This is a genomic window from Paraburkholderia rhizosphaerae (genome assembly GCF_004366595.1).
Taxonomy (GTDB): Bacteria; Pseudomonadota; Gammaproteobacteria; order Burkholderiales; family Burkholderiaceae; genus Paraburkholderia; species Paraburkholderia rhizosphaerae.
The window spans coordinates 1-57671 of record NZ_SORE01000001.1 but is presented as its reverse complement, the minus strand read 5'-3'; the positions used below and the strand labels follow the sequence as shown (position 1 = coordinate 57671).

Here is a 57671-nt window from a genome sequence, read left to right as displayed (position 1 = left end):
GCGCGGATGTTGTACGCGTCGATTCGCCGGCTGCTGTGTCTGCCGGGCGACACGCAACTCTTCATGTGCCACGACTACCCGCCGAACGGACGCGCGGTCTGCTGGCAAACGACGGTGACCGACCAGCGCGAGCGCAACATTCATATGCACGATTCGGTCGAGGAGCACGCGTTTGTGCAGATGCGCAATACGCGCGACGCCACGCTCGGCATGCCGACGCTGCTGATTCCGTCGATTCAGATGAATATCCGCGCGGGTATCGCGCCGCCGCCGGAAGCAAACGGCATCCACTATCTGAAGACGCCGCTCAATGTATTGTGAAGCGGGGCAGCGTCGTGGAACCGCGACGCGCGCAACCGCCGCGCGGGGTCGACCATCAACCGGCGCTCATTCCATTGCGCTTCGCTTTATCGCGTCACAGCGCGGCATAAGCGGTCGCAAGGTGATAAGGCGTGGTCGACGGCATATCGTCGCGCGATACGTCACCTGCCGCGGTCTTGCATTCGTACCAGCCTTGCGGGCGCAGGAAGCGTTCGCTGAAGCGCGCGATCTGTTGCGGTAGTGCGGCGCGGACGTCGGCGTCCGGATGAACCGCGAGCGCGCGCAGGTATTCGGATTGCGCCCAGATCCGTTGCGTCGCGTCCCGCATCGCCCCTTGCTCATCGAGCGCCAGCGCGACGCCGCCGGTGGCTGCGTCAACGCCGTGTTGCTGTGCAAAAACGAATGCGCGGGCAAGTGGCTCCTCGAGGCCCGATCGAGTCAGCAACCTACCCGCCTGACGCATGAGCCAGAACCATTCGAACTGGTGCCCAGGCTCGAGCCAGTTATCGGCGCTACCGATCGGCAACTCGGCAATGCAACCGGTCGGCGCGTGCACGAACGCGCGCGCGACCGCATCGCACAGACGCTCGAGCGCGGTATCGAACGCCGCATCGCCGGTTGCTTGCCGCGCGGCGAGCCACGCTTCGGTGAGGTGCATCAGCGGGTTCTGCAGCGGTCCGCCGCTCGCCGCGGAAAAGTCCGCGTTCAGCGCGGCGTTGTAAAGCCCTTGAGCGTTTTGCACACCACCATGCGACCCGTCGCGAATCGCAAAACGCTCTTCGATGATCGACGAGGTGCGACGCACGATCTCGAACGCGTCGCGATTGCCCGAACGCGCGCCATATTCGGCGCATGCGAAGACGACAAACGCGTGTGTGTACAGATCTTTCGTTGTATCGAGCGGTGCGCCTTGGGGATCGACGCTATAGAACCATCCGCCGCGCGCACCGTCTTGAAAGTAACGGACCAGCGATTCGAAAAGCCGGTGTGCGTGGTCATCGGCGCCGGCCTGTGCAAACACGAACAATTGCCGCGCGCAGGCCATCGCGCGGTAGCGCACGGCCGGTAACGGCCGACGCCCGTCGGCCGCCATCGCCTCGTAAGGCAGGTTCAGCGCTTCGTTAAAGCCTGGGCCACGCCAGACCCGCAACACGACGCGTAAAAAATGTTCACGCAATGAAACGGCGGTGGCGGTCGTCGAAGCGGGTATGCTCATAAGTCGAATTCAGATGGGAAATGACGCGGATCGCGATCCGGCGGTGCGTGGCCGGCACCGGACAGCAAGCCGATAACCTGTAATGGTACGCTGCCCGGAGCCAGCGCGGACCGCATCTTGCTAGGTCGATAAAAAAGCAGGGGGAAGACAACATGCCAGGCAATCTTGAACTTATTGGGCGGCTCGTGATGGCAGCCGCACTCGGCAGTGTGATCGGCTTCGAGCGCGAACGGTTGTCGTGGGCGGCGGGGCTGCGTACGCATATGCTGGTATGCGTCGGCTCGGCGCTGTTTATGATCGTGTCCGCCTTCGGCTTCGCCGACGTGCAGAGCGGCGACCATGTCATTCTCGATCCATCGCGGGTCGCCGCGCAGGTCGTGTCCGGCATCGGCTTTCTTGGCGCGGGGTCGATCCTGCTGCGCGGCGAGATCGTCCGCGGGCTGACGACGGCGGCGAGCTTATGGTCCGTCGCGGCGATCGGTCTCGCAGTAGGCGGCGGCCTGTATATCGCGTCGATTGCGGCGACGCTGATCATTCTGCTGATCCTCGCCGGCATCAAGCCGATCGAGCGGCGTTTCATCACGGTGAAGCAGCGGCGCCAGATGACGCTGCTGGTCGAACGAGGTGCGATGACGTTTCACTCGCTGCACGATGCACTGGGCACGTCGAGCGTACGAGTCAAGCAGTTCATCGTGCAGCAGGGCGACGACTCCACTGAAATCGACGAAGTGATGATCACGCTAAGCCGCGTTTCATCGCTGGAATACAAGGCGATTTGCGAGCAGTTGCGTCAGCTTCCTTGCGTGAAGGAGTTTCGCGACAACGGCATACGGGCGTAATGCGGTTTGTCGCCGCGCCGCTACGAAGGACCTTTGGTTTGCTCGTGCTGTGTATCAGTCGAGCGCGACCCGGTGGCCGTGCGCCCGGCTCTCGCGTTGTCGCGTTGTCGCGTTCCGAGCGATCGTAGGCAAAGGTTCCGCGCGAAATGCGATGCCAGATCGGCACTTCGAATGCGAGCCATGCAGGCAACAAAGCAGCCACAAGTCACCGCGCTGATCGATGAAACCGGGCGCGACGTGATTTTGCGCAGCTATCTCGCGTCGGTATCCGCGCCGCCGGCCGACTATCCGTCCGACGCCGAATTCCAGGCGGCGTACGACCGCAACCCGACGCTGTTCACGCAGCCGCACGCGGTGCGCCTTTCGCAGATCTATATCGCCGTGCCGGCAGGCGCCGATGCGGCGACCGTCGCAAAGCGCGGCGAATGGCGGCGATATGCGTTTCGTGCAATGAGCGGCAGGCCGGTTTGGGTGCGTTTCCGTTTCGATGCGACCGTGCGTGACGTAGGCGATTTATGGAGACATCGTGGGCACGCAGGCACGGTTCTTCAAGATGTTGCTCAACGCACCGCGCGAGACGCCGTTTCCGACGTCGAGGCAGTTGATTCACTACGAAACGGTGCGCCGCGACACCTCCTTCCTCGAGACCCCGCCGCCCTGGATGAAACGGGCCGATGTGAAGGAGTTCCAGCGCTTCGTGGCGTCCGGCCGTCAGCCGGCTGACATGGAGCGCGCCGATACGGGGACATCATGAGAGGGTCTTGTGATGAAACAGCATAGACATGTCCTTCGGATCGCGGTGACGTTATCGATTGCAAGCGCGGCCATGCTGTGCAGCGCAGCGTGGGCGCAGAGCGCGCCTGCTGATGCTGCTCCAGGCACCACGCAGGCCGCGTCGCCGAACAACGGCAGGCGACCGCGGCGGCTAGCGGTATCAGTGCCGCCGAAGCGAATCAGGTCGGCACGTTCAATTATTCGGCGGAAGGCATCCGCTTCGGCAATGCGTGGGGCAAATCGGTGACGCCGCAAAGGCCGCCTCATTGAACGATGTCGCGACGCTGCGCCGCGCGCGGTTCCAAAAACATGTGAACGAATCTTTGACAGCCGTGAAACGGGGTTTTGAACGGGCGAGAGCGTGGATCGCAGTGTGCGCGGCAGCCGCGTCGTTTTGCACGAGCGCAGCGAGTGCTGCCTTGAGCGACGATGCGGCAGGCGGTGCCGGGCCGGCCGCCGGCGCCGAGCGGTGCGTCGAGCGCTTCGTAACCGGAGTCGATCAGAAAAAGACAGCAGGATGACTCATTTGCGCAACGTGTGACCGGCGATCGTTCGACTGCGGGATCGAATCGCCGGGGCTTGTCGTCCATAATAGCGGCGCTCGACCCGATTCTTCCGGGCACACTTTGGAATAAAACATGGCCGATCGCGCAGCACCCGCACCCTCGACTCCCCGCCCATCCCGTTCAGGCTCGAAAGAGCCGCGCACTGCCGCCGTATCGACCGACACCGAAAACAAACTTGCTCGCGCCGTGCGTTCGGCGCAGCGCCTCGCCGAACTGAGCGACGTTCCCGGCGACGACAGCACGCTCGACCTGTTTCCCGACGATCCCACACGCGCGGCGCTGCAGGCGATGAACATCGATGTGCGGCAGGGGACGCTAAGCGGTTTCGAGTTGCCCGACGAGGTGCTGGCCGCGGTTGAGGCAGCCACGGAAGAAAACGGCGCGCTTGAAACGCCGCCGCAGATAAAGACCGCACGCCGCAACGCGCGCGCGGCGCAGGCGGTTGATGTGCCGCAAGGGCTCGATTCGCAGCAGGCGGAGCTGCAAACGTCGGCCGTTGAGGGCGAGCAGCAGGCGACGCCTAACTCGCCGCGCAGTTGCTTTGGCGACGACTCAGGCGATGCAGGCAAGGCGAACGATGCGACGCCGGCCGTAACGGCGGCGAGTGCAGAGATGTTGCAGGCACACGCGGAAGACATAAGCGCGGCTCGTCCGATATCGCCGCCTGAAGGCGCACCCGTTGTGCAGCCGATGGCGGCAGCCTCCGCGCTGCGTAACGCGGCGATGCCACGTGCCGCCACTGGCGAATCGAGCGCCCCGTCGCGCGATGCAGGCGCGCCGATCGACGCAGGCGCCGCGCCTGCCGCACGTCCTGCACAAGCGCAAGCGCATCCGTCCGCTTCGAGCGCCCGCACACCATTGGGGGCCGCGAACGCCGCGGCCGCCGCGCATCCGCACGCTGCGCCGGTGCGTCCGTCGATCGGGACCGGGAGCGGTGCGACCGCAGCGACGCAGAGCGCGCCGCGTGCGACGCCCGAACTCGATCACGCGCGCGCCGCCGCATTCGCCGATACCGTCGATGCGCTATACGGCGTCATCGCCGACCAACGCCGTGCGGCAGCCGATCATTCGCGCCGGATGAAGCGGATGTTGTCGATTGTGGTCGGCGTGCTGCTGGTGACGGTTGCGATCGGCGTCGCGCAGATGCTCTTGCTGGTGCAGTTGACGCACGACTCGACCGTTCAGCAGCAACGCATCGAGCAAATGCTGCTCGGCCAACAGGCGACGCTCGCGACGCTGCTGCAGACGGAATCGTCGCCTGCGGCCGCAACGCCCGCCGCGCCCGCAACGCCCGCCGCGCCCGCAACGCCCGCCGCGCCAGTGGCCGATGCGGACACGCCGGCGCCAGTCGCGCCAAGGCAGCCCGCCGACGTGCACGCACCCGCGAAGACCCAGCACGCGCATAAGCACAAACCGTCGGCGACGCACGCTCGCTGACAGGTTCCGAGCAACGCTCCGGCCGCATCAGTGTCTGGCCGCCGGGAGGCAGCTCGCACCGGTTGCGTTGTTGTAATGATGCAACGCATCATCCGCTACGACGCACCGCCGCAGCGCTATTTACAGAAAATTTGTGCGACGCACTAGACTTGGGCTAGGGGAAACCCTATACTCGCTTCTAAGGGAAAACCCTAGCCAATTATCAACGGGAGTCGCCATGAACTTTCTTTTTGCTCTGTTCCAAAAGGTCAGCGACCTCTTCGCGTCGCCGCACTTGCCGCTGGATTCGGATTACTCGTATGAAGCCCGTCGTCGCGAGGCGGAGCGTATGCGCCGCGCGCAAGCCACGCTGTTCGGTGTCCGTCTCACGGACTAACCACCTGGGTCCGATCGCGCAAAGTCGCGCGAAACCGTCAGCGTGAAGGTGAAAGCGCAGTGTCGAGAGCCCGGCTACAACGCCGGGCTCTTTGTTTTCTGGCCTGAAAAGCACGGTCCGCCGACGGCCTGCTGCGTTAGAACGCATTCAAGCGCCTTTCCGACGCTTTCTTCGTAGAAAGGGATGTAACGTTAGCTGACAACACCGCAGGCCACGCGTCAGCGCCAATTCATGAATTGTCCTGAAATAACAGGCGATCGGCAAATAACGGGGCGCCATGAGCGGCACGTTTGTGAAATGTGCGCTTACAAGTCTTCACGTTTATATATCGGCGTCGCCGCTACATTGGTTCTCAAGCGCGGGGCCGAAGTTTGATGGATGCAGTCGGGCACCAAAGCCCCCGCAACATTCTCAACGGGAGAACCAACATGAAAGGCTTGAACAAGACTTCACGCGCGCTGCTTGCGACGCTGATTGCAGGCGGCGCATTGCTCGGTGCAACCGGCGCGTTTGCGCAAACTGTCGTGTACGGCGAACCGCACATGGTGCCGGTCGGTGTGACGATCAACCTCGGCTGGCAGCACGATGGCCGCTACTGGGACGGTCACCGCTATTGGGCGCACGACGAGTGGATGCACCGTCATCCGCATGACCGCGATCCGTATCGTCATTACGATCATCACGATCACGACCATCACGGTTAAATGAGTTTTTGATCTGGCCGTCAGCAGTATTCGCTGTCTGGCCTGTCTGCAATCGGTCAACGGGCCTGCCGCAATTGAAGCGGCAGGCCCGTTGCGTTTACCCCGCCGATCATCGAAATGCGCGCTGCGCTATGCTGGACGCTTTCGTCAAAGGCTTCGGACGCCTGCAGTTACGACTCTGCAGTCACGAAGGAAAAACGTATGAGCGATGTGCACTTCTACGACCCGCTGGTCGGCCATGGTTTGCCGCACGATCCATTCAAGGCGATCGTCGCGCCTCGCCTGATCGGCTGGATCTCGACGCGCGGTGCAAATGGCCGATGCAATCTCGCCCCGTACAGCTTTTTCGGCGCGTTCTCGACGTTTCCGCCGATGATCGGCTTCTCGAGCGAGGCGTATAAGGACAGCATTCGCAATATCGAGGAAACAGGCGAGTTCGTCTGGAACCTGACGTCGAAAGCGCTCGCCGAGAAGATGAACCGCACGTCGGCGCCGGTGCCGCCCGAGATTGACGAGTTCGAACTCGCGGGGCTCACGCCGGTGCCGGGCCGCAACGTGTCGGCGCCGCACGTCGGCGAGTCGCCGGCTGCGCTCGAGTGCAAACTGGTCAACGTGGTGCAGTTGAATACGCTCGATGGCACGCAGTTGGATACGTGGCTCGCGATCGGCCAGGTGGTCGGCGTGCACATCCAGCATGCGTATCTGAAGGACGGGCGGTTCGATACCCTGGCCGCGCAGCCGGTGATGCGTGCAGGGTATCGAGGCGATTACGTCGAGACCGGCCCTATGTTCGAATTGCTGAGGCCAAAAGCGTAGTTAGCGGGTGAATCGCGTGCCGCGAACCACGACGCGGCCCGTCCATCAATGCCGCGTGTCGGCGTTCACCTTGAACACACTCACCGCGTCGCTCAACCGGTCGGCTTGCTCGCGCAATTCGGCGGCGGCGCGTTCCGCTTCGACAACAAGCGTCGCGTTCTGCTGCGTCGCTTCACCGATCTGCGTGACGGCGAGATTGACCTGCTCGATGCCGCCCGACTGTTCGCGTGACGCGACGCTGATTTCGCCGATGATCGTCTGCACCTGCCCGACCCGCTCGACGATACCCCGCATCGTGACGCTCGCTTCCTCGGCGGTCCGATAGCCGCTTTCGACTTGCGCGGTCGACTCGGCGATCAGCCCGTCGATTTCCTTCGCCGCCGCGGCGCTGCGCTGCGCGAGCGCACGCACTTCCGACGCGACGACCGCGAAGCCCTTGCCGTGCTCGCCGGCTCGCGCGGCTTCGACTGCCGCGTTCAGCGCGAGGATATTGGTCTGAAAGGCGATGCCTTCGATCACCGACGTGATATCCGCAATCTTCTTCGACGACTGGCTGATCTCGCCCATCGTCGACACCACCCGCTCAACCGCGCGGCCGCCGTCGACTGCCGCGGCCGATGCGTTCGTGACCAGCGTATTCGCTTGCGCCGCGTGGTTCGCATTCTGCTGCACGGTGGATGTCAGTTCCTCCATGCTCGCGGCAGTCTGTTCGAGGCTGCTCGCCTGCGTCGCGACACGCGCGGCGATATCGCCGCTGCCGGCCGCGATCTTCGCGGTGCCATCCGTCATGTCGGACGAAGCGCTGCGCACCTGCGTGACGATCCGCGCGAGACCTTCGCCAATCCCGTCGATCGCGTGCATCAGGCGGCCGATTTCGTCGCTGCGGCCGCGGTTCGCGTCGGCCACGCGCACGCTGAGATCGCCGGCCGCGAACCGCTCGGATGCCTTGGCCGCTTCCTCGAGCGGGCGGCTGACGAGGCGGCGCACCACAATCAGAAACACCGCGACGAATACCGCGACGAGTACGAAACCGATCAGCAGGAAGCGATTGCGCGTTGCATTGACTTCGGCCATCACTTCGTCGCGTTTCGCAATGCCGCCGATCAGCCAATTCCATTCGGGCACGGTGATAAACGATGCGTACTTGTCGGACGCGCCGGTTTCACCGAGCGCGGCATCCGCGGACGCGAAGGCGATATGTCCTTGCTTGTCGTCGAGCATCTGGCGATACGGCGCGTTGCTGTCGTCGGCCTTCTTGCCGGCCGCGGACGGATGCACGACGAATTTGCCGCGGTCCGCGCCATTGGACGCATCGATCACGAAGTAATAGCCGCTGTCGCCGATTTTCAGCTTGCTGATGCCGTCTTCGATCGTACGGATCTGCGCGTCGACGTCGACACCGATAAACAGCGCGCCGATTACACGGCCGGTCGCGTCGAGGATCGGCTTGTACTGCGTGATATAACGTTTGCCGAACAGCCCGGCCAGACCGGTATACGTTTTGCCCGACGTGATGGGCGCATAAGCCGGGCCTTTGCGATCGAGCAACGTGCCGATCGCGCGCGAGCCGTCCTGCTTTTTCAGCGATGTCGTCACGCGCACGAAGTCGGCGCCGGTGCGCGCAAACACGGTCGCAATCGCGCCGCTGCGCGCGAGAAAATCGTCGGGGACCGAGAAGTCGAGATTCAGCACCTTGTCGCCGGCCTTGAAGACGGGCGTCGCGACACCGTTGATGTCGATCTTTTGCGATTCGTCGAGCGCGAAATTGGACGGCAGGAAATGTTCGAATTGCGTCATCGAGCGGCCGACTTCCGCACCCAGTGCTTTGTCGAACAGCGAAATCGTGTCGGCGATCGACCGGTCTTTGTCCGCGATGCGCGCGAGCACCTGTTCGTTGATCTGCTCGCCGGCCGAGCGAGTGACGGCCCAGGTGAAGGCCGCGAAGATCAACGCCACCAGGGCGCACGAAAGCATGGCGAGCCTGGCGCCAACGCTGGCGCGGCGCAGTGTAAGGAATTCCATGACTGTGGTGGGGTAATGGGGACGGGACTGCTCGGACAGTTCCGTGTCGCGAGGGATATGCCCACATTGGAGGTGCTCGCGACCTGATAAGGGTTATCGGCGATGCCAGATGATTTCTTTAATATTTTGAAAGCAATGTGTAAGTACGTTGGGGGGAAAGGGCGGGCGCGCGGCAGGCGGTGACCGCGACCCCGAATCCGACGGCCAGCCGCCGCCAAGTGAATCAGTCCAACGCGCCGCGATGCAAGCCCACGCTCCGGCGGTTCCGCCGGAGCCCGTCCGTATCAGCGATGTGTGCGCCAGCGGCGCAGCAGCAGCGCGTTGGTTACGACGCTAACGCTCGAGAACGCCATCGCCGCACCCGCAAGCATCGGATTGAGCAGCCCGAACGCGGCAAGCGGGATGCCGATCAGGTTGTAGACAAACGCCCAGAACAGGTTCTGCTGGATCTTGCGCCATGTGCGTCGAGAGATATCGATCGCGTCGGCGACCAGCGCCGGGTCGCCGCGCATCAGCGTGATGCCGGCCGCATGCATCGCGACGTCGGTGCCGGTCGCCATTGCAATGCCAATATCGGCGGCGGCGAGCGCGGGCGCGTCGTTGATCCCATCGCCGGCCATCGCTACGACGCCCGCACTGCGGATCTTCAGCTCGCGGATCACACGCGCCTTATCGGCGGGCAGCACTTCCGCGTGAAATTCATCGATGCCGAGCGCTGTCGCGACGCTCGCCGCGCTGCCGCGGTTGTCGCCGGTCACCAGCACGCTTTTGATGCCCATTTGCGTGAGGCGCTCGATTGCCGCGCGCGCGGTCGGCTTCACCGTATCGCCGAAGCCGATCAGCGCAAGCACGGCCGGCGGCGCGTCCGTGCCGCCGCGCGTCATCAGCCAGGACACGGTGTTACCCGCCTGCTCGAGTTGCCGTGCGCGCGATGCGAGGCGTTCGGGCAATGCGATGCCGAGTTCCGCGAGCCAGCGCCCGCTGCCGATTGCAACCGTGCGTCCATCGACGTCCGCTTCGACGCCGCGACCAGGTACTGCGCGTGCCGACAGCGCAGCCGACACAGATGGGCTGGCGAGCGCGGTACGGCTGTTAGCGGCTGCGAGTGCATCGTTGTCGGCATCGGCATCGGCACCGGCATCGGTTGTTGCGACCGGAACCGGCTCGGTCTCCTCAAATGCCTTCACCACGGCACGCGCCAACGGATGATCGCTATGCCGTTGAACTGCGGCGGCGAGGCGCAACGCTTCGATGCGATCGACGCCATCCGCCGTGTCGAACGCTGTCACCGACGGCTGCCCAACTGTCAGCGTGCCGGTCTTGTCGAACGCAACCACATCGATCTGATGCGCGGTTTCGAGTGCCTGCGCATCCTTGATCAGTACGCCGTGGCGCGCCGCGACGCCGGTGCCGGCCATGATCGCGGCAGGCGTCGCGAGGCCGAGCGCGCACGGGCACGCAATCACCAGCACCGCGACCGCATTGAGGATTGCCCCTTCCACGCCGGCCCCGGCAAACAGCCAGCCGATCAGCGTGAGCAGCGCAATGCCGAGAATCACTGGCACGAACACGGCGCTTACCCGATCGACGAGGCGCTGGATCGGCGCTTTCTCCGCCTGCGCGGTTTCGACGAGACGGATGATGCGTGCGAGCGTGGTCTCCGCGCCGATCGCGGCGGTGCGGATCGTGATCGCGCCTTCGCCGTTGATCGAACCTGCGGTGACCGGGTCGTCGGATTGCTTCGCTACTGGCATGCTTTCGCCGGTGATCAGCGCTTCGTCGATATGCGTGCGGCCTTGCAACACCTTGCCGTCGACCGGGATCCGCTCGCCCGGACGCACCGCGACGATCATCCCGACGCGCACCTGCGCAAGGGGCACTTCGCGCTCTTCGCCACCAATAACGATGCGTGCGCGGTCCGGCCGCAATGCATTGAGCGCGCGGATCGCATCAGTGGTCTGGCGTTTTGCGCGCGCTTCGAGCCACTTGCCGAAGCGCACGAGCGTAATGACCACTGCCGACGCCTCGAAGTACAGATGCATCGTGTCGCCGGCATGCATCGCGAGCTGATAGACGCTGATGCCGTATGCGGCCGACGTGCCGAGCGCGACCAGCAGATCCATGTTGCCGGCGCCCGCGCGGACCGCGCGCCATGCGGCGCGATAGAAGCGCGCGCCGAAGCCGAACTGGACGATGGTGGCGAGTGCAAGTTGAAGTGTGCCGGGCAGCATCGCGTGCCAGCCGAACGGTTCGGTCGCCATCGGCGCGACGAGCGGCAAAGTCAGCAGCGCGGCGATCACGACTTCGATGAAGTCGCGGCGGGCGCTGTCGCGCGGCGCGGCGGTCGCCGCCGGTGCCGTTGTAGTCGCCGGAGCGGCGGCTTCGGTGACTATCGGCGTTGCCTGATAGCCGGCCTTTTTGACTGCGGCGATCAGCGGGTCGACGCTAGTTTCGCCAAACAGCTGAACGCTGGCCTTCTCGGTTGCCAGGTTCACGGATACCGATGCGACGCCAGGCACTTTCGATAGCGCCTTCTCGACACGCATGGCGCACGACGCGCAAGTCATGCCGCTAATAGCCAGTTCGGCAGTGGCGGGCGGTGCGAGCGCGATGGCGGTGTCGGCGGTTTGCGCCAGCGGCGTCGCATCGTAGCCCGCCTTGCGCACGGCGGCGAGCAACGTGTCGACGGACACCGACGCGTCGGCATCGACGGTCGCCTTTTCCGTGGCGAGGTTGACCGTCGCTCGCGCGACGCCCGGCACTTTGGCAAGCGCCTTCTCGACGCGCATCACGCACGACGCGCAAGTCATTCCGTGGATCTCGAGCTCGGCGCCCGGCGCGGCGGGGCGCGATGGGTCAGCGGCCGGTGGCGTGGCAAGGTCGGTCATGATGGTCGGGCTCCTGCGGCGGCCGATGGACCGCTCGATGAAACCGAGTATCGACGTTCCAATGATGGGAAGGTCAAGGGGATATTTTGCGAAAGGCGGTCCACAAAGACGACTACTTCTTATGCCAAAACCGCTGCTTTTCAGTCTCCGCGCTACAAAACCCTGCTACTGCACACGTTGCGACAGGTGCGCGGGGCAGATGCGCAACGCGTCACCCGTTGCGCAGCGCCTCCTCCATCCGTTCCGACACCGTCTGCCGCGCATCGCCGCCGCGCTCGCGTAGCGCGTCGAGCGCGCCTTGCCGGTCCGCGGCGTCCTTGTTCTGACTGAGCTTCCATTTACCGACGAGCCGGGTGACCTCGATCTCAATGCCGACAATCGCGCCGAGCATCTGCGCGATAAAGTCTTCGGGCGCGTCGCCCATCTTCCACGGCGCCGGTTCGCCGGCTTCGTGCTTGCGCGTCAGCCGCGCGACCAGGCCGCGCAGGAAGCGCTCGTCGTCCCGTACCGCGATCCGGCCATGCGCGTGCACCACCATATAGTTGTACGTCGGCACCTGCCGATGCGCGTCATGTTTGCTCGGATACCAGTTCGGCGAAATATACGCGGACGGCCCCTGGAAAATCACCAGCGTGTCCGGCCGCTCGGCAGCCTCGCGCCAGACCGGATTCGCGCGCGCGACGTGCGCGCGCAGCGTGCCGTGCGGACCGCTTGCCGCATCGAACTCGAACGGCAGATGGTTCGCGTCGAGCCCATTCGGGCCGACCGTGACGAGCGCGCCGAGCGGGTAGTCGTCGATCAGTCGATGGAGCACGTCGGCGCGCTGCTCTTCGAAGTGCGCGGGCATATACATAAATTCGCTCCGATGGTTGAAAGGCACCCCGCAAAGCTATGCGGAAAAGCGCAAACGTACCGCGAAAATGGCGGATGTGCTCGTTCTTATCGCGGATATGCTTGCCTGTGTGTCACGGATACGATACAACCCGTCTACATAATCCTCAGAACGAGGAAAAATGCGATAGGCGCACGGGGGGCCGGTCCCGGCAGCCCGCATGTCCTGACGTAACCTTTCGGACGCCTGTTCGTCGAATGACAAAAAATCATCAAGAATCCAATTCGCTCAATTTGCGTTTCTATTCACGCCACTTCGTTTGCATTTCACTGGCAGCCGTTATCTTGCTGGCGGGCTGCAGCTCTTCCCCTATTTCGACACCGAAGCCAACCGGGTGGATTCAGGACGAAGTCGCGGATTCGTACGTGTTCGCGTATCCGCTTGTGCTGATGGGTGTCGCGCGCGACGCGGCGGTCGGCACCGGCCCGGGGCAAGCGCCATTCAATACGCTGCGCCACGCACAGGCGCTGCCGCCGGTTGGCGCCGCGAACCGGCCGACGCCGAGCGTCGATACGATCGATTCGTCTGCATGGCTCGACGTGACCGGTCAACCTGTGATCGTGTCGCTGCCTGATTCGCATGGCCGTTATGTCGATGCGCGTGCACTCGATATGTGGACCAACGTGCTGTGGTCGTCGACGAGCGCGCAAACCAGCCCGCGTGTAACTGGTATCAAGGCACAGACGGTTGCATTCGTGCCGGAAGGCTGGAGCGGCGACTTGCCGAAGGGGGCGAAGCGCGTCGATGTGCCGAGCCGCTACCTATGGCTCAACATCCGCGTGCAGTCGAACGGCGCACGGGATATTGCGGCGATCCGTAAGCTGCAGCGCGCGATGCGCGTTGCGCCGCTCGATGTGTATACCGGCGCCGCGCAGCCGTCCGACGCGTCGCGCAGCTACCCTGCAGGCGACATGCCGATCACCGGCACGCCCGATGCGCAGGTCGCGGCGCTCGATGCAAAAGGCTTTTTCGACGACGTCGCGCAATTGCTGCCGGACGCCCCGCCGTCGCCGGCTGATCCGCACGCGCTCAGCATTCTGTCGGACCTCGGCGTGAAGCCGGACGAACCGGTGCAGTTTCCATCCGGTGCGAGCAAAGCGCTGGCGGCGGGTCTCGCCGACGGCCGCACGCGCGTCCAGACCCCGCCGACGAACCTGCTGACTGCGAACGGCTGGAGCTGGTTCGGCGATGGCGTCGGCAACTACGGGCCTGACTATGCGTTGCGCGCGTACGCGGCGTATACCCAGCCTGGCATCGGCACCAAGGACGACGAGGTGCGCGCGACCGCGACGCTCGATAGCGACGGCCATCTGTTGAATGGCGCGAATCGCTACGTGATTCATTTCGCGCCAGGCCAGCTGCCGCCGGTGCGCGGCTTCTGGTCAATCACTGCATATACGAAGGAAGGCTCGCTCGACGATAGCGAAACCGCGCACGTTGCCGTCGGCGATCGCAACGGCTTGCGTCGCAATCGTGACGGCTCGGTCGACGTGACCGTGTCGTCGGCACGGCGCAAGGTCGCGAACTGGCTGCCGGCGCCACGCGGCGCGTTCCAGCTCGTGATGCGACTTTATGCGCCAAAACCGCAGGCGACCGACGGCAGCTGGGCGCCGCCACCGATCGAGCGGCAATAGCGGGCCTGCGCTGTGCGCGACGCATCGTATGGCAGGTGCCGGACCGGGTCGGTCGCGATCGCTTTGGGTTGATCGCGCATCGCACGCGAGTGTGTGATGCGCGATCAACGCGATGCCGCGGGCAATGCGTAACATTGCCCTTACATTTGATGTACCGCCGCGGTGCAGGACGTATACTTCGGGCAACCCTGACTTTCGTCACCGCGGCGGGCTTGCCGCCGCATCATCCGCGACCGAGAATGGCAAGCCTCAATAAAGCATCGCTCGCATCATCTCTCCACGCTGTAGGCAATGTTGCACGCGCGCGGCGCACTCGCCGCGTCGTCATTGGCCTGCTGATCTTCATCGTGGTATTCGGGTTGCTCGGCTTCTTCGCCGCGCCGCCGCTGATTCGTCATATCGCCGCACAGCAGCTTTCCGAACAACTCGATCGCCCGGTCACGATTGGCCGCATCGCACTCAATCCGTACACGCTCAATCTCGAAGCGGATCGCATCCATATTGGCGACCGCGGCGGCGCCGGCGCTTTCGTCGATATCGAACGGCTGATCGTGCGACCGTCATGGACATCGTTGTTTCGCGCGGCGCCGATCGTCGATGAAGTGCAAATCGATTCGCCGCGCTTTCATATTGTTCGTTACGATGCGCAGCGTTTCAATTTCAGCGATCTGATCGACAAATTCTCGAAGCAACCCGCGAAGCCCGACAGCAAGCCGACGCTGTTCTCGGTGTCGAACATCCATCTCGAAAATGGTTCGATTACGTTCGACGACCGGTTGCTCGGTGAAAAGCACGTCATCGATCAGTGGAAGCTCGGCGTGCCGTTTATCGCGACGCTGCCGTCGAAGACCGACATCTTCGTTGAGCCGGTGTTGCGGATGCGGATCGACGGCAGCCCGCTCGCGGTGGACGGCAAGACCAAGCCGTTCGCGCAGTCGCGCGAATCGGAAATGTCGCTTCGTTTCGACGGGCTCGACGTGCCGCGTCTGCTGTCGTATGCGCCGTCGAAACTGCCGGTGACCGTGCAGTCGGGCAAGTTGTCGAGCGACCTGCAGCTTAACTTCGTGATGTCCGGCGACACGCCGACGTTGCGCGTGTCGGGCACGACCGATCTCGCCGACCTCGACGTGCGCGACGGGCACAACGCGCCGTTCTTCGCCGCCCATCAGGTGCATGTCGGTGCCGATCTGCTCGAGCCGTTGAAGAGCGTGTACCACTTCAACGACATTCGCGTCGACGCGCCGTCGACGCATCTGGCGCGCGACAAGGACGGCATATTTAGCATCCAGCGCATATTCGCCGCGCAACCGGGCGCGACACCGGCGGCAAAGGCAGCGGCGAACGGTGAGGCGAGTAGTAGGGCCAACAGCGAGGCCAACAGCGCAGCCAACGGCGGGGCGAACCCTGAAGCCAATAGCACCGCGAGCGCACCGGGCGCCGCGTCCGCGCCACAAGCCACGGCCAGCGCCCCCACCGCGCCTGCTGCAGCAGCTGCGGCGCCGCTGCCGCTCGATCTGACGGTCAAACGCTTCACGCTGAGCGATGGCACGGTCGAAGTGGACGATGCCGCGGCATCGCGTCCGGTGACGACGACGCTGACGAACGTCGGCATGTCGCTCACCGACTTTTCGTCGATCGCGAAGACACCGGCGCGCTACTCGCTGAGCCTGACCTCGAAGAAAGACGGCGGAACCCTGAACGCGGCGGGCTCATTCGGCATGGTCGCGAAGACCGCCGACGCGAAGCTCGATCTGAAGTCGATATCGCTGCCTGCGCTGCAACCGTATCTCGACACCGCGACCGCCGCGCAGGTGCTCGACGGCAAGTTGAACGCGAGTGTCAACCTGAACGCAAACTGGGCGCAATCGCCGCCTGCGGTGCAAGTTGGCGCGAGCACGCTTGATCTGCAATCGTTGAAGGTCGCGGGGCCGGGCGACAAACAGCCGGCCATCGCGCTCGCACAAGGGCACGTGGCGCTGAAGGGCGTCGACGTCGGCGCGCGCAAGGCCGACATCGAGAGCGTCGACGCGAGCGGTCTTGCGGTCGACGCGACGCGCCTGAAAGACGGCAAGATCGATCTGCTCGCGCTGGCCGGTCCGCCGCAACAGACGGCGCAGGAGCGCACGGCGATCCACGCGGTGAAGAAGGCACAGGAAACCGGGCCCGCGTGGCACTACACGATCGGTGCGCTGAACCTGAAAGACGGCTCGGCAACATTCACCGACGAGTCGACCGCGCGTCCAGTCAAAGTGACGTTCGCGCCGCTGCAACTGAAAGTGCAGAAGATCAGCGACGATATGTCCCGCCCGCTGCCGATCGATCTGCAGACGACAGTCAATCGCAAGGGCACACTCGGCGTGAGCGGCGACGTGACCGCGTCACCGCTCAAACTCGCTTTGAAGCTCGATGCGAACCGGCTCGACGCGGCCGCGTTCGAGCCGTACTTCGGCAATCAGTTGAATGCGACGGTCGCGAGCGCGCTGGTGAGCGCGAAAGGCGACGTCGCGCTTGCGCAAGAGGAACAGCACGGCAAGGCGGGCGGACTGAAGGCGTCGTATCGCGGCGACGCGGCGCTGGTCGACGTGCGCATGCTCGACAAGGTGACGTCCGCACCGTTCGCGGGCTGGCGTTCGCTTGCGCTGACCAATCTGAAGGCGGACTACGACGCGCGCGGCACCGACGTCGATGCTTCCCGCGTGACGTTCTCGGACTTCTATGGCCGCGTCGTGCTCGATGCGCAGGGCAAGCTGAATCTGAGCGACATCAAGTCGAAGCCTGGCGACGGCGGGTCACGCTCGCTGACGCAAAGCAAGGGCGGCAGACCGCCGATTCCGCTGACTCCGCCCGCGGTGGCGGAAGCCACAGGGGCGAGCGAAGCGGGCGCGGGGAGTGCCGCGGTGACGCTCCGGACCCCGGCCGGCGCGAGCGGCGCAAGTGCGGCGGCTACCGCAAGCGCATCCGCGACCGCGACCGCATCCGCACCGGCGCCCGCTTCGGTGCCGCGTACCTCCGTGGCCGCGAACGGAAAAACGCAGCCCGCGCAGACCGCATCCGGTGCGCCGGTCAAGCTGCACTTCGGTCAACTGGTGCTGCAAAACGGCCGCGTGACGTACACCGACAACTTCGTGAAGCCGAACTACACGGCCAATCTGGTTGCGATCCACGGCACGGTCGGCGCGTTCGGTACGCAGTCGACCACGCCCGCGCCGGTCGATATCGCCGCGAAGCTCGCTGCGAACGGGCCGTTGTCGATCCGCGGCACGGTGAATCCGCTGATCGCCCAGCCAGCGCTCGACCTGACCGCGACCGCGCACGACATCGAACTGACCAATCTCACGCCGTATTCGGCGAAATACGCCGGCTATCCGATCACAAAAGGCAAGCTGAACGTCGACCTGCATTACAAGCTCGAGAACAATCAGCTGAGTGCGAACAACCATCTGTTTATCGATCAGCTGACTTTTGGCGATCGCGTAGAGAACGACACCGCGACCAAACTACCGGTGAAACTCGCGATTTCGCTGCTGAAGAATTCGCGTGGCGAGATCGATGTCGACATTCCGGTGTCGGGGTCGCTCGACAACCCGGAGTTCAGCATCGGCGGGCTGATCTGGCATGCGGTACTGAACCTGCTGCAGAAGGCGGTGACCGCACCGTTCACGCTGCTTGCGCACGCGTTCGGCGGCGGTAACAGCGCCGCGGACTACGGCCACGTCGAATTCGCGGCGGGCTCGGCGAAGCTGTCCGACGCGGCGAACCAGAAGCTCGACACGATCGCGAAGGCGCTGGCCGACAAGCCGTCGGTGCGCATCGACCTGATCGGCCGAGTCGATCCGGCAGTCGACGAACCGGCGCTGCGTACCCGTTACGTCGACCGGCTCGTCAAGCAGGAGAAGCTGAAAGACGTGGTTGGCAATGGCGAGAGCATCGATACGTCGAACGTGACGGTGAGTCCGGACGAGTATCACAAGTACCTGGTCAAGGCATATAAGGACGCCGACTTCAAGAAACCGAGCAACTTTATCGGCATGACGAAAACGCTGCCCGACGACGATATGAAGGCCGCGCTTGCCGAACACGCGCAGATCAACGAAGCGAGTTTGCGCGATCTTGCACAGCGTCGCGCGCAGGCGGTGCAGCAGTACTTCGACGGCAAGATCGACAGTAGCCGCGTGTTTATCGTTGCGCCGAAACTCGACGCGAGCGGTATCGACGATAAAGGCGCAACGACGCGGGTGGATTTCGGGTTGAAATAGGCGGGAGCCTGCGCACGACGGTTTAACGAGCCGGCGGTGTTATTCATGCAGGTCCGGCCAGCGATCCTGATGCCTATCATAGGTCGTGTACCGGCCAGGTGCCGGGCTCTCGACGGATCGCGCATGAACACCATGATCGGTACCTTTACGCCGGGCCACGCCAGGGTCGATGCCGGCCATCAGACGCCTTCGAATGACAATGCCATTGCATCGGGTCGCACGTCTGATAGCGTCCTGGTTCGAGCGAAGCGTGCGCAGATCGAACCCAAATGGCAGTCGAACACGCAAAGCTGGGCGCAGTTCCAGTCCCGGCACTACAACTGGCGAATGGGTTTGCCGCCAGGCACCGCTTCTACCGGTGCAAGGATTCCGCGAACAGAGGGTGTTAGTCCGAAAGCACCGGCTAAAGACGTCGCGTTTCAGATCCTGTTGGCGTTCATAGGGGGCGGCCCATTCAACCCGGTAGTCGGCGGGCGCTTCGCTGGCGCGGGCTCGGTAGCCGTTGTGTCGCGGCCTACTGGTGGTCTGCGCTTCGACGCGACCTTTGCCGGCGAGCGGCCGGGCGTAGCGCGTCCGGCCGGAACGCTCGCGCTGCAGCGGGGCGGTGCAAGTCCGCAATCGCCGATGGATACGACTTCTCCGCCACGCTCGAACGTGCAGTCGCCGATGGATACGACTTCTCCGCCACGCTCGAACGTGCAGTCGCCGATGGATACCGCATCGCCCCCGCGCTCGAACGTGCAGTCGCCGATGGATACCACACCGCCGCTATCCGAAGCGTTGCCAAGGCAGGCTGCGGGTGCGGCTAACGAAACCCATCCGCCGGCTTTGCAAGACATGTATCTGAACGATCAGCGGATGCTGGAAAAGAAGACCTTTTCGACGGTGTACCGCGCTGCGCCGGCAAGCGAACGCGACGCGATCCTGCAGCACGGCTTTTTGCCGTCGAAACATTTTGGCGGTGTCGACAAGCTGATTTCCGGCGACGCGCTAATCGTTTCAGAGACTGCTGACGGTGCGCGCATATTCGGCGATAGCGAATACGGCTCGGGTTGCTACGATCTGTACGAGATCGATGCCCGTGGCTTCAAAGGCGTGTCGCTGCAGGATAACGTGAGTTTCAACGCTCGATCCATAGCTTCCCGTTTCGGCTACACACCCGAAGTGCTTCAGTCGATGCAACCGCGCGAAGTGGCGGAAGGTGCGCTGGAATTCAGAGAAGCGCATATCGACGCAACAGCAGGGGACGCGCGCCGCGTGAAGCTCATTGAATACGGTACGCTACCGCCGCAGTTTTCACCAAACGACGCGACTGCGAATAGCGGATCAAGCGGCGATTCGGCAAGCGACGGATAGTGTCCGTTCACGATAGCCGTGCTTGTGCGCCCACATGGCGATGCGCTCACGCGGCATGCGGCGACACCCGCAGTACGGTGTTCTCGATCACTCGCGCAAGTGTGTCGAACGCCGGCCCGATCTTTTCGTTCGGTACGCACGCATAACCGAGCAACATCCCGCGCCGCGACGGCATCTCGCCGCTGTAGTACCCGGCGAGCGGCCGCACGATCACGCCCGCATCGTACGCAGCCGCCGCGACTGCGCGATCGTTCGCATGAAGAGGCAAGCCGAGCACGAAATGCAGACCGGCCTCGTCGCCCATCACCGGCAGCGTGTCGCCGAAACGCGCGGTGATCGCATCGATCAATATTTGCCGCCGTTCGCCGTACAACGCACGCATGCGCCGAACGTGCGACGTCAGATAGCCATCCATAATGAACTCGGTCAGCACCGCCTGCTGCATCAGCTGGCCTTCGCGATACAACTCGGCAATGCCGGTCCGGAACGTATCGACGAGATCTTCCGGCGCGATCATGTAACCGATCCGCAGCCCCGGAAACAGCATCTTGCCGAGACTGCCGACATAGATGACGCTCCCCGCGTCATCCAGACCTTGTAGCGACGCCAGCGGGCGGCTGCCGTAGCGGAACTCGCTGTCGTAGTCGTCCTCGATGATCCATACGCGATGCTGCCTGGCATACTCGAGTAGCGTGCGGCGGCGCGCGAGGCTCATCACCATACCGAGTGGATACTGATGCGACGGCGTGACGAGCGCGAGCCGCGGTGGCGTGCGCAAGTCGGGCTCCCGCGGGTTCAGCCCCTCGTCGTCGACCGGTATCGGCGCAAGCGTCAGCCCCGACGACTGCAACACGCTGCGCACACCCCAGTAGCAAGGCTCCTCAACCCACGCGCGGTCGCCGACGTCGGTCAGCAGGCGTACCGCGAGATCTATCGACTGATGAATGCCGGTCGTGATGATGATCTGGTCGGGCGTGCAGTTCACCGAACGGGCGACGCGCAGATAGTCGGATAACGCGCGGCGCAGCGGCCGGTAGCCGCCGCCGGGAGCGTAAGTGAGCAACTCCGGATTGGCCTGCTTCCACAACTTCGCCTGCAGCCGGCTCCATGTGCGCGCGGGGAACTCGGATACATCCGGCACGCCCGGCATGAACGCCCCCCACTGTTTCGCCGACACGCCCGCTTCGCGAATCAGCCGGCGTCCGCGCGCGGACAGGTCGCGTGCTTCGGTGTGACGCAGCGGATGTGCGGCGACCATGACCGGTGGAGCGTGCGTCACCGCTTCGGCAAAAGTAGGGGCAACCCTTGCATCGACGGGCAGTGCCGCATCTTCGCGTGGATGGTCTGGCGCTGCCGGTTTTCTCGCGTTGACCGCGCGGCGGTCCGGCCTCGTATCGGCAACATAAGTGCCGCTGCCGGTGGTCGAGTGCACATAGCCTTCGGCCGTCAACTGGTCGTATACGTGCAGCACCGTGTTGCGCGCTATGCCGAGATCGGTGGCGAGCGTGCGAGAACTCGGCAGCTTCGTGCCGGGCGGCAACTGACTCGTCAGGATCGCTTGCTGAAGCAGCCGCAGCAACTGGCGATAAACGGGCTCGGCATCGCCACGATCGAGCCGCGCGACAAGCCAATCCGACAGGATCACTGTGTCCAAATGGTTCTATCCGGAATAATGAAATGGTTCCATAGAGTGGAACCGTAACCGGCTATAGTGGATCGCGCAATCAATGCAATCCCTCGCTGGCGACGGAGCCACAGCAAGGATTAGACTCAGAAAACCCGGGAATTCGCCGGGCATAAGAGACCGTACGGACAACCAGGCGGACGGCGCGCAATGGAGACATCCCCGATGAAAACCGCAGACGTGATCGTCAGTTTCCGCGGCGTGCGCAAGACCTATGATGGCGAGACGCTCGTCGTCAAGCAGCTCGATCTCGACATTTATCAGGGTGAGTTTCTCACGCTGCTCGGGCCGTCCGGCTCGGGGAAAACGACCTGTCTGATGATGCTCGCGGGCTTCGAATTTCCGACTGGCGGCGAAATCTGGCTCGACGGCACGCTGCTCAATACGGTGCCGCCGCATAAGCGCAACATCGGTATGGTGTTTCAGAACTATGCGTTGTTTCCGCATCTGACTGTCGAGCAGAACGTCGCGTATCCGCTGACTGTACGCAGGCTGTCCGCCGACGAGCGCGCGCAGCGCGTCAATCAGGCGCTGAAAACGGTTCGCATGGAGGCCTTCGCGAAACGTTACCCGGCGCAGCTGTCCGGCGGCCAGCAGCAACGCATCGCGCTCGCGCGCGCACTCGTGTTCGAACCGAAGCTGGTGTTGATGGATGAACCGCTCGGCGCGCTCGACAAGCAGTTGCGCGAACACATGCAGTACGAACTGAAATCGCTGCATGAAAAGCTCGGCGTGACTTTTGTCTATGTGACGCACGATCAGGGCGAAGCGTTGACGATGTCCGATCGCGTTGCCGTCTTCGATAAAGGCGTGGTTCAGCAACTGGACACGGTGGACCGGCTGTACGAGTCACCCTGCAACGAGTTCGTCGCGAACTTCATCGGCGACAGCAACCGCTTGCGCGGCACGATCGCACAGGTCGATGGCGACTACTGCGAGTTTCATCTGGTCGACGGCACGCGACTCGTCGGGCGCAACATCGCGGGCGCGCAAGCGGGTACGCCCGCCGTCGCATGTATTCGTCCCGAACGCATGAAACTTGCCGCAAACGGATTGCGCGCGGGCGCAAATGCGCTCGCCGGCGAGGCGCGCGGCCTGATCTATTTCGGCGATCACGTGCGGATGCGCTGTGGCCTGCCGCAGCAGGACGAGTGTTTTGTGAAAGTGCCGCTCGGTACCGAAGCGATCGAACGCTTCGCGCCAGGCGCACCTGTCGCGCTGGAATTCGCGCCCGAGCATCTGCGCGTGTTTGCATGAGCGCCTTGGAGAACGCGCCCATTCATATAAGGCCCTTCAGGGCAAACCATCATTAAACAAGGAAGTGAGGAGGTCATCATGAGAAAAAGCGGGCAAACGCGTAGTGCGATCGTCATCGGTACGGCAATCGCCGCATTGGGTATCGCCGCGCAGGCGGGCGCGGCGGAATTGACGGTGGTGAACTTCGGCGGCGCCAATGGCGACGCGCAGAAGGCCGCGTTCAACCAGCCATTCGAGGCAAAGAGCGGCGCGAAGGTCACAGCGGTCGAATACAACGGCGAGCAGGCCAAAGTGAAGGCGATGGTCGAGGCGAAGCACGTGAACTGGGACGTCGTCGAGGTCGAATCGGGCGATCTCGGCCGCGGCTGCGACGAAGGCCTGTATGAAAAGCTCGACTGGTCGAAACTCGGCAAGAAGTCCGACCTGATTCCTGAAGCGCCGCAGACATGCGGTGTCGGCATCTTCGTGTGGTCGACCGCGATGGCGTATAACGCGGACAAGCTGAAGACGGCACCGGCGAGTTGGGCGGACTTCTGGGACGTGAAGAAGATTCCCGGCAAGCGCGGCATGCGCAAGGGCGCGCGCTACAACCTCGAGTTCGCGCTGATGGCCGACGGCGTCCCGCCGAAAGACGTCTACAAGGTGCTCGCAACGAAAGAAGGCCAGGACCGCGCATTCAAAAAGCTCGATGAACTCAAGCCGAATATCCAGTGGTGGGAAGCCGGAGCGCAACCGCCGCAATTTCTGGTGGCCGGCGATGTGGTGATGTCGACTGCGTATAACGGCCGCATCGATGCCGCGCAGAAAGAAGGCAAGAACCTGAAGGTGGTGTGGAACGGCAGCATCTACGACCTCGACTACTGGGCCATGCCTAAGGGCACGCCGAACAAGGCGCTGGCCGAGCAATACATTGCTTACTCGATTTCGTCGCAGCCGCAGCAGGAGTACGCGAAACATATTGCGTACGGTCCCGTGAACGAGGCGGCTATCAAGGCGCTTGATTCGAAAACACTTGCGAATCTGCCCAACTCGCCGACCAACGGCAAGAACGCAGTACTGCAAAACCTGACGTTCTGGACCGACCACGGTGACGAGCTCGAACAGCGATTTGCTTCGTGGGCGTCGAAATAGTCGGACGGTCGTTGCGGTTCGAGGCGGCGCGGTGTGTCGAGCGAATGCCGCGCCGCTGCGGCGACCGGGTTGAATCGCCGCATACGGGAGACTTGATGTGACCACGATGACGATCGCGGCGGATTCCACCGCTGAATCCGCCGGAAAGCTCAAACGCGAGCTGAAAGCGACCGAGTCGCGCAAGCGGATGATGGCGCTGCTGCTGATCGCGCCGCTGGCGATTTTCCTGCTGTTGATCTTCGTCGTGCCGATCGGCGCACTGCTCACGCGCGCCGTGCAAAACCCCGAGATTGCGACCGCGTTGCCGCATACCGTCGCCGCGCTGCGCGACTGGGACCTGAAGTCCGTGCCGCACGACAGCGCCTACGCAGCACTCGCCACCGATCTGACCGCGGTCGCCGACGGCGAAGCAATGGGCGCGCTCGCGCGGCGGCTGAACACTGAGATACCAGGCTATCGCTCGCTGGTCGCGAAGACCGCGCGCGCGATGCCGCTGACCGACGACGCCGGCCACGCGCTGCCTGCCGCGCAGATTCGCGCAAAGATTCTCGAGATCGACGAACGTTGGGGCGACGTCCGATACTGGCACGCGATCGCAAAGAACCGCGGCACGATTTCACCGTTCTACCTGCTCGCGTCGCTCGATCACCGGCAGGATGCATTTGGCCGTATCGTGCCGACCGACCCCGAGCAGCAGATTTATCTCGCCGTGTTCCAGCGCACGTTCGTGATCGGTGTGGTGGTGACCGTTTGCGCACTGCTGCTCGGTTATCCGCTTGCGTACTGGATTTCGACGCTGTCCGAGCGCCGCGCGAACCTCGTGATGATCCTCGTGCTAATTCCGTTCTGGACGTCGATTCTCGTGCGCGTCGCCGCGTGGATCGTGATTCTGCAAAGCGAGGGGCTCGTTAACAAGGCGCTGATCGGCAGCGGCCTGATTCATGATCCGCTCGCGTTGCTGTTCAATCGGACTGGCGTCTACATCTCGATGACGCACATTCTGTTGCCGTTCATGATCTTGCCGCTCTACAGCGTGATGAAATCGATTCCGCCTACGTACCAGCGCGCGGCAATATCGCTCGGCAGCCATCCGTTCGCAGCATTCTGGCGCGTCTACGTGCCGCAGACGTACCCGGGCGTCGGCGCGGGGGCGCTGCTGGTGTTCATTCTCGCAATCGGCTACTACATCACGCCCGCGCTGCTCGGCGGACCGAATGACCAGATGGTCAGCTACTACGTCGCGTACTTCACGAACGTGACGATCAATTGGGGCATGGCCTGCGCGCTCGGCGCACTGCTGCTCGCGGCGACGCTCGTGCTGTATGTGATCTACGGACGCTTTACACGCTCGCAAGTCAGCCTTGGCTGATGCATAGGGACTGCTGCAACAACAATGAGAGCCGCGATGAAATTCGCCAAACCGATGTTCGCGCCGCACACTTCGCTGATCGAACGGGTGTGGTATTTCGCGCTACGCGCGCTCGCGGTGCTCACGTTGTTGTATCTGGTGCTGCCGGTGCTCGCGATCGTGCCGCTGTCGTTTTCATCGAGCACATTCCTGGTCTACCCGATTCCGGGCTGGTCGCTGCGGTGGTATCAGAACCTGATCGGCGCCGACGAATGGCGGATGGCCGCGAAAAACAGCTTTATTGTCGCGCCTTCGGCTACTGTGCTCGCGACGGTGCTGGGCACGCTCGCCGCGATCGGCCTCACGAAAGCGAATTTTCGCGGCAAAGCTTTGCTGATGGCCGTGCTGATTTCACCGATGATCGTGCCGGTCGTCGTGGTCGGCGTCGGCATGTACCTGTTCTTCGCACCGCTCGGGCTTGCGAACACATATGCCGGTTTGATCATGGCTCACGCGGCGCTCGGCGTGCCATTCGTCGTGACCACCGTCGCGGCGACGCTGCAAGGCTTCAACTACAACCTCGTGCGCGCAAGCTTGTCGCTCGGCGCGAATCCGCTGCAGACTTTCTTCCGCATCACGCTGCCCGTGATCGCGCCAGGCGTGATCTCCGGCGCGCTGTTTGCTTTCGCGACGTCGTTCGACGAAGTAGTCGTTACGCTGTTTCTCGCAGGCGCCGACCAGACGACGCTGCCGCGTCAGATGTTCACGGGTATCCGCGAGAACATCAGCCCGACGATCGCGGCGCTCGCGACCATTCTGATTGTATTTTCCACTTGCCTTCTGCTCGCGCTCGAGTGGCTGCGCGGCCGCAATGCGGCACGCGCGGTGCGCGTGTAATTGCCTTTTCCCACCTGCGTTCACTTTAGCGGGCATGTTGCGACTGATGTAGCGCATCGCGCTGCACCGGTTCGGGCTGCGCCGCTTTAATGATGCGTCGCACGCGCGGCTGTCAAGCCTGCTTGTCGATGCATCCGGCACCCTATCCCTTGCGAAATTTCAACGGCTGACGAATCCGACGACGCGCGGGGAAATTTCCTGGACTTTGTGCGCGTCAACCTGTTTATGCTCACGCTGCGTGAGCGCAATGCGTTCGCGGTGGACATTGTTGAAGTCGCGTCATGCTATGCCATTCTGGCGTGATGCATGCGGCATTAAATGGCCGGCAATGCAGTGATATGACCGACCCTCGGATTGCGCGTGTTAAACATTCGACTTACGCGTGAATGTATCAATTGTCAGGATCAGGAACGCGAGCGCGAGGTATTGAAATAGGGTCGAATAAACGATGACGGAAAGTGTCATCGACTTTTTATCGATTCGTGAATTCATAAAAACATAATTTGGGAGAACAGAATATGACGACGGTTATGATTGTTGACGATCACCCGGCACTGCGTCTGGTGATCCGGACACACCTGACACAAGTGGCGAACATTGCCGATATTGTGGAGGCCGATAATGGTCAGGAGGCTGTCGAGATGACGCGCCAGCATTTGCCGGATCTTGCCATTCTCGACCTCGATATTCCACGCATTAATGGCCTCGACGTTATTCCGCGCCTTCGCCTTGCGCATCCGGAGATCCGTGTGATGATCCTGTCCGGCCATGACACGTCGACCTTCGTGCAGCGTGCGGTGCGTGCAGGCGCACAGGGCTTTGTCAGCAAAACGCAGGACATCCGCGAGATCGTGCGCGGCGTTGAAGCCATTCTGTCAGGATACAGCGTGTTTCCGGTGACGTCAGGCACCATCGTCGCGCCGATCGTCGGTGAGGTCAGCGAGCACGACAAGCTCGATCTGTTATCAGACAAGGAATTGGTCGTTTTGCAGATGCTTGCGAAGGGCATGTCGAATAAAACGATCGGTGAGGCGCTATTCATCAGCAACAAAACCGTCAGCAGTCACAAGACGCGCATCTTGCAGAAGCTAGGCGTGGAGACGCTGGTCGACCTGGTCGATTTCGCGCGGCGCTGCGGCATCGCGTCGACGCAGCAATGATTCGCCGGTATGGCGAGCGCCGCGATCCGATACACCTCGCGGAACGGCGTGCGATATCGGTGGGTGGATTTGGCGCCGATGCCCGGCACGCCGATAGCGGCGGCTACGGGCAGGTGGCGTCAGGCGAATGCGGTCATCGGCCGATCCGGATGGCTCTGCTTTCGTCCGAGCCTCAAGAGATCGCATCTATCCTCACGCGCTCGGGCATTTCGTCCGATACGCACGATGTGCGATTTGCACTAGTGAACGGTCGCGAGCATGAGGCCCTTGCCGCCGAGTGGCATAGTTCGTTCGCCGATGGATTGCCGTTGCCGCTTGCGAGCGGCGGTGCACGCAAGCAAGGTCGCTGCGGTGTCGTGTTGATCGTAAGCGAGCGTCGCCCGCTGAAGGCTCAGGTCGATACACTGGCCTGCGGCGATGACGCCATTGCCACTGAATTCATGCGGATACTGGTCGACACCAACCGCGAAGCGCTGGGCGCGCTGTATGACGCCGCGCGCCGTGCTCAGTGGGCTGAACTCGGAAACGTCACACATCGGCTCAATGGATCGCTCAGTCTGTTCCACTGCGGCAACATCATCGCGCTTGCGTCACGGATGGAGCAGGCCGCGCGTCTTGGCGACGCAGCCAGGGCGCGCGCGATCCTGCCGGTTTTCGCAAGCGTCGTGCAAAGCCTGAATGCGGTCCTCGAAAAGATGCTCGGACATACTGGCGGCGGCCCTGTGCATGGCTAGCACGGCGGCCGCGAGGTTGTTGCCGTCAGCGAGAGTGCGTTGGCAGGCGGGCCACGGCATAGCCGGCTGGGTTCGCTTCTCCGCGCATGAACTGCACGGCTTGCCGGTAGTGTCCATATCGTTCGACCACTTGCGGGACGTAGCGCTCCGTCTCGCGATAGCGCGGGATGGCGCCCCCCGAGCGGCGCACCGCGTATTCGCCGGCGTTGTATGCCGCGAGTGCGAGTTCGAGGCTGTCAAAACGTGTGAGCAAGGTGCGCAGAAAGCGCGCGCCCGCCAGCACGTTCTGTCGCGGGTCGAATGGGTCGGCGACGCCGTACGATCGGCCGGTCGCCGGCATCAGTTGCATGAGCCCCGCAGCGCCCTGTTTCGAAAGGGCCTGCGGGTCACCGCCTGATTCCACGTCGATCACCGCCATCAACAGCGCGCTGTCGATGTCGACCGCTCGTGCCGCTTCTTCGATCAGTGGCAGGAACGTCATGACTCGCGCTTTGACGGTTGACGCCGGTTGTCGCGGATCGACCTGAAGCACCCGTGACACGGATTCCGGGCGGCTCGGGACAACGTCATCGACAGCCCGATCTTCGACAAGGCCGCCGATGATCACGACCACGTGAGGGCTAGTGCTGCGTGCTGTTTGCGCGTCCACCGGTCGAGCCTGCGCGCAGCATGTCGCGGCGGCCACAGCGATCAGCAAGTGCGCGCGCGTGCGCGCGTGCGGCGTGCGGCGGGATCGCGGTGTCATCGGCGCGCAGCGCGAGATCTCGCCATGCCCGGTAATTCAGTGGGTTCGTGTGCGGCATCGGCACGATAGGACGACTGCATGCGCACGATCGCTTCCGACTCGAGTGCGAGCGGCCAGCGGCCGGTCTCGATGCCGTCGGCGAGCTTTGTTCTGCACATGAGATCGGGACGGCGCGGCGCGCCGTAGGCGTCATGACGCGCATCGGCAGGCTCGCGCGCGAAAACACCATCAGCTGCGACGTTGCCGATTACGTTCACCGCGTAATACAGCACCTTGTTGACGAGCGGAACGTACATGTCATGGCAGTAATGGACGCGGATTTTGAGCAGATTCGCGTCCTGGATGGCGACCTGCGAGTGTGGCCCGACAGCGGGGCTTCGGTACATCAACGTGTCGTTCGGGATCTCGTTGTAGCGAATGCCTTCAGCCGGATAGAAACGGGGGCGCGCGAAATCTTCGAGCATTTCTCGAGTGGGACTGACGATCGTGATCAGACTGGCGCGGACCACATTGGCTTGTGCCTGCGTCAGCGCGGCTCGTGCGCCGTCGCTATCGGCGCGACGCGCATATAGCGGTGCGAGGCCGCGAGCGAGTCCATCTTCCATCGCTGTCATCGAGCCGTGCGACACCGCGCCGGCGCGCGCTGCCTCGAGCGTGGCCACATCCAGCGTGGCCTTGGCCTGATACAGCAGTACGAACTGCACGACCGCAAAGGCAAGAAACAGCATTACGGGTGCAATCACAATGAATTCGCTGATCGCCTGCCCACGTTGTGTGCGCAACGAATTTACTATCCGCGCCGAATCGCATCCTGTCATAAGCGAGTCTCCAATCCGAGCCGCTTGCCGGCTGCGATCGACAGCCCATCCGCCATGCCCGCGCGCATTTCCAGTGTGCGTGTTGCGCGCAGGTTGAACAGTATCCTTGCAGGCGGCACCTCACGATGCACGGCTATCACGCGCCATAACCGGTCGACGAACATCACATCGATCGAAAACCGCATGCCGAATGTATGCACCGACCGGCATGGCACGAGCAGCAGCGCCTCGTCGTCCGCGAGCGTTGCGCGTCCGAGCAGTCCACGCATGCGTTCAGGGACTGAGGCCGCGATCTTCACGCGAATGTTGCAGGCACGGCCATCGACTGTCATGTTCGCGATTTTCAAAGCAGCCCTTCCTGAACGAACTTCATCACGATGGGAAATCCCAGCACGATGAAGGTGACGGGAAAGATAAAGATCAACAGCGGAAACACCAGCTTGACGGGCGCTTCCATCGCCTGCTTTTCGGCGCGCTGGAAACGCTCGGCCCGGCGCTGCTCCGACTGGAAGCGCAACGTCCTCGCGAGTCCGGAACCCATGCGCTCGGCCTGAAGGATCGCGCCGACCAGATTGGAGACTTCCTTGATGCGTTGTCGTTCGTCAAACCGGCGCAGCGCTTCTGTACGGTTCAAGCCTGATTTCAGATCGCGCAGCACGTGTTCGAGCTCGCGGCGCAATGCGCCGTCCGGTCCTTTTTCGACGGCCTTCTGAAGCGCGCCGTTGATGTTCAGTCCAGCTTCGACGGCGATGGTCAGGAAATCGAGGTAGATCGGTAGATGCCGCTGGATCTTCGCTATATGCTGCTGCCTCACGCGCCGTGTCCATAGATGCGGGTAACCGTATCCGAAGAGAGCGAAACAGGCCGGCATCCACCATTGGAAAAGCCCGGTCGCCGCGGTGATCACGGATCCACCGAACGCTGCGGCACAGGCGCAGACCCATGACATCGCGATGAACTGCTGCGCGCTCATCAAAAACGTCAGTGAGGTCACACGCAATAGGCTCTCGGTGCGCTGTACGAGCGCCGCGCTGAAATACCGCTCGGCATGGTGCGCGACAAAGTTGACGAGCGGCCAGATTAGCCTGAGCAACGGCGGCAGCGGATCGAGCCAGGTCCGGTCCTCGTTCGGCACGTCGCTGCCGAGGTGGCCAAGCGAGCGCAACAACAGATAAGCGGCTAGCGTGGTGCCGGTACCCGCGATGATCGAGATGAGCAGCATCGTCACACGTCGATGTTGGTAATGCGGGAAATCGACTGGTACCCGAGGAACTCCATCACAGCGATCACGGCGAGTGTGCACCAGCCGACCGGTTCTGTGAAAAGCGGCGCCATCGCCACCGGTTCCATGAAACGCAGCACGATCATGAGGAAGAGCGGCAGGCAGGTCATCACGACGCCTTGCATGCGGCCTTGCGAGGTGAGCGCCCTGATCTTGCCTTCCATTTGCAGTTTCTGCTGCAACGTCTTCGCTACCGATTCGAGTGCTTCGGCAAGGTTGCCGCCCACTTCACGCGTGATGGTGACGGCAGCGGTCACCATCAATAAATCTGGCACGCGAATGCGCGCCTCGATGTTGCGCATCGCGATGTCGAGATCGATGCCCAGACGTATCTCACGCATCAGCAGTTCGAGCTCTTGCGATATCGGCGCGCTGGTTTCCTCGACGGTGCTTTCGAGCGCGATCGGAAAACTTGCGCCGGCACGCAGCGCTCCCGCCATCATCAACAATGCATCGGGCAACTGGCGCTCCAGCGTGTGCAGCCGTTTGACGCGTATCCACGCCAGATAGCGCCGCGGCACGGCGAACGCGACCGGTATCGTTGCCACCGCAACGATCGCGCTGCCGCTCAGTGCGAACGCGCAACACGGCAACAGCAGCATCGCGAACAAGGTCCATGCGATCACTCGCTGCCGGCCGACGAAGACGAACGCGTCTGCAAGTGACTGTTCGACTTCGTGCGCAATGCGCTGGGTCCGGCGCGTGAGCGCGGTACCGCCGATGCGCGCGAGCATGCCTATGGCGACGACGCCGCCGGCGAAAGTGAGCGCGAGAATAGCGAACAGGTTCATCTGTGCGCCCTTATTCGCCGCGCGTGAAGATATCGGTGTTCACCGGAATTCGCCGACGTAGCAGGTCCTGATAGAAATCGGGTATATAGGCGGTCGGCACAAATTCGCCCTGAATCTTGCCGCTTTCCCCGAAGCCCGTTTCGCGAAACATGAATACGTCCTGCAACTGGATAACGCCCGACTCCATCCCGCTGACTTCCGTGATATGGGTGACGCGCCGGGAGCCGCAAGAAAACCGCGATTGCTGGACGATAAGGTCGACTGCCGAGCAGACCTGTTCTCGAATCGCCTGCACAGGAAGGTCGAGGCCGGCCATCAACGTCATGACTTCGAGCCGCGCAATGCAGTCGCGCGGCGAGTTCGCATGCGCGGTGGTAAGCGAGCCGTCGTGCCCGGTATTCATTGCCTGCAGCATGTCGAGCGCTTCGCCGCCACGGCATTCGCCGACGACGATCCGGTCTGGCCGCATCCGCAAGCAGTTTCTGACAAGATCGCGAATCGGAATCGCGCCTTTGCCTTCCATGTTTGCCGGGCGCGCTTCGAGTGACACGAGATTCGGTTGCGAAAGCTGAAGTTCCGCGGCGTCCTCGACGGTAACGATCCGCTCGTCGTCGGGAATGTATCCGGACAGCACATTGAGCAGCGTCGTTTTGCCGGAGCCGGTGCCGCCCGAGATCACTATGTTGGCGCGCTGCCGTACGGCAGTTTGCAAAAACTCGAGCATGTCCGGCGACATCGAGCCGAAACTGATCAGGTCCGCGCCAGTGAGCTTGCGGCGTGAGAATTTGCGAATCGTGATGCTGGGCCCTTTCAGCGCGAGCGGCGGGATCACCGCGTTCACGCGTGAGCCGTCCTTGAGCCGCGCGTCCACCATCGGAGAACTTTCATCGATGCGCCGGCCGATCGGTGCGACGATCCGTTCGATTGCGCCGAGCACCGCGCGGTCGTCGGTGAAGATTACTGGCGACCGGGAAAGACATCCATTCTGCTCGATGAATATTTCGTCGTGACGATTGACCATGATCTCCGAGATGTCGGGATCGGCAAGCAGTGCCTCGAGTGGACCCAGGCCGATAATCTCGTCGAACACGCTTTTCTTCAGCGTTCGGATGTCGATGTCGGTGTGTGCGAATGCGCTGTCGTGGGCGAGCAGCTCGTCCAGCGCATCGCTGACGGTCGCGCGCAGTTCGTCGTCGGCCATTCGCGATACGTTCAGCCGGCGCAGATCAAGTGCGGCAATCACCTTCATATGCGCGAGCTTGCGCAAGCCCACGCCGATCGGACTGTTGATTGGCGCGCTCGCCATCGCGGCTTCAGCGACAGGTTGCACGGTTCGATCGTCGGAGCGGGGCGTTGCGACCGCGAGCATTCCCGCTCGGCGTTGACCGGTCTGTCGGGCCGCGTCACCGGGCGCCGCGAAGTTCTGGAGCAGGCGTAAAGGGCCGTGCCCCGATGGCATCGGGACGTCGGCCTGGCGGCCAGCCGCAGCATGCGCGTCGTGAGCGACACCACTCGTGGAAGCCGCCGTTCGCGCATTCGTAAGCGATACCTGCCGATGTGGCGGATCGACCTCCACGTCAGTCAACGCCGTGGCAGTCGGGACACGCGGCGTGTGCGTCACCGGGACGACCTTGATCGAGGTCGAACCGATCTCGATCAGGTCGGCATCGCCAAGTGGCCCATAGCGCACCACCGGCGTGCCGTTGACCAGTGTCGCGACGATCCCGCCGTGATCTTCGATATACCACGCGTGAAATTCGTTCACGAGGCGTGCGTGCGTCTTGCCGATAAGCATGCCCTTGATCACGATATCGGAGTCGGGGCTCCTGCCGATCGTGCAGCTTCGTTCGATTTCGAGCGTGCGAACCGGGGCGTTTCGCGTATGGATCTCCAGCTTCAACATGGGGTGTCTTCCATCGAAATGTCAGTTGCTTTTGCCGACGGGCACGGCCGGTTGCAGGATCGACACGTCGGATACGGTCGATTCGTCGGGCGCGGGGAGTTGAGCATTACGCAACTGGATGGCTTCAGCGAGCCCGATTGATGCGGCGAAAGCGTGCGGCGGATGCGTCGGGTCGGTAGCCGGCGGTGCGCTGTTAAAGCTCGTGGCGGACATCGGCGGCTGCGCATCGTGCGGCTTAACCGGCTCTGCAGGCGGCACTGCAGGGGACACTGATGGTGGCATCGCGACCGGCACGACCGGCGCCACGGCAGGCGCTGCCGCGGGCGCCAACTCCTGAGCCGCTGCCGGAGCCACGATATCGTCGAGCGGACTCGGGTCCCCGAATCGATCGCGATAGAGACGGGCGCCTTCGTCCGCGCGTGCGAGCAGCGCCGTGTTCGGTGCAAGCGTCGGGTCCGAAATCAGCGGCGTGACGAAGATCACAAGGTCGCTTTTCTTCGACCGGAACTTGTCCGAACGAAACAGCTGGCCGATGATCGGCAGCCCGGCGAGAAACGGCATGCCGTTCGATGCGTCGAGCGCATCCGCGCTGACCAGCCCGGAGATCGCGATCGTTTCGCCGGCGCGAATCGAAATATCGGACGTTGCGCTGCGCGTGAGGAATCCCGGAAAGCCGCCGTATGAAACCGACGGATCGATCTGGCTAATCTCGGTCTGCACATTGGCCGAGATGATGTTGTTCGCGTCGACCACCGGCTTGATGTTCAGCTTGATCCCGTATGGCTTGTAGTCGACATCCGTGGTGCCGAGCGCGCCGGCCTTCGGGATCGGCACTTCACCGCCGGCGAGAAACGTCGCGGTGCCGCCGCTTTTCGCGTTCAGTTCGGGAGCGGCGAGGATGTACGCGTCGCCGTTGTTGATCGCGAAGTTGATCTTCGAAGTGAGTGACGATGCGATGCCGGCGAAAAAGAAGTTCGCGCCCGGTATGCCGCTGCCTGCAAAGCCCTGGCCCGTCAGTTGTGGGCCGTTGAACTGGCTATCCCATGCGATGCCGAGATCGCGCTGACCGGTGCGCGTGATCTCCATGATTTGTACCTTGAAATGGACGGTTTTTTTCAATGCATCGCCCTCGTCGACCGTCGTCGTATCGATCACGTTGCCCAGATCGGCGATGGCGGCTTTGACGACCGGCGCCATATCTCGATGCACCGCGCCGGAGAGCACAATGTTGGGTCCGATCGTCTGCACGCGAAGTCCGGCCACCGAGGCCAGCACGCCGCGCAATTGCGTGGCCGTTGCGACGACGTCGCCTTTTGCGATCCGTACGGTGGTCTGTAGCGCAATGCCGGTGTGATTCCAGACGACGAGCGACGTGATGCCGGCATTCTCCGCGAGCAGCATCAGCCGTCCGTCGACGACGTTCGCGGTAATCAGTTTGCCGTTGCCGATTGCAATGCGTTTGATCGTGCCGGGCACGTCGAGCATCCTGACTTCGCCGCGGTACATCTCGAGAACGCCGTCGTTGTTGGGCAACACGTCGATCCCGCGAACTGCAGCGGGCGTTTGTGCGAGCGCGGCCTGTGCAACGCCAGACGGCACAAACGGCGCAAACGTACTGGTGGCGCTCAGTACGAGATGAACGGACGCGCGGTACAACGTCGCGCGACGGGCGATACGATGACTCACTTTCATCTGAAACTCGTGCGGATGCTTTAATTCCGGCTCGCCGCATTGCGCGAGCCGCGTTGCTGAAGTTGCCGTGCGATTGCGTTTGCGTCGTCGTACAGGCTTGTGGGCGTGCTCGTCACGGGTTGATCCGATGCAGGTGGGGCGGCGATCTGCGGCGCAGCGCGTGCCTCGGGCAGCGTCACGCCGGAGTCCGAAACACCACTTGCAGCGACCGTCGTCACACCACCACCGCCGGCAATGATCTCGACGACCGGCGTGTTGCGGGGTCCCACCGGTGCCGGGAACAGGTCGTCTTCGGCGAGCCTGACGGGCAGGCCGGCTTGCCGGTCGTCGCTATTGCGCAGGATTAGCCGCAGTGAGCCGACGCGCTGCGCGAGTGCGAGACGGGCGGCTTCCGCGGCCGGCACTTGCACAGTGACGGTGTTGTAGTTCGTATTGGCGCGCGGGTTGTCCGCCAGGTCTTGTGCATCGTCCGCGTTACGTGGGCGGACGTCCTGACCGGTGGCGAGAATCAGTACATCGGGCATCAATAATCTGATGACCTTGTGCTCGTCCGGTTGCCTGGCTGCGGCGGCAGCTGGGTCGAGACTCGTGCCGACCCAGTAGATGTCGACGCGATTGCCCGGTCGTGCCAACGATGCAGTCGAGTTGATCGTGTCGATTTCGAGTGTTAGCGCCCGTTGCCCTGCGGGCAGCGTGTCGGAGAAGTCACGCCCGCGCAGCGCGTCGATATCGCCGGTCCGCAAAGGACGGCCATGCAAGACCGCGCGCACCAGCCTGGACGCACGATACGCGTCGAAGTCCGCGACGCGGATCATGTCGTCGTACACGAGATCCGCGGCGATGTCGCGCGAGACGAAGTCGTCGCTCGACAACAGCGTGCCGGCCGGTACATCGCGATTGGGCACAACCACCGCGACGCCGGCCCGTGTCTGCCTGCCCGCTATTTCGGCTTTGAGCCGGGCTTCGTGGTCGACGAGATACCGGTAGACAAAGAACGTCAGCGCACCGGCGATCAACACGGCGACGAGCAGCACGATCCATGCATTACCGAACAACGAGCGAAATCTGATTTTATTTAACATGACGAAACGATGAGAAGCGAGCCCATCAGGGAAGCGATAACGCGAAGCCGTATGCGCTGAAACAGGACTTGAGCGCTGCGATCAATGCATCGATGGCGGGCACCTGTGCGCCGGCCAGCAGCGCGATCACGAGCGCGCAGGCAACGACGAGATACTCGGCGCTGGCCTGGCCGCACTGCAGACACCGCGAGACGGTACGCGCTGCTACACCGGTGACGGGGCGTTGTTGCACGTTAGTGGTTCCTTGTTACGTGAATGACCGCTTGTGTCTGGCCGAGGCGGTCGGAGAAAACGGCATCGACGCGGTCGCGGCCGCGCTGCATGCCGATTGCGCTACCGACGGCTTGTGTCTGCCGCGTGCCGCCGATCGGCTGGACCGGCATCAATGCAACAGTCGTCCAGCCTTGTGCGGCGAGCACGTTGCCATAGCGGCGCGCCTGACTGGCCGCGTCGCCATCCAGACGTACGATCCATGTGCGGCCGGTTTGGCCCGGATCATGGCTTTCGATGTCGGAAACCGTCTTGCTGCCGGGTGGCAACGGCGCCACTGTGTCTGGGATGCGATGGCGTGCGGTGCCGCCGTTCAGACGCATGACGCTCATCACACCCTTCGCAGGCGAAGCTTTGCGTACCGGCGTGATGAGCAAAACATAGTGGCAAGCTCCATCGAGCGCGGTCAGCAGCAGGCCGGAGGACTCGAGTCGTGCTTTGGCCGGCACGCCTTCGCGCGCCCAGAACGCACGGAACGCGTCGGATACCCGGTCGGCGGACTGCGCAAACTCGAGGCCGTAGACGGCGGTCGGAACACCGTTCACGAGCATGTCGCGGCCGATCGCCTGGATGCGCTCGGGCTGCACGGGTCGACGATCGCACTCTGCGACGGCCACCACGGGCAGCAGTGCACAAGCCAGCCAGCTGCGTTGGGCAGACCAGCGGACGGCGACGCGCGTAAAGCGCCAAGCGATGAGAAAAAGGCGTTTCATGGTGCAAGGCGATCGGCCGGCAAGACTTCATGCCGAATGCGGCCGAATTCGAGCGTGTCGATTTCCGGCGCATAGCGCCGCAGACCCTGGTACAGCGCCGGTGCTACGAGGTCGACCTGCGCCGCAGGCGCGGCGCGCGTCAACAGTGCGCGGCTATTCGCCGAACCTTCGGCCATCCATGTGTTGGTGAGCAGCGCGTTGGTGTCGGCAAACGTCACGCCGTCGAAGTCTCGCCACAAGCGCTTCAGTGCTTCATTCTTCTTGCCGACTGAAACGCTGAGGGTGCCGGATTGCAGCGTGCGGGACGGTAGATCCAGCGTCGCCGAAAATGTCGCTCCTTCGGCCGTGCGCACCGTGCCGTATCCATCCGCGGTGTAGGACGCGAGCGCGTCGGATGGGATCGATGCGGCGCCGCTGAGCGCGGCGACGTCCTGTGCGGCGGCTAGCAATGGCTGGCCGCCGTGGTCGCGCCACATCGCCTGCCCGGCGGCGGGCAAGCGATCCGCGTCCCGGTCCGCGCCGCCCAACGGCGCGCCGTTTGCCGCAAAGGTCCTTTGAAGAAACTCGCGCTGAATCGCGGCATCGCTTTTCGTCACTTGCAACGCGCCGCTACCATACGTGGCGAACCAGTCGCGCTCGCTGTGCGCGGCATCCGCGGACGCGCGCACATCGGCTGAGAGCCATACGGAGCGTTCCCACGCGACGTAACGCGATCCCAGCAGCGTTTTGTTGCGGACGTCGCTGAATTTACCGAGCATCGCCAACGCAATAAACAGAACGGCGGTGGCGAGCGACGTTGCGACGAGAAGTTCCAGCATCGCCTGGCCCGCGGCCGCGCGCGCGGCAGACTGGCCGTGACTCTTCATCATTGAGCGAGCGTGTAATGTCATGGCCGGCTCGTTGCTGTGCTGCTGACCGGCATGTGCGCCTGTCTTGCAGCCGCACGTTCACTTTCGCTGACCGGCGCAAGGCGAACCTGCCAGTAAGGGCTGAACGTGCTCGGATATTCCAGTTTGCCGTCTTCGCGCAACCATTCGTTCGCATGCAACAGTGCGCCGCTTGCCCCTACGCCGAACGGATCGTCTGCGGGGCGCACGAAATACGCGTGAGCGCTGGCGAGCGAGCGCATCACACCGCGTGCGCCGCTGCTATCGACTTGCATGCGCGCCGCGCCGCCAGGCTGTCGCGTCCGGGTAAGTGTGCCGATGTCGCGTTCGACTTCGATCGTGATGCGCGGCGCGTCGTCCGCGCCCGGTGTGCCGGTCATGTCCTGATAGGGCAGCAGGCCGCCATTATTCGCATCGAGTGATGGACCGGGCCCAAGCGTGAATTGAGTGGCCATCGCATCCGGGATCAGCAGTCCGGGTGTCGGACTCGTATGATCGCCAAAATTGTAGTAACCGCCGTATCCCTTCCAGTCGCTCCATGACACAAACGGCGGGTTCGTCATATAGCCGCGAGTGTTGCCGTTGGTGCTGCCACCGTGGCCCGCAATCGCATCGATCGGCCCGGTGCACGGGGTCATGATGTGCGCGGTGCTTGCATCGATAGACTGCCAGCCTTTCTTGTCGCTGCGCAGTTGTGTGCCGCCGACATGCGAGACGGTGATCGTGATGCGGCCAGCGGGCCGGCACGTCGGCGACGCCTGATCGTCGAGCTGCTGGTAGTTGGGCGCCACCGTGCGCGACGATGCGCGTTGTTTGACGAAACCATCGAGTGTTTGCCCATCCGTGACGACATCCGCGAAACGGTCGCGACCCAGCGTGCCGGCCGGCGTGACGATCGTCGTATAGGATTGCCACGCGACGAGTTGCGCGGCGTTGCGCACACTCGTGAAGTATCCGGCCGTCACGTGCGTATCGGGCTGGTTTTGCCGCGCGACGGCATCGGCGGTGTCGGGTACCGCGGTGATGAGCGCCATGTGATAGTGGACCTGCGCGGTGCTCAGCGCTCGCGTGATCGAGCCAATGTCTTGCGCGACAGTGGGCAACAGTGCGTCGAGCGTGCTGCGCACGGGTTCGATATCGATCCGGCCGCGTCGGTTCGGCGTGCTCCACAATGGGGGATGAGCGGCAACCGTGCGAATCAGGTCTTCTGTGTCGGGGTAGCCCGCATAGGTTGCGTCGAGTTCGTCTATCCACGACTTCAACGCGACCACTTGCGCTGCGGTGACCTGGTTGGCAACCATCGCGCGGTTTGTGTAGGCCGAAAAGTTGTAGTCGCGTGCCTGCAGCACGGCCGCGCTATATGCGGCGGCATCGGCGGTGTTCTGCAGCTTGAGCTTCGCGCCGCTCATCTGAAACGAGCCGAACGCGACATAGAGTCCAATGCCGCCGATCAGCAGAAAGAGAAGGGCAGGCACCAGCGCCTGCCCGCAAGCGCGAGCACGGCGCATCCTGACCACGCGGGCCGAGCGTTGCATGATCGTTTTGAGCCGCTGGCGTTACTTGCCGTCCGTGCCCGCGTCCATGTTGCCGCCGCTGCCATACGCGCCCATACCCTTGTTTTTGCCAGCGTCGGTCTTCGCGTTGCCCGCGGCGGTTTTCGCGTCATTCACGTCGGTTGCCGAGTCGGTGCCGGACATTTCGTGCGCGAGCCCAGCGGTCTGCTGCCGGATCGTTTTCCCGAACGATGCGTAAACGGCGATTGCGGATACCGCAATCAGCGCCACGATGATGATGTACTCAGTCATACCCTGACCGAGCTGCCTGCTTGTCTTGTGAGCGAGAGAAGGTTTGATGAGTTTGATCATGAAAGTGTCAATGGGCGTGAATGAAAGATTTTTCAGGATTAACTGATTCGTGATTTAAAGATAACTCGATGAAACGTGACTGCAGTGAATTAAATATCCGATCACGTTCACTCGAATTATAAGGAGGTGTCGCGTTAAGAGGCGCGAGAAATTTCTTAACGTGCGCTATATGTTTCGCAAATTCGCTGTCTTGAGAGCGACGCTGTATCAAGTGTTCTTGCTAGTCTTCCTGCCTTCAACCGGATAAGTTGATCGGATACGCTTGACTTGCCATCAAATTCCTTTTTCCGTTTGCATTTTCAGAAAAACCCTACAAACGAGCATCTTTCCCTGATTTTTAAAACCTTCTCGAAAATATAAATTGGCCACGCGAAAAGCCTGTTTCGACCGGATACGTCGATAGACGGGTTTATCGGGAGCCGTCACGCGCAATTAAAAGCGCACGCACGAGGAATTCACCTGTTTTATTTGTGAGAAGGCAAGAGGAATGAACAAGGCGTACAAGTCAGTCTGGAACGAGTCAACCGGCACGTATGTCGCGGCGGCGGAAACCGCTCGATCAGCAGGCAAGAAATCGAATCGCCGCGCGCGCAGCATTGCCACTGCCGCGCTCGCGTCCGCGGCTACGTTTGGAGTGGCCGGCATGTCCTATGCGGCTGATACGTCGACGGTGCCCAAAGTGCCGTCAAACATCGCCAGCGCGAATAGTGCGGCGGCCACTCCCAAGCCGACGAACGACTGGTTCTTCTGTTTTCTATTCTGGTGCGGCGGCGATGGCGGCAGCACGACGAACATCACGTATAACGGCGTCAATGCACAGGAGGCTTATGCGTATACGTACGATCGCAACAACCTCAAGTACTTCCATGTGAATTCCGCGTTGCCCGACTCCTGGGCGAAGGGTAGTGATGCGATTTCGATCGGCGGTGGGGCGCGCGCCAACGGCACCAGTACCGATGGCGTGACTTATGGGTCGGAGGGCGGCAACACCGGCAACGGGCCGGTCGCGATTGGCGCGGCGTCGCTTGCGCAAGGTGCGCAGACCGTTGCGCTGGGGGCCAACGCGCAGGCCAGCGGCCTGTACCACGCCGTTGCGCTGGGCGGTGACGCACAAGCCACGAGCACATACACGACCGCATTGGGCGGGCGCTCGCTAGCGTCGGCGGATGGCTCGACGGCGCTCGGCTCGCACGCGTCCGCGCTTGGCAGCAAGTCAGTCGCGCTCGGCTACGAGTCAGTCGCGACACGCGCGAACACGGTGTCGGTCGGCCGGCAGGGCGGCGAGCGGCAGATCGTCAATGTCGCGGCCGGTAGCGCTGGGACCGATGCGGTTAACGTCAATCAGTTGAATGCCGCGATCGCCAGTATGGGCGGCGGTGGTGTGACGCCGCCCCCGCCGCCGCCCGATCCAACCGACCTCAAATTTTTCCACGCGAATTCGACGCTCGCCGATTCGACAGCCGGGGGCAAAGAATCCGTCGCGATTGGCGGTAATGCGACCGCGCTTGCGTACAACTCGGCGGCGATCGGCTCGAACTCACGCGCTGATCGCGCGAACTCGGTTTCGTTCGGTAGCCCGGGTCTCGAGCGCCAGTTGACGAACGTTGCCGCTGGCACGACCGACACTGACGCAGTCAATCTGCGTCAGTTGAATACGACGGTGCAGAGCGCGATCACAGGCGGCGTGCCGAATCTCGTGCAATACGACACATCCGCGCATACGACGCTGACACTCGGCGGCGTCGGCGCGACGCAGCCCGTGACAGTGTCGAATCTGGCATCGGGCGCAATCACGCAGAACAGCACGGACGCGATCAACGGTTCGCAGATCTTCGCGTTGGCGACCGCAACGAATCAGGGCTTCCAGGAAATCGGCAAGGGCTTCGGCGCGCTTGCGCAGAGCACCGCGAACGCGCTCGGCGGTAGCGCGAGCGCCGATACCGCCGATGGATCGATTACCGCGCCGTCTTATACGGTGGCGGGCAAGACTTATCACAACGTCGGAGCAGCGATCGATGCGCTTTCGGTAAGCGGGAGCGGCGGCAGTTCGGCGGATGCGGTGAAGTACGACGGGTCGTCGCATACCAAGGTGACGCTCGGCGGCGCGACGGCCAGTGCGCCTGTCGCGCTGACGAACGTCGCCGCGGGAAGCGTGTCCGCGACAAGTAGCGATGCGGTGAGCGGCGCGCAGCTATATCAAACGTCGTCGAGCGTCGCGAGCGCGCTGGGCGGTGCGTCGGCCGTGGGTGCGGATGGCCGCGTGTCGACCGCGTATACACTCGATGGCACGACGTACAACAATGTCGGGTCCGCGTTGTCGGCGGTCAATGCGAAGATCGGTTCGGGCTCGGCGAATGGCGTGACTTACGACACGAGCGCGCATGACAAGGTGACGCTCGGTGGCGTGAGCGCGTCGGCGCCCGTGCAGGTGACCAACGTCGCGGCGGCCCGGCTCGATGCGGGCAGCAAGGACGCCGTGAACGGCAGCCAGCTGTTTGCGACGGCAAACAGCGTCGCCAAGGTGGTCGGAGCCGGGTCGAGCGTGAAGCAGGATGGCACGGTGACCGCGCCGTCCTTCACGATTTCAGGCACCACGTACAACGACATCGGCTCCGCGATGAACGCGATTGGTGCGGTCGGCAAGGATGTTCAGGTCACTGCGAAGTACGTCAAGGTGGTGTCGGACGCAAGCGAGTCGATGTCGCTTGGCAGCGAGACGACGGCAATCGGCGGCGGGGCGTTCGCCGCGGGCAATCGAACTCTTGCGATCGGCACGGGCGCTCGCGCGCAGTTCGACGACTCGGTCGCATTGGGTTCGGGCGCGCAGGCGTATGAGGCCAATACGGTGTCGATCGGCCATATCGGCGGCGAGAAGCGCATCACGAATGTCGCGGCTGGCATCAATGCGACCGATGCGGCGACGGTCGGGCAGTTGACGGCGCTCCAGCAGCAATTGACGAAGCAAAGCAATGGCGTGAAGTCGATGGCGCTGCTCGCCGCGGTGCCGGTCACCAACTATATAGCGGTCAGCGCAAATACGACGCCCGGCGCGGCGACTCATGCGTCGGACGATCTGAACGCGATGGCGGTCGGGCCGACGTCGGCGGCGACTGGACCCAACGCAGTCGCGGTCGGCTCGGGCGCGGGCGCGTTGCGCACCGGCTCCACGGCGATCGGCGCGAAAGCGGGCGCGCTGGGTGTCAATACGACGGTGATCGGTGTGGGCGCAACGACCGGTTTCGAGGCGCGCAACGGCGTTGCGATCGGCTATCTGGCCAGTGCGGAAACCGAGGATACGTTAGGTATCGGGACTTCATCGGTGGCGAACGGCGTCGGCTCAGTGGCGATCGGTACGAATGCGGTGACGTTGAACGCGGCGGATAGCGGTGTCGCAATCGGTCGGGGCGCTACCGCCAATGCGTCGACGGCCGTTGCGCTGGGTTCCGGGTCGGTTGCGGATCGCGCGAATTCGGTATCGGTCGGCAATGGCACAAAGCAACGCCAGATCGTCAATGTCGCGGCCGGTACAGCGAAGTTCGATGCGGTCAATGTCGAGCAGTTGACGGGTATCACGACCGCGCTCGGCGGCGGCGCTGCCGTCAATACTAATGGCACCATCAAACAGCCGGCATATACGGTCGGCGGACAGACCTATACGGACGTCGGCTCCGCGATTAACGCTGCTGCGTTGTCCGGAGCGGGCGCGGCCGACGCTGTCAAATACGATACGTCTGCACGCGACAGGGTCACGCTCGGCGGCACCAGTGCGACGAAGCGGGTGACGCTCGCCAATGTCGCGGACGGCAAGGCCGACGCCGACGCAGTGAATGTCAAACAGCTGAAGGATCTCGGCGCGAGTTTTGATAGCGGCGGGAACGTCAACGGCGGCTTCGTCGCATACGACGATTCGACGAAGCAGCAGGTCACGCTTAAGGGTAGCGGTGGCACGAAGATCACCGGCGTACTTGGCGGGACGCTGAGCGCGAGCAGTACGGATGCGGTAAACGGTGCGCAGTTGTTCAAGACGAATCAGGATGTCTCGAACGTTGCCGGCAACGTGACGAATCTGACCAACGTCGTGAACAACATCACGGGCGGTGGCAACGGCGTGAAGTACTTCCACGCGAACTCGACGCTCGCCGATTCATCGGCTGCCGCGGCGAATTCGGTTGCGATCGGTGGCGATGCGCGTGCGACGGCGTCCGGTTCGGTTGCGCTCGGTTCGGGGGCGCTCGCGAATCGTGCAAATACCGTATCAGTGGGTGCGGCAGGGGCGGAGCGTCAGGTCGTCAATGTGGCAGCCGGTACGGTCGATACGGACGCTGTCAACCTGAAGCAGCTGAAGGACCTGGGCGCAAGCTTCGATACGACGGGCGGTGTCAGCGGTTCGTTCGTCGCGTATGACGACACGACGAAAACGCGCGTGACGCTCGGCGGCAAGAGTGCGTCGGTGCCGGTGACGCTGGCCAATGTCGCGGCCGGCAAGGCGGATTCCGACGCGGTGAACCTGAAGCAGCTGAAGGACCTCGGCGCGAGCATCGACACCAGCGGGAACGTGACGACCGCATTTGTTTCCTATGACGACACGACGCGCAGCACGATTACGCTAAAAGGCAGTGGCGGTACGCAGATCACCGGTCTGAAGAGTGGTGCGTTGAATGCAGCGAGCACGGACGCGGTGAATGGCGCGCAGCTTTATCAAACGAATCAGAACGTCACGAACCTGAGCAACGTCGTGAACAACATCACGGGCGGTGGCAACGGCGTGAAGTACTTCCACGCGAACTCGACGCTCGCCGATTCATCGGCTGCCGCGGCGAATTCGGTTGCGATCGGTGGCGATGCGCGTGCGACGGCGTCCGGTTCGGTTGCGCTCGGTTCGGGGGCGCTCGCGAATCGTGCAAATACCGTATCAGTGGGTGCGGCAGGGGCGGAGCGTCAGGTCGTCAATGTGGCAGCCGGTACGGTCGATACGGACGCTGTCAACCTGAAGCAGCTGAAGGACCTGGGCGCAAGCTTCGATACGACGGGCGGCGTCAGCGGTTCGTTCGTCGCGTATGACGACACGACGAAAACGCGCGTGACGCTCGGCGGCAAGAGTGCATCGGCGCCGGTGACGCTGGCCAATGTTGCGGCCGGCAAGGCGGATTCCGACGCGGTGAACCTGAAGCAGCTGAAGGATCTCGGCGCGAGCATCGACACCAGCGGCAATGTAACGTCCGCATTCGTCGCTTACGACGACGCGACGCGCGGCACGGTCACGCTTAAGGGCACGGACGGCACGAAAATCACGCGCGTTGCGGCGGGTACGTTGAGCGCCGCGAGCACGGACGCCGTGAACGGCGCGCAGTTGTTCCAGACGAATCAGAACGTCGCAAGCGTGACTGGCAACGTGACGAATCTGACCAACGTCGTGAACAACATCACCAATGGCAGCGGGATCAAATATTTCAGCGCGAACTCGACGCTCGATGCGGCCGTTGCGACCGGGATGGATTCCGTCGCGATCGGTGGTAATGCGCGTGCGACCAGTGCGAATTCCGTCGCGCTCGGTGCGAGTTCGCTGACCGTTTCGAACCTCAGTGCACCGGCTTACCAGCCGGGCTCGCTCGAACTCGCCGGTATCGCCCCGGCGGGTGAAGTGTCCGTGGGTTCAATCGGCAAGGAGCGCCGTGTGACCAACGTTGCGGCGGGTTCGTCGGGCACCGACGCAGTCAACGTGAGCCAGTTGAAGTCGGCGGTTGCGGCAAGTTCGTCTGCGAGCCTCGCGAGTGCAGTGCTCTACGACACGTCCGCACACGATTCCGTCACGCTCGGCGGCACGGCGGCCGTGGCGCCGGTCGCATTGAAGAACGTGGGCGCTGGCCAGCTTGCGGCTGCCAGCCGCGATGCGGTGAATGGCTCGCAACTGTTCAATACCGCGACGACCACTGCGGCGGCGCTCGGCGGTGGCGCGGTAGCGGGCGCCGACGGCATGATCAAAGCGCCGACGTACAACGTCAGCGGCAAAACGTACGGCGACGTCGGCTCGGCGCTTGCGGCGGTCGGTTATACGGTCGATACGATCAATTCGAACGTGACGTCCGCGACGAAGTACATCAGTGTGGCCGCGCCGGACGACGATCCGTCCACACCGGAGGCCAAAGCGACGGGCGGCAGTGCGGTTGCGATCGGCAGCGGCGCGCTGGCGGGCGCCGATCAATCGATCGCGATCGGCGCGGGTGCGGGTACGCCGCAAGGAAAAGGCAACGTCGCGCTCGGTCTGAGCGCCATTGCGTCTGCCGATGGCGCGATGGCGATGGGGAGCAATGCAAAGGCTCGAAATGTCGATTCGATCGCGATCGGGCACAACGCGGTGACGGAGTTCGACAACTCGATTGCGATTGGTATGGGGTCGAGGACGGACGCTGCCAATGTGGTGTCCGTCGGCAATTCGGTTAGCCAGCGGCGCATAACGCATGTTGCGGATGGTATCGATGCGACCGACGCGGCGACGGTCGGACAACTGGCTGCGTTGAAGCAACAGGTGGTCAAGCAGACCGCGGGTGTTCAGTCGATGCTGCTCGGTGCGAAGCCGGTGACCGACTTTATCGCGGTGAGCTCGAACACGACGCCGGGCGCGGCCACGCATGCATCCGACGATCTGAACGCGATGGCTGTCGGGCCGACGTCGGCGGCGACCGGGCCGGACGCGTTGGCGGTCGGCGCAGGCGCGGGCGCGATGCGTACCGGCTCAACCGCGATCGGTTCGAAAGCGGGCGCACTGGGTGTCAATACAACGGTGATCGGCGTTGGCGCAACCACCGGCTTCGAGGCGAGAAACAGCGTCGCGATCGGGTATAAGGCGAGCGCGGAGCGCGAGGATGTGCTCGCCGTCGGTAGCTCGGCGATTGCATCCGGCGTCAATACGGTCGCGCTCGGCTCGGCCTCTGTTGCAGAGCGGGCGAACACGGTTTCCGTCGGCAATGCGACGTTGCAGCGGCAAATCATCAACGTCGGTGCGGGCACCGGCAACTTTGACGCGGTCAATGTGAACCAGTTGAAGGGTGCGCTCGCGGCACTAGGTGGCGGCGCGCGGCTCGACGATACCGGAGCGGTTCAGGCGCCGAAGTACACGATTGGTGGGCAGACCTACACGGACGTCGGTGCGGCGCTTACAGCGGCATCGACGATGGGTAGCGGCAGTGACGACGCGGTCACGTACGACACGTCCGCGCACAACCGGGTCAGCCTCGGTGGCACCGGCGCCAGCGCCCCGGTCATGCTGACCAACCTCGCGGCCGGCGCGGTGACGGCATCGAGCAAGGATGCGATCAATGGCGCGCAGTTGTACGGTACCGCGGATTCGCTCGCGAGTGCGCTGGGCGGCGGCGCGAAAGTAGGCGTGGACGGCAAGGTGACGAAGCCGACTTACTCGATCAACGGTGGCACCTACGACAACGTCGGCACCGCGTTCAATGCAGTTGACTCCGCGCTCGCGTCGGGTTATCAGGGCCCCGGAGCGGTTGTGTACGACTCGACAAAGCGCAACAGGGTCACGCTGGGCGGTGTGGGCACAAGCGGGCCGGTCACCGTGACCAACGTCGCCGATGCGAAATCCGACCTCGACGCCGTGAACCTGAAGCAACTGAAAGCGGCAGGCATCACGGTCGATCCGGGCACTGGCGTGGTGACCAACGCGTTCGTTGCGTATGACAACGCGTCGAAGTCCAGTGTGACGTTGAACGCCGGTGGGTCCGCGACGCAACTGAAAAACGTCGCTGACGGTGTCGATCAGTTCGATGCGGTCAACGTCCGGCAGATGCAGTCGTACGTCACGACTCAGATCAGCAGCTTCACGCCGCCGACCCCGACGGTGGTGGTCAATGATCTGCCGACCGGCACCGCTAGCGGTGACGCGATTGCGATCGGTAACGGTTCGGTTGCGTCGGGTACCGCGGCGATCGCGATTGGCGCACGCACCGTGACCGCCGGCAACCAGTCCGTTGCGCTTGGCGTGGGCGCATCCGCGCCCGCGACGAACTCGGTTGCGCTCGGCGCGAATGCCGTCGCCGACCGCGACAACACGGTATCGGTCGGTTCACCCGGCGCGGAGCGTCAGATCACTAACGTGGCGGCCGGATCGGCGCCGACCGATGCGGTCAATGTCGGTCAGTTGGGCAGCGCGGTCAACGGCATCCAGAGCCGGATCAACGACATGGATCGCGACAATCGCCGCGGTATCGCTGCCGCGTCCGCACTCAACGTCGTCACGCCTTATCTGCCGGGCCGCACGACTCTTAACGCGGGCGTTGCCGGCTATCGCGGCACCGCGGCGCTCGGGATTGGTGTCTCGCGCTGGAACGACAAGGGGACGGTCAACTACAACCTCGGCGTATCGAGCGCGGGCGGTAACAGCACCATCGTGCGCGCGGGCGTCGGCATCGTATTCGGCAACTAGGGCGAAGCGAGGCCCTGATCTGAATTCCGATACATCGGTGTAGCTGACCGGGCCGCGCGGGGCTTCCCGCGCGGCCCATTCTTGATGGAACACGAACATGAAGTATTCATTGATCTCGCTGGCGTGTGCGGCGCTGCTTGCCGGATGCTCGGCATCCACGACCCGCGACCAGCTGCAAGTGCAGAATCCGACCGTGTTGCAGACCGGTTTCGGTGCGACGCAGGACAGTGCCGCCGGCGCCGCGACTTCACAATGGCTCGACACCTATCGTGGCGCGGACAACCGCCGGATGGCGGATACCGTGCAGAAGCGGCTGCAGGCGCTCGGCGCGCGCAAGGACAACTATTTCGGCGCGAAGGCGCAGTGCTGGGCCGATGCCGCGCAGCAGGAACGCGGCCAGTTCAATCACTGGGGGTTTATCGAAGAGGCGTTGCGCGAGGCGGATCGTCTGACCACGTCGCTTGAAACCGGCAACGGTCTCGTCGCGGATAATCCGGAGCTACGCACGGCGACGGTCGTGCGTCCGGACGTCTGGCAGAAAATCCTCACCGCGAAGGCGTCGCCGCAGTTTCCGACATGCATCGAAGCGCAACGTCTGACAGCCTGTTCAGAGGTCGACATGATGCATGCGGGTCACGAAGCGTGGACGCGCGATTTCACGGATAGCGCGCAGCGCGTTGAACGGGTCGTGCAGACGCTGCCCGGCATCGATGCGGCACTCGATGCATGCAAACCGCCGCCACCGCCACCGCCGAAGATCGAGCCGAAGATTACGCTGCGTGGCGATACGACATTCCGGTTCGACCGCGGCGATGTGGCCGGCATGTTGCCCGATGGACGTGAGCGGCTCGATCGGCTGATCGATGATCTGAAGCAGGTCGATGACGTCAGCACCATCGGCATCGACGGCTATACCGATCGCATCGGCAGCGACGCGTACAACCGGCAGCTGTCGAAACAGCGTGCCGATTCAGTCCGGCATTATCTGCAGCAGGGCGGCGTCAACGTACCGATGACGGCGCGCGGCCACGGCAAGGCTGACCCTGTCGTGCAGTGTGACGAGACGGACCGTCAACAGCTGATCGAGTGCCTTGCGCCGAATCGCCGCGTGGAGATGAACTTCAAGCGCACCGGTCCGGCTAGCGGCGGCGGCCAATAGCCGGTAACGGAGCCTGAATATTGCCGTGGCTACCGGGCGACGTGTGGTCCGGTAGCTGCCACCGCGCGCGGACGTCGCGCAGGCGGGGGCGCGGCGCCCGGGTCAAATCGATCAGTCAGTCATCCGGATCCGACGGCCCGGAGGGTTCCGTCTGATCCGATCCATCGAAGGTTCGATAAACAGCCGCGAAGCCAAGTTCGACTTGCAATAGCGCGGCGCCTGCTCGCGTTGCATCGCATCGATGGCAATACATTTCGAGCGCGCCGCATGCGCTAACCGTTTCATCGGCATTCAATATGCGCGCGATTCCCTTCATCCTGTGCGCAATGAACTTCGCTCGGGCGAAGTCGCCGGTATTCAGCGCGGCGATCGCGTCGTGAAGATCCACCAGGGTGGTTTCAATCAGCAACTCGCGTAGGTCTGCAGGGCCGTGGTGGATCAGATCGGACCAGCGACACGAGTCCTCGTCGTCCTGTTGCGTGTTGGCGGACCGCGCGAGGCTGGACCGCCTCGATTTTTCATCGTGATTGACGGACATGACGCGAAACCGGTTAGTGCCCGATGCCGTTCGACTTCGCGTATTCGACGAGGTCGACGACGGTGCGAAGCGCGAGCTTGCGCATGAGACGTGATTTGTAGGTGCTCACCGTTTTCGGGCTGATGCCGAGTGACGCTGCAATCGACATGTTGCTGATACCGCGTATGAGCAGTCTCAACACGGCCGTTTCGCGTTCGGAGAGCACGACACCAAGCCCCCTGGCGGTGTCGGAAGCGAAGCAGGTATACCCCGCGAGAACGAGACGCGCACTGGCAAGCAACTCGGACGGTTCGCGTACCTTGCTGACAAAGCCGTGGGCGCCCGCCTTCTTTGCATGCGCAGCGTGAATGCGTTCATCGGCCGACGAGAAGACGAGAACCCTCATCTCGGGCCTCACCCGCCGCAATGCGGGTATCAGTTCGATACCATCGAGGTCTGGCAAGCGCAAGTCGACGATCGCAAGCTGCGGCGCGGCGGTCTCGCTCAGTTGCAGCGCTTGCTCTGCCGTTCCTGCTTCGGCGACTACGTTGAATTCGCTGGTTTCGCCGAACACCTGACGAAGTGCGCGACGCATCGCGGGGTGATCGTCGATGACCATAATGCTGGAACGCGGCATGGACATAATGGATATGTGTCAGACTCGAAGCCGGTTTGTAGGAAAAATCATACGGACAATACTGATGTATCGTGCTTTATGATAAGGAATGCATATCGTATGTGTTTGTTATAATCCTACCTGATTTTGATGATTTATCCACCTGATTTTAACTGCGTCAAATTCTGAATCAGCGAAAATGAGGATTGTTAATGAAAAGAATCGTCATTGTCGATGACCATCCGATAGTGCGCGGAACGGTGGCCAGCATGCTCGCGACCGATCCTGAAATGCAGGTCGTCGGCGAATGTGGTGACGGAGAGCATGGGCTGAAAATGATTCTTTCCGAAACCCCCGATCTCGCCATTCTCGATCTTGACTTACCCCGACTGGACGGACTTTCGATGATCCGTCAAATTCGTGCACAAAATGAATCCATTCGCATGCTGGTCTTGTCTGCAAAGCCGGAACAGGTGATGGCCGCCCATACTCGGCTCGCGGGCGCAAATGGCTACGTTAGCAAAGCGCGCGAGCTCGGTGAATTATTGACTGCGGCACGTACCGTATTGTTCGGTTACGACTGCTTCCCGGCGGAGGCAGGTAACGCAAATCGGGAGGGCGGTCTCGAATGCCTGTCTCCCCGCGAGGTGGAGGTATTGCAGTACCTCGCACGTGGGATAAGTAACAAGGAAATTTCAAGCAGATTAAGTCTGAGCGATAAAACGGTCAGTACGTACAAGTGTCGTATTCGAGAAAAACTGGGACTCTCATCCCTTGCCGGCATGATCGACTTCGCGGCGCACCACAAGCTGATCGACTAACTCGCCCGCCCGAACTGGAAAGATGAGTCAGCCCCTGACCCCGCTGCGCCCGTCGCTGCTCGCGCGCCGTCTGTGTGATTTCGCGCATGCCTGTGCAGCCAGGCATGCGGCGGCACTCGTGTCCGCATGTGCATTCGCGTTGCTTGGCGCACCGTTGACCGGTCTCGTGGTGGCGGCGCTGATCGCGACGCTGCGTTCGCGCGCGACGCTTGAGATTACGCTGCGCCGCTTGCGCAACGCCGAAGATGAACTGAACCAACTGCGCGTTGAAGTTGCCGCCGCACAGGCTCGTGCGGAGAATCTGAAGCTCGAAGCACAGCGGCGATCGGCGGTGGCCGCAATCGAACACGAACGTGAACGTGCGCGCGTCGCGGAGCATGTTCAGCGCGTTGTTTGCGATCCCGCCCGGGCGATCGCCGGAATGCTGAACGGGGCGGGCGTACAGGCCACACATTGTCCCGCACAGCTTATCGACGCATCGTTCGGATATCTGATTCACTCGGCAATCACGACGTTTGCACAAAACATCCATGATGTGTTCGATCCGCCGCCCGGCGATGCGCGTTCGATCGTGCTCGACGAATCCCCAGTCGACTTGTGCGACGTGATCGATGCCGCAGTGGCGCTGCTTGCGCCGCGAGCGATTGCGAAGGGGTTGCAGATGCGCGTTTGCGTCGACCGGTCGCTCGCGGCATCGGTGCTGGGCGACCGCCAGCGCATCGGCCAGATCGTGTTTAATCTGCTGGACGCGGCGATCTCGTTCACGAGCGTTGGGCGGCTCACCCTCGCGTCGAGCGCCGAGACGTTGAATGCGGGTTCCCAGCGCGTGTTCATTGGGGTCAGCGGCGCGCAGCCTGGTGCACGATTCGATGTGCCGACGGCGACCGATTGCGCGGTGCCGGACCGCAGCGATGCGCAGGGCGACCCGGATCTTGCGCTGTGCCGCGTGCTAGCCGAGCGCATGGGCGGCAATATCGAAGTCGGCAACAGCGCGGCCTTTGGCCTATGTATCGCATTTCACGCGCCCTTCACCGTTGAGCGTCCCAGCTCTTCGCCGGCATCGAATGAAAGCCGGCGACGCGCGGTGATCGAACTGCCCGCGTGCGATGAACGCGTTGCGCTGTGCGATCTGCTCGACAAGCTCGGTGTTGACGTCGTGCCGGCAGGTGCGCCTGCGCCTGCGCAGGTCGATTTCTGGTTCACCGACGAGCACATGCCGGCTTCCGGATTGCCACATGCTACACGTGTCGTTTCGGTAACCGAAGCATTTATTCCAGGCGGCGTGAGCGAAGCGGATGGCCGTTTCACATTGTCAGTGAATCCACTGTGCTGGAGCGCTGTTCAACGCGTCTGCGCGTCGCGAAGCGTCGATCGGCCGGTGCCTGAAAGGCGGTTGCCGATGCATGACACGCAAGCGCATGCGCGGACTGTCGGGCAGCGCACCGTGCTGGTCGTCGACGACAACGAGATCAACCGCAAAGTGGTGGCGCGACAACTCGATGTGCTCGGATATCGCTGCGTCACCATGCCGGGCGTCGAGCCGGCGGTAGCCGCCATGGCGCGGCAGGACTTCGATCTGTTGATTACCGATCTGCATATGCCGGGCTCAAATGGTGTTGAGTTTGCCGCGCAAGTGCGCGCGATGAACCGAAACACGCGGCGCAAGTTGCCGGTCGTGCTGGTGACAGGCGAAACAGACACCGCCAATAGTACTGATGTGCCCGCGGCACTGTTCGACGCCGTGTTGCCTAAGCCGGCCGGTCTTGATGCGTTGCGCGCGTGCCTGAACACGCTATTCGACGAATCCCCGTTGAACGCCGCGCACGACGGGGCCGAACAGGAAGAACAGCTTGATCGCCGCCATCTCGATGCGCTATCGGAGCACGGCATCGACGTTCGCGAAGTGGTGAGCGGTTGGCAACAGGCGATGGAAGAAGACCTGATGTATCTGCACGCGTGCCGTGAACGTGGCGATTCCGATGGATTGCATGCACTGTTGCATCGGTTGAGCGGCGCGCTCGGTGTGGTCGGCGCAACCGGGTTGATGGAGGATGTGCGACAGGCCGGCGCGATGCGGCCGCAGCCGTCGCCCGCGTTAATCGACAGTCTCGTCGCACGGATGCGCGTGTTGATCGCGCAACTGCAACGCGGCGTCGACGCGCAGGGGCAAACGTATGACCAGACGGATGACCATACGCATCGCGAACAGACGACGCCGCTATCCGGCGCCGTCGCCGCCGGACCATAAAAAGCGAACCATAAAAAAGCCCAGCAATACTGGGCCTAAAGTCACCGCGTCCCATAGAGAGACGCGGCACCTGCAAAACACAACGCTAACAGTGCGCTTATGCAGCGAGCAGCGAGCGCAGCACGAACGGCAGAATCCCGCCGTGCTTGTAGTAGTCGACTTCGATCGGCGTATCGATGCGCAGCAGTACCGGCACGCGCTTCGTTTCGCCGTTCTTGCGATGAATCACCAGCGTGACTTCCTGTTGCGGCTTGAAGTCGTCGGCGAGGTCTTCGACGTCGTACGTTTCCTCGCCAGTGATGCCTAGCGACTGGATGCTGTCCGAGCCCTTGAACTGCAGCGGCAGCACGCCCATGCCGACCAGATTCGAGCGGTGGATACGCTCGAAGCTACGCGCAACGACCACCTTCACGCCGAGCAACTGTGTGCCCTTGGCCGCCCAGTCGCGCGACGAGCCGGTGCCGTACTCTTCGCCGGCGAACACGAACGTCGGCGTGTCTTCGCCGATGTACTTCATCGCTGCGTCATAGATGAACATCTGTTCGCCGCTCGGCTGGTGGATCGTCAGGCCGCCTTCGACGCGCGTGCCGTCCGCCTTCGCCGGAATCATCAGGTTCTTGATGCGCACGTTCGCGAAGGTGCCGCGCATCATCACGTCGTGGTTGCCGCGGCGCGAGCCGTAGCTATTAAAGTCGGCTTTCTGCACGCCGTTTTCCTTCAGCCACTTGCCGGCCGGCGAGTCTTCCTTGATCGAGCCCGCCGGGCTGATGTGGTCGGTCGTCACCGAGTCGCCGAAGATACCGAGCGCACGGCCGCCCTTGACCGCGGCGATGCTCGACGACGGCTCCATCGAGAAGTCGTCTCCGAAGAACGGCGGCTCGGCGATGTACGTCGACTTCGGCCAGTCGTAGACCTGGCCTTCAGCGCCCTCGATCTTGCTCCACAGGTCGCCCTTCTTCGTGAGCTGCGAATAGTTCGAGCGGAACGCGTCGGCATCCAGCGCGAACTTCAACAGCGCATTGACTTCTTCGCTCGACGGCCAGATGTCGCCGAGGTAGATGTCCTTGCCGCCCGAGCCCTTGCCGACCGGCTCGGTCATCAGGTCGCGCGTGATATTGCCGGCGATCGCGTACGCGACGACGAGCGGCGGCGACGCGAGGAAGTTCGCGCGGATATTCGGGTGGATACGCGCTTCGAAGTTACGGTTGCCCGACAGCACAGCCGCCGCGACGATATCGTTCTTCGTGATCGCTTCGTTCAGCTCCGGCGTGAGGTCGCCGGCGTTGCCGATACAGGTCGTGCAGCCGTATGCGGCGAGCGTGAAGCCGAGCTTGTCCAGGTACTGCAGCAGGTTCGTCTTCGTCAGGTACTCGGTGACGATACGCGACCCCGGTGCGAGCGACGTCTTGATGTGCGGCGCGACCGTCAGGCCGGCTTCAACCGCCTTCTTCGCGAGCAGGCCGGCCGCGAGCAGCACGCTCGGATTCGACGTGTTCGTGCACGACGTAATCGCGGCGATCAGGATGTCGCCGTTCTTCACGTTAACGCCATTGCTGGTCGTGTATTGCGCGTCGAGGTCCGCGGCCTTCTTCGCGAAACCGTTTTCACCGACCGGCTTCGAGAACAGGTCCTTGAACGTCGACTTCACATTGCCGATTTCGATGCGGTCTTGCGGGCGCTTCGGACCGGCGAGCGACGGAGCGACCGAGCCCAGGTCGAGCTTGACGATCTTCGTGAAGTCGATTTCGCCCTCGCCCGGCACGCCGTACAGTTCCTGTGCCTTGAAGTAGTTTTCGAACGCGGCGATTTCCGCGTCGGTGCGGCCGGTACCCTTGAAGAAGTCGATGGTCTTTTCGTCGACCGGGAAGAAGCCCATCGTCGCACCGTATTCCGGCGCCATGTTGCCGATCGTCGCGCGGTCCGGCACGGACAGCGAGCGCGTGCCTTCGCCGAAGAACTCGACGAACTTGCCGACGACTTTTTCCTTGCGCAGCAGTTCGGTGATCGTCAGCACGAGGTCGGTCGCGGTGACGCCTTCGCGCAGCTTGCCGGTCAGGTGCACGCCAACCACGTCCGGCGTCAGGAAGTACACCGGCTGGCCGAGCATGCCAGCTTCCGCTTCAATACCGCCCACACCCCAGCCGACTACGCCGATGCCGTTGATCATCGTCGTGTGGCTGTCGGTGCCGACCAGCGAATCCGGGTAGTACACGGTGTCGCCGTTATCGGTCTTCTTGTGCACGCCGCGTGCGAGGTACTCGAGGTTCACCTGGTGCACGATGCCGACGCCCGGCGGCACGACCTTGAACGTGTCGAACGCCTGCATGCCCCACTTCATGAACTGGTAGCGCTCGTTGTTGCGCTGGAATTCCAGCTTCATGTTCAGGTCGAGCGCGCCCTTCTCGCGGAAGTGATCGATCTGCACCGAGTGGTCGACGACCAGGTCGACCGGCACGAGTGGCTCGATCGACTTCGGGTTCTTGCCCGCACGCTCGGCGACGCCGCGCATTGCTGCGATGTCGGCGAGCAGCGGCACGCCGGTGAAGTCCTGCAGCACGACACGCGACACGACGAACGGAATTTCGTCGACGCGCGCGGCGTTCGGTTTCCAGCTCGCCAGTTGCTCGATATGTTCTTCGGTGATCTTCTTGCCGTCGTAGTTACGCAGCACCGATTCCAGCACGATGCGGATCGAGACGGGCAGTCGCTCGATCTTGATGTTCAGTGCTTTGCCAAGTTGCGGCAGCGAATAGTACTTGCCTTTGCCGGAACCGCTGTCGAATTCCTTGAGCGTTTTGTGGAGGTTGTGGGCCATGGTATTTTCCTGGGGTTTTCGAGGAAATGACGTTGCTACGTTTCTGAACTAAATAACGTACAGATCGACGTATTCATTCACCGGCATCGCTTCGAGCGTTGCCTGGTCCAGCGACACGTTGAGAATCGCCTGTTGTTGTTTCACCGGGAAACGCCGCGCGAGGTTCGTACGGAATTTCTCGACCAGCAGCGGGATGCCGTCGGCGCGGCGGCGCTTGTGGCCGATCGGGTATTCGACGGCCACTTCGTCGAGCTTCGTGCCGTCGCTGAACTCGATGGTCAGCGCGTTGGCAATCGAACGCTTCTCGGGGTCGTGATAATCCTTCGTGTACTGCGGGTCCTCGACGCATTCGATCTTCGCGCGCAACGCGTCGATGCGCGGGTCCTGCGCGATCGCATCTTCGTAGTCGGCCGCGGTCAGGCGCCCGAAGATCAGCGGCACGGCGACCATGTACTGGATGCAGTGGTCGCGATCGGCCGGGTTGTTCAGCGGCCCCTTCTTGTCGATGATGCGGATCGCCGCTTCATGCGTGCGGATCGTGATCTTCGCGATGTCCTCGACGCGCCTGCCGTTCGCGGCAAGCTGACCGTGCAGCGTCATTGCTGCTTCCACCGCGGTCTGCGAATGGAACTCGGCCGGAAACGAGATCTTGAACAGCACGTTCTCCATCACGTACGAGCCGTACGGACGCTGGAACGC

42 protein-coding genes (1 of these 42 running past the window's edge) are annotated in these 57671 nt (G+C 62.9%); 20 read left to right on the top strand and 22 right to left on the bottom strand.

Annotation, left to right across the window (positions count from 1 at the left end; translation table 11 throughout):
- Positions 1 to 321, top strand: partial view of an MBL fold metallo-hydrolase gene (locus BX592_RS00205; RefSeq protein ID WP_134189630.1) — the 3' end only. It extends 540 nt beyond the left edge of the window; the window shows 321 of its 861 coding nt (coding positions 541-861); its start codon lies beyond the left edge, outside the window; the stop codon is at positions 319 to 321.
- Positions 322 to 415: 94 nt separating this feature from the next.
- Here the strand turns inward: BX592_RS00205 and BX592_RS00200 are convergent, their stop codons facing one another.
- Positions 416 to 1537 carry an AGE family epimerase/isomerase gene (locus BX592_RS00200; RefSeq protein WP_134189629.1) on the bottom strand — a complete coding sequence of 374 codons (1122 nt, stop codon included), beginning with the start codon at positions 1535 to 1537 and terminating at the stop codon, positions 416 to 418.
- 152 nt (positions 1538 to 1689) lie between these two features.
- On the opposite strand from BX592_RS00200, the gene BX592_RS00195 reads away from it, so the two are divergent.
- The 6 genes from BX592_RS00195 to BX592_RS00175 all read left to right on the top strand — a co-directional run bounded on the left by BX592_RS00195 (position 1690) and on the right by BX592_RS00175 (position 7049).
- Entirely contained in the window at positions 1690 to 2376 is a 687-nt protein-coding gene (locus BX592_RS00195) for an MgtC/SapB family protein (protein WP_134189628.1), read from the top strand.
- Positions 2377 to 2902: 526 nt separating this feature from the next.
- A complete protein-coding gene (locus tag BX592_RS00190) occupies positions 2903 to 3130 on the top strand; it encodes a hypothetical protein (protein WP_134189627.1) in 228 nt (75 codons plus the stop codon).
- Positions 3131 to 3788: 658 nt separating this feature from the next.
- Entirely contained in the window at positions 3789 to 5153 is a 1365-nt protein-coding gene (locus BX592_RS00185; RefSeq protein WP_134189626.1) for a hypothetical protein, read from the top strand.
- A gap of 217 nt (positions 5154 to 5370) precedes the next feature.
- Positions 5371 to 5529, top strand: a complete 159-nt coding sequence (locus BX592_RS33680; RefSeq protein ID WP_166676277.1) for a hypothetical protein — start codon at positions 5371 to 5373, stop codon at positions 5527 to 5529.
- A 428-nt stretch (positions 5530 to 5957) separates the two neighbouring features.
- Positions 5958 to 6233, top strand: coding sequence for a hypothetical protein (locus tag BX592_RS00180; RefSeq protein WP_134189625.1), 276 nt, complete (start codon positions 5958 to 5960; stop codon positions 6231 to 6233).
- Positions 6234 to 6434: 201 nt separating this feature from the next.
- Positions 6435 to 7049 carry a flavin reductase family protein gene (locus tag BX592_RS00175; RefSeq protein WP_134189624.1) on the top strand — a complete coding sequence of 205 codons (615 nt, stop codon included), beginning with the start codon at positions 6435 to 6437 and terminating at the stop codon, positions 7047 to 7049.
- 45 nt (positions 7050 to 7094) lie between these two features.
- Here the strand turns inward: BX592_RS00175 and BX592_RS00170 are convergent, their stop codons facing one another.
- The 3 genes from BX592_RS00170 to BX592_RS00160 all read right to left on the bottom strand — a co-directional run bounded on the left by BX592_RS00170 (position 7095) and on the right by BX592_RS00160 (position 12812).
- On the bottom strand, positions 7095 to 9071 hold the full coding sequence (locus tag BX592_RS00170) for a methyl-accepting chemotaxis protein (protein ID WP_134189623.1): 1977 nt from the start codon (positions 9069 to 9071) through the stop codon (positions 7095 to 7097).
- A 284-nt stretch (positions 9072 to 9355) separates the two neighbouring features.
- Entirely contained in the window at positions 9356 to 11959 is a 2604-nt protein-coding gene (locus BX592_RS00165) for a heavy metal translocating P-type ATPase (RefSeq protein ID WP_134189622.1), read from the bottom strand.
- A gap of 211 nt (positions 11960 to 12170) precedes the next feature.
- Positions 12171 to 12812, bottom strand: a complete 642-nt coding sequence (locus BX592_RS00160; protein ID WP_134189621.1) for an FMN-binding negative transcriptional regulator — start codon at positions 12810 to 12812, stop codon at positions 12171 to 12173.
- 236 nt (positions 12813 to 13048) lie between these two features.
- On the opposite strand from BX592_RS00160, the gene BX592_RS00155 reads away from it, so the two are divergent.
- The 3 genes from BX592_RS00155 to BX592_RS00145 all read left to right on the top strand — a co-directional run bounded on the left by BX592_RS00155 (position 13049) and on the right by BX592_RS00145 (position 20097).
- Positions 13049 to 14485 (top strand): DUF1254 domain-containing protein, encoded by a 1437-nt coding sequence (locus tag BX592_RS00155; protein WP_134189620.1) that lies wholly within the window; start codon positions 13049 to 13051, stop codon positions 14483 to 14485.
- A gap of 239 nt (positions 14486 to 14724) precedes the next feature.
- A complete protein-coding gene (locus BX592_RS00150; RefSeq protein WP_134189619.1) occupies positions 14725 to 18741 on the top strand; it encodes a DUF748 domain-containing protein in 4017 nt (1338 codons plus the stop codon).
- Positions 18742 to 18864: 123 nt separating this feature from the next.
- Positions 18865 to 20097 (top strand): hypothetical protein, encoded by a 1233-nt coding sequence (locus tag BX592_RS00145; RefSeq protein ID WP_134189618.1) that lies wholly within the window; start codon positions 18865 to 18867, stop codon positions 20095 to 20097.
- A 46-nt stretch (positions 20098 to 20143) separates the two neighbouring features.
- On the opposite strand, the gene pdxR is transcribed toward BX592_RS00145, so the two are convergent.
- On the bottom strand, positions 20144 to 21751 hold the full coding sequence (pdxR, locus tag BX592_RS00140; protein WP_134189617.1) for a MocR-like pyridoxine biosynthesis transcription factor PdxR: 1608 nt from the start codon (positions 21749 to 21751) through the stop codon (positions 20144 to 20146).
- Between the two features lie 195 nt (positions 21752 to 21946).
- Here pdxR and BX592_RS00135 point away from each other — a divergent pair, with 195 nt between their 5' ends.
- From BX592_RS00135 to BX592_RS00110, 6 genes are all read left to right on the top strand, one after another.
- Positions 21947 to 23038, top strand: coding sequence for an ABC transporter ATP-binding protein (locus BX592_RS00135; protein ID WP_134189616.1), 1092 nt, complete (start codon positions 21947 to 21949; stop codon positions 23036 to 23038).
- 78 nt (positions 23039 to 23116) lie between these two features.
- Positions 23117 to 24169, top strand: coding sequence for an ABC transporter substrate-binding protein (locus tag BX592_RS00130; protein WP_134189615.1), 1053 nt, complete (start codon positions 23117 to 23119; stop codon positions 24167 to 24169).
- Between the two features lie 106 nt (positions 24170 to 24275).
- Positions 24276 to 25538, top strand: a complete 1263-nt coding sequence (locus tag BX592_RS00125) for an ABC transporter permease (RefSeq protein ID WP_134189981.1) — start codon at positions 24276 to 24278, stop codon at positions 25536 to 25538.
- A gap of 36 nt (positions 25539 to 25574) precedes the next feature.
- The gene (locus BX592_RS00120; protein WP_134189614.1) at positions 25575 to 26414 is read left to right on the top strand and encodes an ABC transporter permease; all 840 of its coding nucleotides are present in this window, start codon (positions 25575 to 25577) and stop codon (positions 26412 to 26414) included.
- Positions 26415 to 26932: 518 nt separating this feature from the next.
- Positions 26933 to 27574, top strand: a complete 642-nt coding sequence (locus tag BX592_RS00115) for a response regulator transcription factor (protein WP_134189613.1) — start codon at positions 26933 to 26935, stop codon at positions 27572 to 27574.
- On the top strand, positions 27571 to 28308 hold the full coding sequence (locus BX592_RS00110) for an Hpt domain-containing protein (RefSeq protein WP_134189612.1): 738 nt from the start codon (positions 27571 to 27573) through the stop codon (positions 28306 to 28308). The genes BX592_RS00115 and BX592_RS00110 overlap by 4 nt, the downstream gene beginning before the upstream one ends.
- 25 nt (positions 28309 to 28333) lie before the next feature.
- Here the strand turns inward: BX592_RS00110 and BX592_RS34270 are convergent, their stop codons facing one another.
- From BX592_RS34270 to BX592_RS00045, 13 genes are all read right to left on the bottom strand, one after another.
- Positions 28334 to 28789 carry a lytic transglycosylase domain-containing protein gene (locus BX592_RS34270; RefSeq protein WP_243849226.1) on the bottom strand — a complete coding sequence of 152 codons (456 nt, stop codon included), beginning with the start codon at positions 28787 to 28789 and terminating at the stop codon, positions 28334 to 28336.
- A 260-nt stretch (positions 28790 to 29049) separates the two neighbouring features.
- On the bottom strand, positions 29050 to 29835 hold the full coding sequence (locus BX592_RS00100; protein ID WP_341802869.1) for a TadE/TadG family type IV pilus assembly protein: 786 nt from the start codon (positions 29833 to 29835) through the stop codon (positions 29050 to 29052).
- Between the two features lie 32 nt (positions 29836 to 29867).
- The gene (locus BX592_RS00095; protein ID WP_134189609.1) at positions 29868 to 30218 is read right to left on the bottom strand and encodes a DUF192 domain-containing protein; all 351 of its coding nucleotides are present in this window, start codon (positions 30216 to 30218) and stop codon (positions 29868 to 29870) included.
- The gene (locus BX592_RS00090) at positions 30215 to 31093 is read right to left on the bottom strand and encodes a type II secretion system F family protein (protein ID WP_134189608.1); all 879 of its coding nucleotides are present in this window, start codon (positions 31091 to 31093) and stop codon (positions 30215 to 30217) included. The genes BX592_RS00095 and BX592_RS00090 overlap by 4 nt, the downstream gene beginning before the upstream one ends.
- A 2-nt stretch (positions 31094 to 31095) precedes the next feature.
- Positions 31096 to 31944, bottom strand: coding sequence for a type II secretion system F family protein (locus BX592_RS00085; RefSeq protein ID WP_134189607.1), 849 nt, complete (start codon positions 31942 to 31944; stop codon positions 31096 to 31098).
- 10 nt (positions 31945 to 31954) lie between these two features.
- Positions 31955 to 33847: a TadA family conjugal transfer-associated ATPase gene (locus BX592_RS00080; RefSeq protein WP_134189606.1), complete on the bottom strand. Its 1893-nt coding sequence runs from the start codon at positions 33845 to 33847 to the stop codon at positions 31955 to 31957.
- Positions 33848 to 33868: 21 nt separating this feature from the next.
- Positions 33869 to 35539, bottom strand: coding sequence for a type II and III secretion system protein family protein (locus tag BX592_RS00075; protein ID WP_134189605.1), 1671 nt, complete (start codon positions 35537 to 35539; stop codon positions 33869 to 33871).
- A 20-nt stretch (positions 35540 to 35559) separates the two neighbouring features.
- The gene (cpaB, locus tag BX592_RS00070; protein WP_134189604.1) at positions 35560 to 36621 is read right to left on the bottom strand and encodes a Flp pilus assembly protein CpaB; all 1062 of its coding nucleotides are present in this window, start codon (positions 36619 to 36621) and stop codon (positions 35560 to 35562) included.
- 25 nt (positions 36622 to 36646) lie between these two features.
- On the bottom strand, positions 36647 to 36853 hold the full coding sequence (locus tag BX592_RS00065) for a hypothetical protein (RefSeq protein ID WP_134189603.1): 207 nt from the start codon (positions 36851 to 36853) through the stop codon (positions 36647 to 36649).
- Position 36854: 1 nt separating this feature from the next.
- The gene (locus BX592_RS00060) at positions 36855 to 37604 is read right to left on the bottom strand and encodes a hypothetical protein (RefSeq protein WP_243849225.1); all 750 of its coding nucleotides are present in this window, start codon (positions 37602 to 37604) and stop codon (positions 36855 to 36857) included.
- Positions 37601 to 38494, bottom strand: a complete 894-nt coding sequence (locus BX592_RS00055; protein ID WP_243849224.1) for a hypothetical protein — start codon at positions 38492 to 38494, stop codon at positions 37601 to 37603. The genes BX592_RS00060 and BX592_RS00055 overlap by 4 nt, the downstream gene beginning before the upstream one ends.
- Complete coding sequence (locus BX592_RS00050; RefSeq protein WP_134189602.1) at positions 38491 to 40026, bottom strand: hypothetical protein; 1536 nt, start codon at positions 40024 to 40026, stop codon at positions 38491 to 38493. Before BX592_RS00050 ends, BX592_RS00055 begins: the two co-directional genes overlap by 4 nt.
- Positions 40027 to 40047: 21 nt before the next feature.
- The gene (locus BX592_RS00045; protein ID WP_134189601.1) at positions 40048 to 40356 is read right to left on the bottom strand and encodes a pilus assembly protein; all 309 of its coding nucleotides are present in this window, start codon (positions 40354 to 40356) and stop codon (positions 40048 to 40050) included.
- A gap of 487 nt (positions 40357 to 40843) precedes the next feature.
- Between BX592_RS00045 and BX592_RS00040 the strand changes: the two genes are divergently transcribed.
- Both BX592_RS00040 and BX592_RS00035 read left to right on the top strand, forming a co-directional pair.
- Entirely contained in the window at positions 40844 to 48796 is a 7953-nt protein-coding gene (locus tag BX592_RS00040; RefSeq protein ID WP_134189600.1) for an ESPR-type extended signal peptide-containing protein, read from the top strand.
- 97 nt (positions 48797 to 48893) lie between these two features.
- Positions 48894 to 49955, top strand: coding sequence for an OmpA family protein (locus BX592_RS00035; protein WP_134189599.1), 1062 nt, complete (start codon positions 48894 to 48896; stop codon positions 49953 to 49955).
- Positions 49956 to 50070: 115 nt separating this feature from the next.
- Here BX592_RS00035 and BX592_RS00030 read toward each other — a convergent pair whose 3' ends face one another.
- A complete protein-coding gene (locus BX592_RS00030) occupies positions 50071 to 50493 on the bottom strand; it encodes an Hpt domain-containing protein (RefSeq protein ID WP_134189598.1) in 423 nt (140 codons plus the stop codon).
- A 13-nt stretch (positions 50494 to 50506) separates the two neighbouring features.
- Positions 50507 to 51091 carry a response regulator gene (locus BX592_RS00025; protein WP_134189978.1) on the bottom strand — a complete coding sequence of 195 codons (585 nt, stop codon included), beginning with the start codon at positions 51089 to 51091 and terminating at the stop codon, positions 50507 to 50509.
- Between the two features lie 209 nt (positions 51092 to 51300).
- Between BX592_RS00025 and BX592_RS00020 the strand changes: the two genes are divergently transcribed.
- Together BX592_RS00020 and BX592_RS00015 are read left to right on the top strand one after the other, a co-directional pair.
- The gene (locus BX592_RS00020) at positions 51301 to 51909 is read left to right on the top strand and encodes a response regulator transcription factor (RefSeq protein ID WP_134189597.1); all 609 of its coding nucleotides are present in this window, start codon (positions 51301 to 51303) and stop codon (positions 51907 to 51909) included.
- A gap of 22 nt (positions 51910 to 51931) precedes the next feature.
- Positions 51932 to 54157: a response regulator gene (locus BX592_RS00015; protein ID WP_134189596.1), complete on the top strand. Its 2226-nt coding sequence runs from the start codon at positions 51932 to 51934 to the stop codon at positions 54155 to 54157.
- Between the two features lie 97 nt (positions 54158 to 54254).
- On the opposite strand, the gene acnA is transcribed toward BX592_RS00015, so the two are convergent.
- Both acnA and BX592_RS00005 read right to left on the bottom strand, forming a co-directional pair.
- Positions 54255 to 56972 (bottom strand): aconitate hydratase AcnA, encoded by a 2718-nt coding sequence (acnA, locus tag BX592_RS00010; protein WP_134189595.1) that lies wholly within the window; start codon positions 56970 to 56972, stop codon positions 54255 to 54257.
- A gap of 48 nt (positions 56973 to 57020) precedes the next feature.
- On the bottom strand, positions 57021 to 57671 hold a 651-nt coding region (locus BX592_RS00005; RefSeq protein ID WP_208327824.1), incomplete at its 5' end, for an MmgE/PrpD family protein.

Excerpts from the sequence above, each read along its gene's own strand:
- BX592_RS00200 (WP_134189629.1), bottom strand. The coding sequence starts at position 1,537 with ATGAGCATACCCGCTTCGACGACCGCCACCGCCGTTTCATTGCGTGAA.
- BX592_RS00195 (WP_134189628.1), top strand. The coding sequence starts at position 1,690 with ATGCCAGGCAATCTTGAACTTATTGGGCGGCTCGTGATGGCAGCCGCA.
- BX592_RS00185 (WP_134189626.1), top strand. The coding sequence starts at position 3,789 with ATGGCCGATCGCGCAGCACCCGCACCCTCGACTCCCCGCCCATCCCGT.
- BX592_RS33680 (WP_166676277.1), top strand. The coding sequence starts at position 5,371 with ATGAACTTTCTTTTTGCTCTGTTCCAAAAGGTCAGCGACCTCTTCGCG.
- BX592_RS00180 (WP_134189625.1), top strand. The coding sequence starts at position 5,958 with ATGAAAGGCTTGAACAAGACTTCACGCGCGCTGCTTGCGACGCTGATT.
- BX592_RS00175 (WP_134189624.1), top strand. The coding sequence starts at position 6,435 with ATGAGCGATGTGCACTTCTACGACCCGCTGGTCGGCCATGGTTTGCCG.
- BX592_RS00170 (WP_134189623.1), bottom strand. The coding sequence starts at position 9,071 with ATGGAATTCCTTACACTGCGCCGCGCCAGCGTTGGCGCCAGGCTCGCC.
- BX592_RS00165 (WP_134189622.1), bottom strand. The coding sequence starts at position 11,959 with ATGACCGACCTTGCCACGCCACCGGCCGCTGACCCATCGCGCCCCGCC.
- BX592_RS00160 (WP_134189621.1), bottom strand. The coding sequence starts at position 12,812 with ATGTATATGCCCGCGCACTTCGAAGAGCAGCGCGCCGACGTGCTCCAT.
- BX592_RS00155 (WP_134189620.1), top strand. The coding sequence starts at position 13,049 with ATGACAAAAAATCATCAAGAATCCAATTCGCTCAATTTGCGTTTCTAT.
- BX592_RS00150 (WP_134189619.1), top strand. The coding sequence starts at position 14,725 with ATGGCAAGCCTCAATAAAGCATCGCTCGCATCATCTCTCCACGCTGTA.
- BX592_RS00145 (WP_134189618.1), top strand. The coding sequence starts at position 18,865 with ATGAACACCATGATCGGTACCTTTACGCCGGGCCACGCCAGGGTCGAT.
- BX592_RS00135 (WP_134189616.1), top strand. The coding sequence starts at position 21,947 with ATGAAAACCGCAGACGTGATCGTCAGTTTCCGCGGCGTGCGCAAGACC.
- BX592_RS00130 (WP_134189615.1), top strand. The coding sequence starts at position 23,117 with ATGAGAAAAAGCGGGCAAACGCGTAGTGCGATCGTCATCGGTACGGCA.
- BX592_RS00125 (WP_134189981.1), top strand. The coding sequence starts at position 24,276 with ATGACGATCGCGGCGGATTCCACCGCTGAATCCGCCGGAAAGCTCAAA.
- BX592_RS00120 (WP_134189614.1), top strand. The coding sequence starts at position 25,575 with ATGAAATTCGCCAAACCGATGTTCGCGCCGCACACTTCGCTGATCGAA.
- BX592_RS00115 (WP_134189613.1), top strand. The coding sequence starts at position 26,933 with ATGACGACGGTTATGATTGTTGACGATCACCCGGCACTGCGTCTGGTG.
- BX592_RS00110 (WP_134189612.1), top strand. The coding sequence starts at position 27,571 with ATGATTCGCCGGTATGGCGAGCGCCGCGATCCGATACACCTCGCGGAA.
- BX592_RS34270 (WP_243849226.1), bottom strand. The coding sequence starts at position 28,789 with ATGACGTTCCTGCCACTGATCGAAGAAGCGGCACGAGCGGTCGACATC.
- BX592_RS00090 (WP_134189608.1), bottom strand. The coding sequence starts at position 31,093 with ATGCTGCTCATCTCGATCATCGCGGGTACCGGCACCACGCTAGCCGCT.
- BX592_RS00085 (WP_134189607.1), bottom strand. The coding sequence starts at position 31,944 with ATGAACCTGTTCGCTATTCTCGCGCTCACTTTCGCCGGCGGCGTCGTC.
- BX592_RS00080 (WP_134189606.1), bottom strand. The coding sequence starts at position 33,847 with ATGTTGAAGCTGGAGATCCATACGCGAAACGCCCCGGTTCGCACGCTC.
- BX592_RS00075 (WP_134189605.1), bottom strand. The coding sequence starts at position 35,539 with ATGAAAGTGAGTCATCGTATCGCCCGTCGCGCGACGTTGTACCGCGCG.
- cpaB (WP_134189604.1), bottom strand. The coding sequence starts at position 36,621 with ATGTTAAATAAAATCAGATTTCGCTCGTTGTTCGGTAATGCATGGATC.
- BX592_RS00060 (WP_243849225.1), bottom strand. The coding sequence starts at position 37,604 with ATGAAACGCCTTTTTCTCATCGCTTGGCGCTTTACGCGCGTCGCCGTC.
- BX592_RS00055 (WP_243849224.1), bottom strand. The coding sequence starts at position 38,494 with ATGACATTACACGCTCGCTCAATGATGAAGAGTCACGGCCAGTCTGCC.
- BX592_RS00050 (WP_134189602.1), bottom strand. The coding sequence starts at position 40,026 with ATGCAACGCTCGGCCCGCGTGGTCAGGATGCGCCGTGCTCGCGCTTGC.
- BX592_RS00045 (WP_134189601.1), bottom strand. The coding sequence starts at position 40,356 with ATGATCAAACTCATCAAACCTTCTCTCGCTCACAAGACAAGCAGGCAG.
- BX592_RS00040 (WP_134189600.1), top strand. The coding sequence starts at position 40,844 with ATGAACAAGGCGTACAAGTCAGTCTGGAACGAGTCAACCGGCACGTAT.
- BX592_RS00035 (WP_134189599.1), top strand. The coding sequence starts at position 48,894 with ATGAAGTATTCATTGATCTCGCTGGCGTGTGCGGCGCTGCTTGCCGGA.
- BX592_RS00030 (WP_134189598.1), bottom strand. The coding sequence starts at position 50,493 with ATGTCCGTCAATCACGATGAAAAATCGAGGCGGTCCAGCCTCGCGCGG.
- BX592_RS00025 (WP_134189978.1), bottom strand. The coding sequence starts at position 51,091 with ATGGTCATCGACGATCACCCCGCGATGCGTCGCGCACTTCGTCAGGTG.
- BX592_RS00020 (WP_134189597.1), top strand. The coding sequence starts at position 51,301 with ATGAAAAGAATCGTCATTGTCGATGACCATCCGATAGTGCGCGGAACG.
- BX592_RS00015 (WP_134189596.1), top strand. The coding sequence starts at position 51,932 with ATGAGTCAGCCCCTGACCCCGCTGCGCCCGTCGCTGCTCGCGCGCCGT.
- acnA (WP_134189595.1), bottom strand. The coding sequence starts at position 56,972 with ATGGCCCACAACCTCCACAAAACGCTCAAGGAATTCGACAGCGGTTCC.